At 70.1% G+C, this 55,236-nt stretch carries 51 protein-coding genes (2 of these 51 cut by a window edge); 25 read left to right on the forward strand and 26 right to left on the reverse strand.

What is annotated here, in order from left to right:
* The 4 genes from AC1RRS_RS21530 to AC1RRS_RS21545 form a co-directional block, all read right to left on the reverse strand.
* A protein-coding gene (locus AC1RRS_RS21530) for a pyridoxamine 5'-phosphate oxidase family protein (RefSeq protein ID WP_492856940.1) crosses the window boundary here: on the reverse strand, positions 1–312 show its 5' portion. 192 nt of this gene lie to the left of the window's left edge; only the first 312 of its 504 coding nucleotides appear in the window; its start codon is at positions 310–312; the stop codon falls past the left edge of the window.
* 84 nt (positions 313–396) lie between these two features.
* Positions 397–1,530 (reverse strand): acyl-CoA dehydrogenase family protein, encoded by a 1,134-nt coding sequence (locus tag AC1RRS_RS21535; RefSeq protein ID WP_492856941.1) that lies wholly within the window; start codon positions 1,528–1,530, stop codon positions 397–399.
* Between the two features lies 1 nt (position 1,531).
* Positions 1,532–2,143, reverse strand: coding sequence for a 2-hydroxychromene-2-carboxylate isomerase (locus AC1RRS_RS21540; RefSeq protein WP_492856942.1), 612 nt, complete (start codon positions 2,141–2,143; stop codon positions 1,532–1,534).
* A 31-nt stretch (positions 2,144–2,174) separates the two neighbouring features.
* Complete coding sequence (locus AC1RRS_RS21545) at positions 2,175–3,383, reverse strand: acyl-CoA dehydrogenase family protein (RefSeq protein ID WP_492856943.1); 1,209 nt, start codon at positions 3,381–3,383, stop codon at positions 2,175–2,177.
* Positions 3,384–3,573: 190 nt separating this feature from the next.
* On the opposite strand from AC1RRS_RS21545, the gene AC1RRS_RS21550 reads away from it, so the two are divergent.
* Positions 3,574–5,232, forward strand: coding sequence for a phosphatidylglycerol lysyltransferase domain-containing protein (locus AC1RRS_RS21550; protein WP_492856944.1), 1,659 nt, complete (start codon positions 3,574–3,576; stop codon positions 5,230–5,232).
* Here the strand turns inward: AC1RRS_RS21550 and AC1RRS_RS21555 are convergent.
* On the reverse strand, positions 5,207–5,419 hold the full coding sequence (locus tag AC1RRS_RS21555; RefSeq protein ID WP_110119342.1) for a hypothetical protein: 213 nt from the start codon (positions 5,417–5,419) through the stop codon (positions 5,207–5,209). The genes AC1RRS_RS21550 and AC1RRS_RS21555 overlap by 26 nt on opposite strands.
* Positions 5,420–5,620: 201 nt before the next feature.
* Here AC1RRS_RS21555 and AC1RRS_RS21560 point away from each other — a divergent pair, with 201 nt between their 5' ends.
* Together AC1RRS_RS21560 and AC1RRS_RS21565 are read left to right on the forward strand one after the other, a co-directional pair.
* Entirely contained in the window at positions 5,621–8,602 is a 2,982-nt protein-coding gene (locus tag AC1RRS_RS21560; RefSeq protein ID WP_492856945.1) for a peptidoglycan-binding protein, read from the forward strand.
* A gap of 287 nt (positions 8,603–8,889) precedes the next feature.
* Positions 8,890–9,354, forward strand: coding sequence for a DUF3429 domain-containing protein (locus AC1RRS_RS21565; protein WP_233248228.1), 465 nt, complete (start codon positions 8,890–8,892; stop codon positions 9,352–9,354).
* An 18-nt stretch (positions 9,355–9,372) separates the two neighbouring features.
* On the opposite strand, the gene AC1RRS_RS21570 is transcribed toward AC1RRS_RS21565, so the two are convergent.
* Entirely contained in the window at positions 9,373–10,554 is a 1,182-nt protein-coding gene (locus AC1RRS_RS21570; protein WP_492856946.1) for an alpha/beta hydrolase, read from the reverse strand.
* Between the two features lie 104 nt (positions 10,555–10,658).
* Entirely contained in the window at positions 10,659–11,000 is a 342-nt protein-coding gene (locus tag AC1RRS_RS21575) for a hypothetical protein (RefSeq protein ID WP_492856947.1), read from the reverse strand.
* 235 nt (positions 11,001–11,235) lie between these two features.
* On the opposite strand from AC1RRS_RS21575, the gene AC1RRS_RS21580 reads away from it, so the two are divergent.
* The 3 genes from AC1RRS_RS21580 to AC1RRS_RS21590 all read left to right on the forward strand — a co-directional run bounded on the left by AC1RRS_RS21580 (position 11,236) and on the right by AC1RRS_RS21590 (position 14,861).
* Positions 11,236–13,968, forward strand: a complete 2,733-nt coding sequence (locus AC1RRS_RS21580; RefSeq protein ID WP_492857013.1) for an ATP-dependent DNA helicase — start codon at positions 11,236–11,238, stop codon at positions 13,966–13,968.
* A gap of 41 nt (positions 13,969–14,009) precedes the next feature.
* Entirely contained in the window at positions 14,010–14,477 is a 468-nt protein-coding gene (locus AC1RRS_RS21585; protein ID WP_110119340.1) for a hypothetical protein, read from the forward strand.
* 117 nt (positions 14,478–14,594) lie between these two features.
* Positions 14,595–14,861 carry a helix-turn-helix domain-containing protein gene (locus AC1RRS_RS21590; protein WP_487290974.1) on the forward strand — a complete coding sequence of 89 codons (267 nt, stop codon included), beginning with the start codon at positions 14,595–14,597 and terminating at the stop codon, positions 14,859–14,861.
* A 198-nt stretch (positions 14,862–15,059) separates the two neighbouring features.
* On the opposite strand, the gene AC1RRS_RS21595 is transcribed toward AC1RRS_RS21590, so the two are convergent.
* Positions 15,060–15,899: a carboxylesterase family protein gene (locus tag AC1RRS_RS21595; RefSeq protein WP_492856948.1), complete on the reverse strand. Its 840-nt coding sequence runs from the start codon at positions 15,897–15,899 to the stop codon at positions 15,060–15,062.
* A 154-nt stretch (positions 15,900–16,053) separates the two neighbouring features.
* Between AC1RRS_RS21595 and AC1RRS_RS21600 the strand changes: the two genes are divergently transcribed.
* Positions 16,054–16,338 (forward strand): hypothetical protein, encoded by a 285-nt coding sequence (locus AC1RRS_RS21600; protein WP_110119337.1) that lies wholly within the window; start codon positions 16,054–16,056, stop codon positions 16,336–16,338.
* Between the two features lie 12 nt (positions 16,339–16,350).
* On the opposite strand, the gene AC1RRS_RS21605 is transcribed toward AC1RRS_RS21600, so the two are convergent.
* From AC1RRS_RS21605 to AC1RRS_RS21630, 6 genes are all read right to left on the reverse strand, one after another.
* Positions 16,351–16,869 carry a VanZ family protein gene (locus AC1RRS_RS21605; RefSeq protein ID WP_492856949.1) on the reverse strand — a complete coding sequence of 173 codons (519 nt, stop codon included), beginning with the start codon at positions 16,867–16,869 and terminating at the stop codon, positions 16,351–16,353.
* 81 nt (positions 16,870–16,950) lie between these two features.
* Positions 16,951–18,726, reverse strand: a complete 1,776-nt coding sequence (locus tag AC1RRS_RS21610) for a M1 family metallopeptidase (RefSeq protein ID WP_492856950.1) — start codon at positions 18,724–18,726, stop codon at positions 16,951–16,953.
* Between the two features lie 268 nt (positions 18,727–18,994).
* Positions 18,995–19,567: a demethoxyubiquinone hydroxylase family protein gene (locus AC1RRS_RS21615; RefSeq protein ID WP_492856951.1), complete on the reverse strand. Its 573-nt coding sequence runs from the start codon at positions 19,565–19,567 to the stop codon at positions 18,995–18,997.
* A gap of 2 nt (positions 19,568–19,569) precedes the next feature.
* Positions 19,570–20,124 carry a disulfide bond formation protein B gene (locus AC1RRS_RS21620; RefSeq protein WP_492856952.1) on the reverse strand — a complete coding sequence of 185 codons (555 nt, stop codon included), beginning with the start codon at positions 20,122–20,124 and terminating at the stop codon, positions 19,570–19,572.
* Positions 20,121–20,726, reverse strand: a complete 606-nt coding sequence (locus tag AC1RRS_RS21625) for a YqaA family protein (RefSeq protein ID WP_110119330.1) — start codon at positions 20,724–20,726, stop codon at positions 20,121–20,123. Before AC1RRS_RS21625 ends, AC1RRS_RS21620 begins: the two co-directional genes overlap by 4 nt.
* 242 nt (positions 20,727–20,968) lie before the next feature.
* Complete coding sequence (locus AC1RRS_RS21630; protein WP_492856953.1) at positions 20,969–23,194, reverse strand: TonB-dependent hemoglobin/transferrin/lactoferrin family receptor; 2,226 nt, start codon at positions 23,192–23,194, stop codon at positions 20,969–20,971.
* Between the two features lie 162 nt (positions 23,195–23,356).
* Between AC1RRS_RS21630 and AC1RRS_RS21635 the strand changes: the two genes are divergently transcribed.
* Both AC1RRS_RS21635 and AC1RRS_RS21640 read left to right on the forward strand, forming a co-directional pair.
* Positions 23,357–24,139 (forward strand): DUF4198 domain-containing protein, encoded by a 783-nt coding sequence (locus tag AC1RRS_RS21635; protein WP_492856954.1) that lies wholly within the window; start codon positions 23,357–23,359, stop codon positions 24,137–24,139.
* Positions 24,140–24,147: 8 nt separating this feature from the next.
* A complete protein-coding gene (locus AC1RRS_RS21640) occupies positions 24,148–24,609 on the forward strand; it encodes an EF-hand domain-containing protein (RefSeq protein WP_492856955.1) in 462 nt (153 codons plus the stop codon).
* A gap of 156 nt (positions 24,610–24,765) precedes the next feature.
* Here the strand turns inward: AC1RRS_RS21640 and AC1RRS_RS21645 are convergent, their stop codons facing one another.
* The 4 genes from AC1RRS_RS21645 to AC1RRS_RS21660 are packed head-to-tail and all read right to left on the reverse strand — an operon-like array spanning position 24,766 to position 26,669.
* Positions 24,766–24,897 (reverse strand): hypothetical protein, encoded by a 132-nt coding sequence (locus AC1RRS_RS21645; protein WP_255580316.1) that lies wholly within the window; start codon positions 24,895–24,897, stop codon positions 24,766–24,768.
* A 22-nt stretch (positions 24,898–24,919) separates the two neighbouring features.
* Positions 24,920–25,807 (reverse strand): alpha/beta fold hydrolase, encoded by an 888-nt coding sequence (locus tag AC1RRS_RS21650; protein WP_492856956.1) that lies wholly within the window; start codon positions 25,805–25,807, stop codon positions 24,920–24,922.
* A gap of 32 nt (positions 25,808–25,839) precedes the next feature.
* On the reverse strand, positions 25,840–26,076 hold the full coding sequence (locus AC1RRS_RS21655) for a helix-turn-helix domain-containing protein (RefSeq protein WP_492856957.1): 237 nt from the start codon (positions 26,074–26,076) through the stop codon (positions 25,840–25,842).
* Positions 26,076–26,669: a DUF2975 domain-containing protein gene (locus tag AC1RRS_RS21660; RefSeq protein ID WP_492856958.1), complete on the reverse strand. Its 594-nt coding sequence runs from the start codon at positions 26,667–26,669 to the stop codon at positions 26,076–26,078. Before AC1RRS_RS21660 ends, AC1RRS_RS21655 begins: the two co-directional genes overlap by 1 nt.
* 147 nt (positions 26,670–26,816) lie before the next feature.
* On the opposite strand from AC1RRS_RS21660, the gene AC1RRS_RS21665 reads away from it, so the two are divergent.
* Positions 26,817–27,326 (forward strand): hypothetical protein, encoded by a 510-nt coding sequence (locus AC1RRS_RS21665; protein WP_492856959.1) that lies wholly within the window; start codon positions 26,817–26,819, stop codon positions 27,324–27,326.
* Here the strand turns inward: AC1RRS_RS21665 and AC1RRS_RS21670 are convergent.
* From AC1RRS_RS21670 to AC1RRS_RS21680, 3 genes are read right to left on the reverse strand one after another with little or no spacing between them, the layout of a single operon-like run.
* Positions 27,287–28,117 carry a glycoside hydrolase family 16 protein gene (locus tag AC1RRS_RS21670; RefSeq protein WP_492856960.1) on the reverse strand — a complete coding sequence of 277 codons (831 nt, stop codon included), beginning with the start codon at positions 28,115–28,117 and terminating at the stop codon, positions 27,287–27,289. The two genes, AC1RRS_RS21665 and AC1RRS_RS21670, sit on opposite strands and share 40 nt — an antisense overlap.
* Positions 28,114–29,061, reverse strand: coding sequence for a polysaccharide deacetylase family protein (locus tag AC1RRS_RS21675; RefSeq protein ID WP_492856961.1), 948 nt, complete (start codon positions 29,059–29,061; stop codon positions 28,114–28,116). The genes AC1RRS_RS21670 and AC1RRS_RS21675 overlap by 4 nt, the downstream gene beginning before the upstream one ends.
* Before the next feature lie 30 nt (positions 29,062–29,091).
* Entirely contained in the window at positions 29,092–29,910 is an 819-nt protein-coding gene (locus tag AC1RRS_RS21680) for a hypothetical protein (RefSeq protein WP_492856962.1), read from the reverse strand.
* Between the two features lie 183 nt (positions 29,911–30,093).
* Here AC1RRS_RS21680 and metG point away from each other — a divergent pair, with 183 nt between their 5' ends.
* From metG to AC1RRS_RS21695, 3 genes are all read left to right on the forward strand, one after another.
* Entirely contained in the window at positions 30,094–31,803 is a 1,710-nt protein-coding gene (metG, locus tag AC1RRS_RS21685; RefSeq protein ID WP_492856963.1) for a methionine--tRNA ligase, read from the forward strand.
* Positions 31,804–31,961: 158 nt separating this feature from the next.
* The gene (locus AC1RRS_RS21690; protein ID WP_492856964.1) at positions 31,962–33,128 is read left to right on the forward strand and encodes an MFS transporter; all 1,167 of its coding nucleotides are present in this window, start codon (positions 31,962–31,964) and stop codon (positions 33,126–33,128) included.
* Between the two features lie 101 nt (positions 33,129–33,229).
* Entirely contained in the window at positions 33,230–33,748 is a 519-nt protein-coding gene (locus AC1RRS_RS21695) for a YcxB family protein (protein WP_492856965.1), read from the forward strand.
* Positions 33,749–33,793: 45 nt separating this feature from the next.
* Here the strand turns inward: AC1RRS_RS21695 and cysN are convergent, their stop codons facing one another.
* A complete protein-coding gene (gene cysN / locus AC1RRS_RS21700) occupies positions 33,794–35,701 on the reverse strand; it encodes a sulfate adenylyltransferase subunit CysN (RefSeq protein ID WP_492856966.1) in 1,908 nt (635 codons plus the stop codon).
* Positions 35,701–36,672, reverse strand: a complete 972-nt coding sequence (gene cysD / locus AC1RRS_RS21705) for a sulfate adenylyltransferase subunit CysD (protein WP_492856967.1) — start codon at positions 36,670–36,672, stop codon at positions 35,701–35,703. Before cysD ends, cysN begins: the two co-directional genes overlap by 1 nt.
* Before the next feature lie 227 nt (positions 36,673–36,899).
* On the opposite strand from cysD, the gene AC1RRS_RS21710 reads away from it, so the two are divergent.
* The 4 genes from AC1RRS_RS21710 to AC1RRS_RS21725 all read left to right on the forward strand — a co-directional run bounded on the left by AC1RRS_RS21710 (position 36,900) and on the right by AC1RRS_RS21725 (position 41,609).
* Positions 36,900–37,106, forward strand: coding sequence for a hypothetical protein (locus tag AC1RRS_RS21710; RefSeq protein WP_487290993.1), 207 nt, complete (start codon positions 36,900–36,902; stop codon positions 37,104–37,106).
* 197 nt (positions 37,107–37,303) lie between these two features.
* A complete protein-coding gene (locus AC1RRS_RS21715) occupies positions 37,304–40,417 on the forward strand; it encodes a polar localization protein TipN (RefSeq protein WP_492856968.1) in 3,114 nt (1,037 codons plus the stop codon).
* A gap of 7 nt (positions 40,418–40,424) precedes the next feature.
* Positions 40,425–40,985 carry a sugar transferase gene (locus AC1RRS_RS21720; RefSeq protein ID WP_492857014.1) on the forward strand — a complete coding sequence of 187 codons (561 nt, stop codon included), beginning with the start codon at positions 40,425–40,427 and terminating at the stop codon, positions 40,983–40,985.
* 66 nt (positions 40,986–41,051) lie between these two features.
* Complete coding sequence (locus AC1RRS_RS21725) at positions 41,052–41,609, forward strand: hypothetical protein (protein WP_492856969.1); 558 nt, start codon at positions 41,052–41,054, stop codon at positions 41,607–41,609.
* Between the two features lie 144 nt (positions 41,610–41,753).
* Here the strand turns inward: AC1RRS_RS21725 and AC1RRS_RS21730 are convergent, their stop codons facing one another.
* Complete coding sequence (locus AC1RRS_RS21730) at positions 41,754–43,199, reverse strand: mannitol dehydrogenase family protein (RefSeq protein ID WP_492856970.1); 1,446 nt, start codon at positions 43,197–43,199, stop codon at positions 41,754–41,756.
* Positions 43,200–43,401: 202 nt separating this feature from the next.
* Between AC1RRS_RS21730 and AC1RRS_RS21735 the strand changes: the two genes are divergently transcribed.
* The 7 genes from AC1RRS_RS21735 to AC1RRS_RS21765 all read left to right on the forward strand — a co-directional run bounded on the left by AC1RRS_RS21735 (position 43,402) and on the right by AC1RRS_RS21765 (position 52,326).
* Positions 43,402–43,758 (forward strand): hypothetical protein, encoded by a 357-nt coding sequence (locus tag AC1RRS_RS21735; RefSeq protein ID WP_492856971.1) that lies wholly within the window; start codon positions 43,402–43,404, stop codon positions 43,756–43,758.
* A 40-nt stretch (positions 43,759–43,798) separates the two neighbouring features.
* Positions 43,799–45,397 (forward strand): FAD-binding oxidoreductase, encoded by a 1,599-nt coding sequence (locus AC1RRS_RS21740; protein ID WP_492856972.1) that lies wholly within the window; start codon positions 43,799–43,801, stop codon positions 45,395–45,397.
* A gap of 194 nt (positions 45,398–45,591) precedes the next feature.
* Positions 45,592–47,127: a M20/M25/M40 family metallo-hydrolase gene (locus AC1RRS_RS21745; protein ID WP_492856973.1), complete on the forward strand. Its 1,536-nt coding sequence runs from the start codon at positions 45,592–45,594 to the stop codon at positions 47,125–47,127.
* Positions 47,124–47,525 (forward strand): hypothetical protein, encoded by a 402-nt coding sequence (locus tag AC1RRS_RS21750; protein WP_492856974.1) that lies wholly within the window; start codon positions 47,124–47,126, stop codon positions 47,523–47,525. The genes AC1RRS_RS21745 and AC1RRS_RS21750 overlap by 4 nt, the downstream gene beginning before the upstream one ends.
* Before the next feature lie 299 nt (positions 47,526–47,824).
* Positions 47,825–50,083 carry a TonB-dependent receptor gene (locus AC1RRS_RS21755; protein ID WP_492856975.1) on the forward strand — a complete coding sequence of 753 codons (2,259 nt, stop codon included), beginning with the start codon at positions 47,825–47,827 and terminating at the stop codon, positions 50,081–50,083.
* Between the two features lie 164 nt (positions 50,084–50,247).
* A complete protein-coding gene (locus tag AC1RRS_RS21760) occupies positions 50,248–50,547 on the forward strand; it encodes a hypothetical protein (RefSeq protein ID WP_492856976.1) in 300 nt (99 codons plus the stop codon).
* Positions 50,548–50,661: 114 nt separating this feature from the next.
* Positions 50,662–52,326 carry an energy transducer TonB gene (locus AC1RRS_RS21765; protein ID WP_492856977.1) on the forward strand — a complete coding sequence of 555 codons (1,665 nt, stop codon included), beginning with the start codon at positions 50,662–50,664 and terminating at the stop codon, positions 52,324–52,326.
* 29 nt (positions 52,327–52,355) lie between these two features.
* Here AC1RRS_RS21765 and AC1RRS_RS21770 read toward each other — a convergent pair whose 3' ends face one another.
* On the reverse strand, positions 52,356–53,093 hold the full coding sequence (locus AC1RRS_RS21770; RefSeq protein ID WP_492856978.1) for an SDR family oxidoreductase: 738 nt from the start codon (positions 53,091–53,093) through the stop codon (positions 52,356–52,358).
* Between the two features lie 106 nt (positions 53,094–53,199).
* Here AC1RRS_RS21770 and AC1RRS_RS21775 point away from each other — a divergent pair, with 106 nt between their 5' ends.
* Positions 53,200–53,787, forward strand: coding sequence for a TetR/AcrR family transcriptional regulator (locus tag AC1RRS_RS21775; protein ID WP_492856979.1), 588 nt, complete (start codon positions 53,200–53,202; stop codon positions 53,785–53,787).
* On the opposite strand, the gene AC1RRS_RS21780 is transcribed toward AC1RRS_RS21775, so the two are convergent.
* Positions 53,784–55,236 carry the 3' portion of a UxaA family hydrolase gene (locus AC1RRS_RS21780; protein WP_492856980.1) on the reverse strand. The gene runs 56 nt beyond the window's last position, so 1,453 of the gene's 1,509 nt are visible here — the last part of the coding sequence; its start codon lies off the right edge, out of view; its stop codon occupies positions 53,784–53,786. The two genes, AC1RRS_RS21775 and AC1RRS_RS21780, sit on opposite strands and share 4 nt — an antisense overlap.

A 55,236-nucleotide genomic window follows, 5' to 3' on the forward strand; every position in this document is an offset into this window, starting at 1 on the left:
CGACCACCAGCGCTGGATGCGGGCGGTGTCGTGGTCGCGGCTCAGTCGGCCGCCGACGCAGGCCTGGAAGTCGCCGTCCCTGGCCTGGACCACGAACATGGCGTCGCCGCCGTCGGCCAGGACGGCCTGCGCCAGGTCGGTGTCGTCGCGGGTGAAGAACCAGATCGCGCCGTCCTCCGGCTCGGCGAAGGCGGTCATCGGCTGGAAGTGCTGGTGGCTGTGGACGAGGCCCAGCATGCCGAAGCGGGCGTCGTCGATTTCCTTCCAGAGGCGCTTTTCGACAGCGGCCTTGTCGTTGGGGTCGGTGCTCATGGGGGCTCCTGCCGTTGTGGGTAGGGCAGGAGAACCGGTCGCGGGGAGGGCGGTTCCCAGGGTGAAGGTCCCGCCCGCCTCGTTCTAGAAGCCCATCAGCCGGGCGTAGCGGTCGCGGTGGAACGAGGCCCCGCCGAACAGGGCCTCGGCGACGCGGGCGCGCTTCATGTAGAGGCCGGCGTCGTGCTCGTCGGTCATGCCGATGCCGCCGTGCATCTGGACCATCTCGTTGGAGGCCAGGTGCAGCACCTCGCTGGCCTTGGCCTTGGCGAGGGAGGCCAGGGCCCGGCTGTCGGCGCCGGCGTCGAAGGCCTCCAGGGCGGCCTCGACGCAGGAGCGGGTGGTCTCCAGATCGGTGAACCACTTGGCGGCGCGGTGCTGCAGGGCCTGGAAGGTTCCGATCACCTGGCCGAACTGGGTGCGGGTCTTCAGGTAGTCGAGGGTGACCTCGAAGGCGGCCGTGGCCGTGCCCAGCATCTCGGCGGCCAGGCCCGCATAGGCGCGGTCGAGCACGGGTTCGAGGATCGCCCAGCCGTGGCTTTCCTGGCCGAGGACGGCGTCGGCGCCGACCTCGACATTGTCGAAGGTGATCCTGGCCGCGCCGCGGCTGTCGGCCAGCGACAGGTGAGTGCGGGTGACGCCCGGGGCGTCGCCGGGGACGAGGAACAGGGTGATCCCGTCCGTGTCGCTGGTATTGGGCGCGCGGGCGGCGACGATCAGCAGATCGGCGGCTTCGCCGTCGAGAACGAAGGTCTTGGTTCCGTTGATCGCGTAGCCGCCGAACTCCTTGTACTCGGCCTCCAGGTCGATCCGCGTCGGATTGTGGTGGGCGTGCTCATCGACGGCCAGGGACGCGACGAGCTCGCCGGCGGCGATCTTCGGCAGCCAGGCGGCCTTCTGGGCGTCGGAGCCGCCGAGCTCCAGGGCCGAGGCGGCGATCAGGGCGGTGGAGAGGAGCGGGGAGGCGGCCAGGGTCTTGCCGGTCTCCTCAAGGATCAAACCGAGGCCCAGATAGCCGAAGCCCGAGCCCTCATGAGCCTCGGGCACGACCACGCCGGCCCAGCCCATCTGGCCCATCTCGCCCCAGGCGGCCGGATCGAAGCTCTGCTTGGAGCCCTCGTTGCGCAGCTTGCGCAGGGCCGAGACCGGAGCGCTCTCCTGGGCCCAGCTGCGGGCCGCGTCGCGCAGCATCGTCTGTTCTTCGGTCAGGACGGCCATGTCAGGCTTGCTCCGGGTCTTGATGGCGGACGGCCCATTCGAGGGCCTGTTCGAGACGGTCGTTGCCCCAGAAGAGCTCGCCGTCGGCGGTGACGAAGGAAGGGGCGCCGAACAGGCCGCGCTCGCGGGCCTGACGGACGTGGTCTTTCAGCCGGTCCTTGACCGGGGTCGAGCCGGCGGCGGCCAGGACGTGCTCGGGTCCGGCCCCGACGCCGGCGATCAGCGGCGCCAGCACTTCGGGGCTGGAGATGTCGAGGTCGTCGACGAAGTTGGCCTGGTAGACGGCGCGGCTGAAGGCCGGCGTCCAGCCGTCCTCCAGCCCGCAGATCGCTACGCGAGCCGCGAGGAGCCCGTTGCGCGGGAACTGGCTGGGATGGTGCAGCGGCAGGCCCTCGCGGTCGCAGACCCGCGCCAGGTCGCGCCACATGTAGTCGCCCTTGACCGGGAAGGCGTTGAACGGGCTGTCGGTCAGGCCCTGCTGCTCGTGGAACAGCGGGCCGACCAGGAACGGTCGCCACAGCACCGCCACCCCGGCCTGCTCGGCCAGGGCCTCCACCCGCATGGCGGCGGGGTAGGAGTAGGTGGAGGCGAACTCGTACCAGAACTCGATCATCGGAGGTCTCCCGCTATCTGGCGGAAGGCTGTCACTGGTGATCGAGCAGGCCAAGCACGCGCTTGGCGACGACGTTGAGGTTCACCTCGCTGGTGCCGCCCTCGATGGAGTTGCCCTTGGCGCGCAGCATGGCGCGCAGGGCGGCGATCTCGTCGGGGGTGAAGCCTTCGCCTTCCCAGCCCAGGCCCTGCAGGCCCAGCGCCTCGACCAGCAGCTCGGTGCGCTCCTGGTTCATCTTGGCGGCGGCGTACTTGATGATCGAGACGGCGGCGCTGGGTCCCGAGCCGGTCTTGGACTCCGCTTCGGCCCGGCGGACGGTGAGCAGGAAGGCGTGGGCGTCCATCTTGTGGGCGGCGATGCGGGTGCGCAGGTCGCCGTCGGCGATGCGGCCTTCGGCGTCGACGCCGACGTGGGTCTTGGCGGCTTCGGCCACGTCGAGCCCGGCGTTGCCGCCGAAGCCCGAGGCGCTGATGTTCTGGCGCTCGTACTGGAGCAGGCGCTTGGCGATCTCCCAGCCGCCGTTGACCTTGCCGACCAGCTGCTCCTTGGGGACCTTCACATTGTCGAAGAAGGTCTCGCAGAACGGCGAGGAGCCGCTGATCAGCTTGATCGGGCGGGCTTCGACGCCGGGCGAGGTCATGTCGAACAGCACGAACGAGATGCCCTCGTGCTTCTTGGAGGTGTCGGTGCGCACCAGGCAGAAGATCCAGTCGGCCTGGTCGGCGTAGCTGGTCCAGACCTTCTGGCCGTTGATCAGCCAGTGGTCGCCCTTATCCTCGCACTTGGTCTGGAGGGCGGCGAGGTCGGAGCCGGCGCCCGGCTCGCTGTAGCCCTGGCACCAGCGGGTCTCGCCGCGGACGATGCCGGGCAGGAAGCGCTGCTTCTGTTCTTCGGTGGCGTATTCCAGCAGGACGGGGCCGAGCATCCAGACGCCGAAGCTCATCAGGGCGGGGCGGGCCTTGATGCGGCGCAGCTCCTGCTCCAGCACCTTGTTCTCGGCCTTCGAGAGACCGCCGCCGCCATATTGCTTGGGCCACATCGGCGCGGTCCAGCCCTTGTCGGCCATGCGATCGAGCCAGAGCTTGGCCTCAGGGTTCTTCCACTGCGCCCTGGCGCCGCCCCAGGGGGCTTCCTTCTCGTCGGCGATCGGGGTGCGCATGGAGGACGGGCAGTTGGCCTCCAGCCAGGCGCGCGTTTCGGCGCGGAAGGTGTCGAGTTCGGTGGCGCCGAAGTCGGCCATGGCGGGGGCTCCCTGGTACGTCTCGGGCGCTTGTCGGCCCGCTTCGGAGGGCAGACTACGCCACGGAACGCTGGGAGCAAGTCGATTCAAACAATCGTTCGCATCGCGACGCGCGACGGGAACGTCCCGAAGGCGTTATAGAAGCGCCGATGACGTTTCCCGGTCCGGGATTCGCCGATCAGGGGTCTTGATGTCCGCGCCAGAACTGAGACCCGCCGCCTTGGCGATCGCGCCGACGCTGGCGGCGATCCTGGCCGCTTCGGCCGGCGTGCTGCTGCTGGCCTCGGGCGCGACGCCGTCGGAACCCACGCGCTTCGCCATCCTGCTGGCTTTTGCTCCGTCGGCGCTGATCGAGATCAGCCACTTCGTCTCGTCGATCCTGGGCCTTGTTCTGGTGCTGCTGGCCTTCGGCCTGCGCGCTAGGCTGGATGCGGCCTGGTGGGCGACCCTGGTGATGCTGGCGGCCGGCGCGGTGCTGGCGATCTTCAAGGGCCTGAACTGGGAAGAGACGGCGACGCTGAGCGCCTTCTTCCTGGCCATCGTGCCGTTCCATGAGGCCTTCCCGCGCAAGGCGGCCCTGTCGCGGATGGAGATCACGCCCGGCTGGCTGCTGTCGGCGGCCGCGGCCATCGGCGGGGCGGCCTTCCTGGGCTGGTGGATGTTCCACCACACCGAATACGCCGACCGCTCGTGGATGCGGATCATGGGCGACAAGGAGGCCGCGCGGGCCATCCGCTCGTCGATCGCCGCGGCGGTGGTGCTGATGGGCATCGGCCTGTGGCGACTGATCGCCACGCCGGCGACACCGCCGGTCGTGGACGACACCGATCCCGACTTCGACCGCGTGCGGGCGATCCTGGCCAAGGCGGAAGCCGCCGAGCCGGCTTCGAACCTGGCCCTGCTGGGCGACAAGCGCTTCCTGTTCTCGGCCTCGGGCGAGAGCTTCCTGATGTTCGGCGTGCGCCGCCGCTCGTGGATCGCCATGGGCCCGCCCGTGGGGCGCGACGACGAGCGCATGGAGCTGTTCTGGCGCTTCCGCGAGCTGGCCGACGCCCATGCGGCGCGGGCCGGCTTCTACGCGCTCGGCCCCGAGGACCTGCCCGACACCGTGGATCTGGGCCTGGCCATCCAGAAGACCGGCGAGAGCGCGGTGGTGCCGCTGGAGAGCTTCTCCCTGGCCGGCCGCCGTCGCGAAGTCCTGCGCCGCAACTGGCGCAAGGCCGGCGAGGGCGGGGCGGCGTTCGAAATGATCCCGGCCGGCGCCGCCATGACGGTGATGGCCGAACTGCGGGTGATCTCCGACTCCTGGCTGGCCCATCACGCCGGCGGCGAGAAGCAGTTCTCGATGGGCGGCTTCGACCCGCGCTACGTCGCCGAGTTCCCGGTCGCCCTGGTGCGCTCGGAAGGCCGCATCGTCGCCTTCGCCACCCTGTGGACCACGGCCCACAAGGCCTCGTTCTCGATGGACCTGATGCGCTACTCCGACGAGGCGCCCAAGAACATCATGGACTACCTGTTCGTCGAGCTCCTGCAATGGGGCAAGGCGGAGGGCTATACGGCGTTCGAGTTCGGCATGGCCCCGCTGGCGGGCCTGGACGACCGCCCGCTGGCCCCGATCATGTCGCGCGTGGGCCGTCTGCTCTACGAGCGCGGCGAGGGAATCTACAATTTCCAGGGCGTGCGACGCTACAAGGACAAGTACGATCCGGTCTGGCAGCCGCGCTACATTGCGGCACCTCGTCGCTGGGCGATCCCGTTTCTGCTCGCCGACATCGGCCTGATGTCGTCCGGCGGCGTCTCCGGACTGACCAAGCGGCCGCGACCTAATAGCGCGGGTCGCCCGTCTTAAAGCCCAGCAGATTGAGCGCGTGAGCGGCCAGAAGCAGGGTCGCCACCGCCGTCACCATCATCAGCGGACGCCACGGCGCCATGCGCGGACCCCTTGCGGGGTTGGAAGGACGCGCGCCCAGCCAGCCGAAAAGCACGGTCAGGGCGATCGTCGTCGCGCCCGCGATCAGGGTCGGGATCATGTCCATGGCCGCGAAATGGCCTGCGACAATCGGCCTGGCAATAGGTTAATGCGCGTTAACACACGGGAACCGAATCCTCTGTACATACCTTGGTAACTGTGTCTGTTAACCTGTCCACAGGAACGCTACATCTAGCGTTTCGGTCGCGTTTACACGCTAGGAATCGGTGACTAGCGTGGGTCCCCAGGTGCGGGGAGAACGATTCGCATGACTGCCGCGGCTCCATGGAGCGTAAAGGGTATTGACCCGAAAGCACGGGAGGTCGCCAAGGACCTCGCCCGTCGCTCGGGCATGACCCTCGGTGAGTGGCTGAACCGGATGATCATCGAAGGCGATTCCGCCGGTTTCGATGCTCCGCCCGCCGATCCCGTTAACGATACTGGCCGTTCGAACGGCCGCGCTATTTACCTTGAGGCCGACCGCGTCGAGGCGCCGCCGCGCATCGAGGCTCCCGAGCATCCCGCCGACGAGGTGGGCCGGATGGCCACGGCGCTCGACCGTCTGACCCAGCGCATCGAGGCCGCCGAGGCCCGTTCGGCCCAGGCCATCACCGGCATCGACCAGTCGGTGCGCGGGGCTCTGCAGCGCCTGTCGAGCTCCGAACGCGAACAGATCGCCGTCGCCGCCCGCTTCGAGGGCCTGGCCGACGAGATCAAGAGCGAGCAGACCCGCAACGCCGAGCGCCTGCGTCGCGTCGAGAACGAGGCCGCCGGCCCGCGCTCGGCCGAGGCCCTGCGCGCGCTGGAAAGCGCCGTCGGCCGCGTGGCCAACCACCTGTATGAAGGCGAAAGCCGCACCCGCGAGACCCTGGCTTCGCTGGAGGCCAAGGTGGCGGCTAAAGAGGCCGCCCCGGCTTCGGCCGTGGTGGAAGAAGTCGTCGCCCGTCTTCAGGAACGCCTGGAAGCCGCCGAGGCCCGCACCGCCGAGGCGCTGCAGGCGCTGGGCGGTTCGTTCTCGGCTCTGGACAACCGCCTGTCGGCCGTCGAGGGCGACGGCGGCAGCGCCCAGAAGCGCCTCGAGGAGCTGGCCGGCAGCCTGTCGGCCAAGATGGAGGCCGCCCGCGTCGAGATGGCCGCCAAGCTGCGCGAGACGGCCGACGGCCGCTTCGACCGCATGGAGCGCAAGCTGGGCGAGATGACCGCCCACATCCAGGCCGCCGAGCAGCGCTCGGCCCAGGCCATCGAGCGCATGGGCCGCGAGGTCGTCGGCCTGGCCGACGCCTTCAACCGCCGCATCCAGACCTCGGAAGCCCGCCAGGCCAACGCCATCGAGCAGGTCGGCGGCGAGGTGGCGCGCATCGCCGCCAGCGTCGAGCACAAGCTCAATCGCAACGACAGCGTCCAGGCTCAGGCCCTGGAGAAGCTGGGCGTCGAGATCGCCCGCATCACCGAGAAGCTGGCCGAGCGCATCAGCGCCTCGGAGCGCCGCAACGCCCTGGCCATCGACGATGTCGGCGACCAGGTGGTTAGGGTTACCGACCGCCTGAACCAGCGCGCCGAGCGCAGCTCGCAGGAACTGATCGACCGCATCCGCCAGTCGGAGGAGCGCACCGTGCGCCTGCTCGACGAGGCCCGCGAGAAGATCGACACCCGCCTGGCCGACGCCCAGCGTCGCCTGGCCGAGACCCCGGCTCCCGCGCCGGCGCTGGTCCGCCAGGCTCCCGCGGCGCACTCGCCCTTCGGCGAGGACCGCTTCTCGTTCGGCGGCGAGGCCGTCAGCGAGGACGTGTTCGAGCAGCCGACCTTCCCGCAGCCGAGCTTCCCGCCGGCCGCCGCCCCCGTCCCGGCTCCGGTTCCGGCCTTCAGCGCCCCCGCCGCGTTCGAGCCCGACTTCCCGATCGAGGAGCCCGAAGCGCCCGGCTTCGCCGACGAGGACTTCGAGGCCGCCGACGGCTTCGCCGTGACCCCGCCGGTCCGCGAGCCGGCCTTCGAGGCCGACGCCTTCGATCCCGAGCCGCAGGCCGCCCCGGTCTCGACCCGCCCGATGTCGACCCGCGAGGTCATCGAGCAGGCCCGCGCCGCCGCCCGCGCCGCGGCCGCCGGCGCCGAGAGCAAGGCCAAGATCAAGCCCGCCAAGGCCGAGAAGGCTCCGGCCAAGTCGCTGTTCGCCGGTTTCGGCAAGGCTCTGCCCAAGAAGTCCAAGCGCGGCGCCTCGTCGACCCTGGTCGCGGCCCTGCTGGTCTCGGGCGGCGCCGCCGTGCTGGGCGTGGGCATGGGCGCCGCCACCCTGAAGACCGATCGCGACGGCGTCGGCGTCAACGACCGCGTGGCCAAGGCCATCGCCGGCCGCGCCTCCGACGTCGAGATCAAGTCGGCCGAAGCCGACACCACCCCGGCCCAGCCGCGCGTGGCCATGGCGGTGGTGGCCCCGGTCGCCCAGACCACGGCCGCGACCGTCACGGCGCCGACGCCGGCTCCCGCCGCCGAGCCGGCCGTGGACACCGGCGAGGCCCTGTTCGCCGACGCCGTCAGCCTGCTGGAAGCCAAGGACCGCGCCGGCATCGCCCCGCTGCGCAAGGCCGCCAACCTCGGCCTGCCCAAGGCCCAGTTCGTGCTGGCCAAGATGTACGAGATGGGCGAGGGCGGCCTGAAGAAGGATCCGACCGAGGCCCGCCGCTGGTACGAGCGCGCGGCCCAGGGCGGCGACGCCAGCGCCATGCACAATGTCGGCCTGTTCGCCTCGCGCGGCCAGGGCGGCCCGCAGAACTGGACGACGGCCGCCAACTGGTTCCGCAAGGCGGCCGAGGCCGGCCTGGTCGACAGCCAGTTCAACATGGGCCGGCTGTACGAAAAGGGCACGGGCGTCGCCCAGAACCCGGCCGAGGCCTATCGCTGGTACCTGATCGCGGCCCGCGCCGGCGACGGCGAGGCCCGCACCCAGGCGACCCGCCTGCGCGGCCAGCTGACCCCGGAAAGCCAGCGCATCGCCGAACGCTCGGCCGAGTCGTTCCGCTCGCGCCTGGCCGCCGCGCCGCGCACGACCCTGGTGGCGACGGCCGCCGCCGCGCCGTCGGCCGGCATGGCCACCGCCCAGCGCGCCCTGTCGCGCCTCGGCTACTATCAAGGTCCGCAGGACGGCGCGTCGTCGCCGGCCCTGCGCATGGCCATCCAGGCCTTCCAGCGCGACCAGAGCCTGCCGACCTCCGGCGGCCTGGACGGCGAGACCCTGAAGCGGCTCTCGGCCTACTAGGCCCGAGCGGCATCCGATCCAGACGACGCCCCCGGGACCCAGGTCCCGGGGGCGTCTTCGTTTTTACGGACCTGCCGCATCCCCGAGTGCATCCCCCAGTGCATCCCAAGTGGACCTGCGCGCCGACCTAGGTGATAGTCATCGTTTCGACGCAAACCCGCGACGGGTGAAACAATTCGACGCGCGGTCTGGTCTATCGTTGCTGTGAGTTACGCGACCGGCGGGACGCCGACGGCCGCAGACGGGGTGGGGGGATGGCTCTCGAGCCTTCCGAAGGAGTGCTGATCTTGACGACGGATCACGTGAGCGAGCGCGTGCCGGTTCCGCGCACCGTATGGGTGTTCGGCCTGGCGACCCTGGTTCCCTTCGTCGCCGCCTCGGGCCTGTTCTGTTACGGCCCCGTCTCGCAGCGCGGCCCGGCCCTGGTGGCTCTGCTGGCCTATTCGACGGCCATGCTGTCCTATCTCGGCGGCGTGCGCTGCGGGCTCGAGATCGACCATATCCGTCCGCGCTGGCTGACGCTGGCGCTGTCGCTGCTGCCGCCGCTGGCCGGGGTGGCGCTGATGCTGGGGGCCGAGCGTTTCGGCGCCGCTTGGCAGCTTTCCGGCTTCCTGTTCGTGTTCCTGCTGCAGTGGCTGTGGGACGTCACCAGCCACGAGGGTCCCGCCTGGCGTCCCCGCCTGCGCACCCTGCTGACCACCGGCGCGGCCCTGTCGCTGGCCTTCGCCCTGGAGCAGGCCCTGGCGCTGTAGAGGGCTCCGCGATGGGGGTCAGAACCCCCTCCGAGCCCCGTCCATGACGTAGTAGGCCTGTCCGTTGTCGGAGCGCGTGACCTTGCGGTTCATGATGCTGCGCCGGACGGGGTCGGTCTGGCCGTCCTTCAACAGACGAGAAGTGTCGTCGATCACTTGGGTGTAGGCGAAGGAATCGTGGCCCAAGCGTGGGTCAAGCCACGACTGCAGGGCCGAGACGTTGATCGAGGAGATGCCGGAAAGCACCGTCGGGGTCTTGCGATGCACGAGCCCGAAATTCTCGACCTCCCAGAACTTTTCCGAGATCGTGATCGCCCAGTCGCGCTCGGATACGTATGCGGTGGTGCTGCCCACGCGCGCGGTTACGTCCTGAACGCTGTTTTCCGCAATGGTCAGAGGCAGGTCCGGCGAGAACAGCACAAGCGCGTTCAGGCGTGGATTGGCCGGACAGCTGGTCGTGAAGTCTTCCAAGGTATTGAAAGTCACGTAGCTGCCCATGCTGTGAGCCAGAATCGTAATCTTGGCGCCTGGGTTGCGGCTGGCCAACTGGCAGAGCAGGCCGGCCAGCATCTTGTTCGAGGCTTCGGCTTTGAGCCGGTCAGCTCGATAGTCCGTCACCGACCCGCCCTTGCTCGGCCACATGAACAGGACCAGCGGGCCGTCGAAGCTCAGAAGCGACTTGACGGCGATCGCTGTCGACATCGCGTCGCCTGGCTTCTGGTTGAAGCCGTGGACGAAGACGATCACGTGCTTGGGATAGAGCTTGGCTTCCGCCTGGCGCTCGGCGATGTGATCAAAGAATTCGCCGGGTTTCGCGAACTGGAAATCGCGGCCGTAGCGCTTGGGCGCCACGCCGTTTTCGACGGCGGCGACCTGCTGGTAGGCGATCCCATAGGTCAGACTCCGGCTGTTGCGGTCGGAGAAGCTCTTCTGGGTGCGGTCTAGCAACTGGCGATTGGTGGCGACGAAGACGCCGAGGGTGGGATCGTCGGCGATGTGGTCGGCGATCTTCTGCAGTTGCGCCTGATGGTCGGCTTCGGTGGCGGCGGGCTTCTGCGCCCCGTCGCCCTTGGGATTGGCGTTGGCTTGGGGCTGGGGCTGACCCGACCCGCCGGCCGACGGAGGGTCCTTGACGTCAGGTGTGCAGGCGCAGAGGCCGGCCGCCAGAACAAGGCCGACGATCAAACGATACGTGGACATTTGCTCCCCCCAGAGCCGACGGCGGCAAGCGCGCCCGTCGCAGGAGCAGTACATCACATTCGGAGTGTCTGGTCATTAATCAACTTAAGGTTAAGTTGGGGGTCTCACCGCGCCGCGACCGCCTTCTGGGCCAGGGGATCGTCCAGGCAGGCCTTGGCCACGGCGTGGTTCAGCTTGGCCTTCTTCTTCTCCAGGCGGTGGCTCAGCGCCGTGCCCGCCGCCGCGCCGGCGAAGGGGACCACGACATTGCCGCCGACGCCGACGACGGCGCGGACGATACGGTGGTCGTTGTACTGTTCGGCCTCGGCCCGGGCCTTGCGGCACTTGGCGGTGTCGTAGCGCGGCTGGCTCGGGTCCAGCCTGGCGACGGTGTCGCGCGGGGCCGGATTGCTGGCGCAGGCCGACAGCGCCAGAAGCAGGGCCAGACTCGGGATTAGCGGGCGCATCGGGCGGGGTCTCCCCAAGTGGGCGTACGGGTGAATTCTCCGCGCTAACGCCGCATGAGGCGCGGACGATCCAAAGGCTTAGCTAGCGCCGGCCGACGAAGAGGAGCGCAGTTGCCCGTTCGTTTCCCCGCCGCGAAGTGTTAATCAGCGGGCCGTGAGCGCCCTTCCTTCGAGTCTTGACCTTGCCCCGGCCCTGGTGGTGCTGCCGGGCCCGCGCGCCGGCGTGGCCGACGGGATGGGCGAGGGCCGCCTGATCCGGCCGCCGGACGCCCGCGATCTCTTCGAGCACGGGCCGGTGCTGGTGGCCCACGCGGCCATGACCGCCAAGCGCCTGAACCTGCACGCGCCGTTCCGCAGCCCGGCGATCTTCGACGTGCTGGAGCTCTACGCCTTCACCCGGCCGGCGACCTTCTGCGCGCCGTCGGCCGTGGGCCTGGCCATGGCCCTGGGCCTGCCCGAGCCGCGCGGCGCGGCCGCCCAGGCCCAGACCCTGCGCGAGGCCGCCGACGCCCTGCTGCGCGAGCTGGCCCTGACGCCCCGCCCCTCGCGGGAAGAGGCCCTGGCCGTGGCCGAGACCCTGGCCCGGGCCGGCTGGGCCTGGGGCCCCGCGGTGGTCGGCGCGCTGCGCTCGGTTCCGGTCGGCAACCAGTTCCGCAGCTCCGGCCTCGACGTCTGGTCGCGGCTGGTGGAGTGGGAGGACCAGGCGCCGGTCGGCGAGCCGCTGTCGCGTCCGATCGACCCCGAAGCCGCGTCCGAACGCCTGAAGTCGCTGCTGGCCCGCGCGGGCCTGGACGAGGTGCGCGAAGCCCAGGACACCTACGCCCGCGAGACGTCCTACGCCTTCCAGCCGAGGGAGCGCGAGGGTGAACCACGCATGATGCTGGCCGAGGCCGGCACCGGCGTCGGCAAGACGCTCGGTTACCTCGCCCCCGCCAGCGTCTGGGCCGAGGCCAACGGGCCGTCGGTGTGGATCAGCACCTATACCCGCGCCCTGCAGCGCCAGATCGAGCGCGAGAGCGCCGCCATCTATCCCGACGCCCTGGTGCGCGCCCGCAAGGCCGTGGTCCGCAAGGGGCGTGAGAACTATCTGTGCCTGCTGAACCTGCAGGAGCAGGTCAACAGCGCCCAGCTGGGCAATGGCGACCTCGTGGGCCTGGCCCTGGCCGCGCGCTGGTCGCGGGTCAGCCGCGACGGCGACATGACCGGCGGCGACTATCCGGCCTGGCTGCCGACGCTGTTCTCCGTGCCGCCGTCTGCTCAAGCCAGCGCCGCCAACCTGGTCGATCGCCGGGGCGAGTGCATCCACGCCGGCTGCCAGCACTATCGCGTCTGCTTCATCGAGAAGGCCGTGCGGGCCTCCAAGCGCGCCGACCTGGTGATCGCCAACCACGCCCTGGTCATGACCCAGGCGGCCTTCGACGGCGCCCGGGCGGCGCGCGGGCTGAAGGGCGACAACGAGACCACGGCGGTCAAGCGGGTGGTGTTCGACGAGGGCCACCACCTGTTCGACGCCGCCGACAGCGCCTTCTCCGCCGCGCTCTCCGGCGCCGAGGCCGCCGAGCTGCGCCGCTGGATCCGGGGCCCGGAAGGGCGCGGGCGGCGGGGCAGGGGGCTGGAGGCCCGGCTGCTCGACATCCTGGGCGACAAGGAAAGCGCCCGCCAGGCTCTGAGCGCCGTGATCCAGGCCGCCACCGCCCTGCCGGGCGAGGGCTGGTCGGGGCGGATCGCGCCGCCGGACGGCCAGGTCAATCCGATCGGGCCAATCGAGAACTATCTCGTGGCGGTCATCGAGCAGCTGCGCGCCCGCTCCAGCGAGCGCGGCACGCCCGAGCAGGGCATGCAGTGCGCCGCCCGCCCGGCCGTCGAACTGGTGCGCGAGCGGGCCGGCGAGGCCGCCCGCGCCCTGGCCGGGATCGAGGCCCCGCTGCTGGCCCTGGCCCGCCAGCTGGAAGACGTGCTCGACGAGGACGCCGAGCACCTGGGGCCGTCCGAACGCGCCCGCATCGAAGGCGCGCTGCGGGGCCTGGACCGCCGCGCGCGCATGACCCTGCCGGCCTGGCGCTCGATCCTCAAGGCCATCGACGAGGACGCTGAGGACGACCCCGACTTCGTCGACTGGTTCGAGGCGACCTTCCTCTATGGCCGCGTCGTCGACGCCGCCTGCCGCCGCCACTGGGTGGATCCGACCGAGCCCCTGCGCGCGGCGGTGCTTTCCCCCGCCCATGGCGTGCTGGTGACCAGCGCCACCCTGGTCGATCCGGCGCTCGAAGACCCGTTCGCCCTGGCCGAGATGCGCACCGGCGCGGCCCGCCTGCCGCAGCCGCCCAAGGTGCTGCGCCTGGTCTCGCCCTTCGACTACGAGAAGAACGCCCGCGCCTTCGTCGTCACCGACGTCAACAAGGAGGATGCGCGGCAGGTCTCGGCCGCCATGCGCGAGCTCTTCCTGGCGGCCAATGGCGGGGCGCTGGGTCTGTTCACCGCCATCCGCCGGCTCAAGGCCGTGCACGAGCGCATCGCCGCGCCGCTGGCCGACAAGGGCCTGCCGCTCTACGCCCAGCACGTCGATCCGCTGGAAGCCGGGGCCCTGGTCGACATCTTCCGGGCCGAGGAGGACGCGTGCCTGCTGGGCACGGACGCGATCAGGGATGGCGTGGACGTGCCGGGGCGGTCCCTGCGCCTGCTGGTCTTCGACCGCGTGCCGTGGCCGCGTCCGGACATCCTGCACAAGGCGAGGCGGACCAAGTTCGGCGGCAAGGGCTATGACGATTCCATCGCCCGCGCCCGCATCAGCCAGGCCTTCGGTCGTCTGATCCGCCGGGCTGACGATCGCGGCGTCTTCGTCATGCTGGATGCGGCCGCCCCCACCAGGCTCTTTTCAAGCCTGCCCGAAGGGGTGACGATAGAGAGACTCACGCTCGTCGAAGTCATTGAAGCGACGGCCGCATTTCTGTCCGAAGCGCGGGATTAAAGGCGGCGTGATGATCCTCCTGGGGGGAGGATATCAGGAGGATGAAGTTGCGGTTTCCGATCGGGGCGACGGCCCTGCTGCTCGCCGGCGTGATGGCCGGCTCCGCGTCCGCGCAGGAGTTCGTGCGCGGCGATTGCCTGAACGTGGTCCAGCCCACCCGCAGCCTGCGGTTCGAGAACGACGAGCACGCCCGCTGGTACAAGCGCTTCTGGACGGGCAACTGCCAGGATCTGTCGCTGTGCTTCCCCGGCTCGCCCAACTGGAACGACATCGTCACCAAGCTGATCAACAAGGGCGGCGCGTCCGAGAAGCCGGCCTTGCTGCCCAAGGCCTGCAAGCTGGGCCAGATGATCGGCATGGAATGGGCCCGCGACCGCAAGATCAAGCGGATCAGCACCCAGGACCTCAAGCGCTTCTCCAACATCCTCGACGACGCCGGCGACCCGCTGAAGGGCGTCGAGGCGGTCGAGGTCAAGGCGCGGGCGCTGCTGGCCAAGCCCCAGGGGTAAGCTCGCAGCCGCGCTAGCCTCCGAACCGTCGTATTGACGACTCCCGACCGTCGAATTTGTGCAATCGAGCGGGTATAGAGAGGCCGTGGGGAGAAGAGCAGCGAAGGGAGCGATCCTATGGCCGTGACCACCACCGATCTCGCCATCGACGACAAGGCCGCGCCCAGCGAGGTCCGGTCTTCCCGCGCCCTGGTTCAGGCGGTGCGCTGGCGCAGCGGTCTCTCGCAGGCCGAATTCTCCCGCGCCTTCGCCATTCCGCTGCCGACCCTGAGCGAGCTGGAGCACGGCGAGGCCCGCCCCGACGCGGCCATGCTGGCCTATCTGCGGGTCATCGACCACGCGCCCGAGGTGGTGCGCGAGGCGCTGACGCGGGCGGGGCTTTAGGGGCGGGCCGCCTCCACAGCGCCTACCAAATCATCTCGTCATTCCCGCCCTTGTGGCGGGAACCCCTGGTTCCGCTCACACGTGAGGTGCAAGCGACGTGCTCGGCACGTCGTCCCGTCCGCACCTGCGGCCGATAGAGGGTTTCCCGCCACAAGGGCGGGAATGACGGGATGGAGTGGTGAGGGGAGAGGGGAAGCCCTACTTCCCTCGCTTCTGCGCGAACAGCCATTCGCGCCAGGCCGCATCGTGCATCATGTCGGGCGGCACGACGTGGGCCATGCCTCGGTAGGAGACGAAGCGCACCGCGCCGCCGGCGTCGGCCAGGGCGGCGGCCCAGGCCAGGTCCGGGGCGTAGGGGTTCTCGCGGTCCTTGTCGCCGTGGACGATCAGCACCGGGGTCGGGGCGACCTTGGCCGCGCGGGCGCGCTCGGGCGGCACGCCGGAGAAGGCGACCACGGCCGCGAACTTGCCCGGCTGCGTGGCCGCGGCGTTCATCGCCGCCGAACCGCCCATCGAGAAGCCGACGAGGTAGATGCGGTCGGTGTCGATCGGCAGACGGGTCGTCAGATCGTCGATCAGGGCCAGTATGGCCGGCAGGCTGGCGCCCGGGCGCGAGGCCAGCAGATGGTCGGCGCCCTTGGCGTAGTCGGCCGTCCGGGTCGGGGCCTGGGGGACGAGCACGAAGGCCGGGAAGGCCTTGGCCGTCTCGGGGCGGGCCCAGCTGCGGGCGAAGGCGCCCATCTGGGCCTTGTTGTCGTCGCCCACAGCGCCCGAGCCGTGCAGCACCACGACCAGCGGCAGGCGCTCCTTGGTGTTGGGCGACAGCAGGCGATAGGGCAGGCGCACGCCGTCCGGAGCGGTGAAGTCGGCGGCGGCGAAGGCCTCCACTGGCGGCAGGTCGACCGGCGCGGGCAGGGGCGTGGTCGCGTAGCTGCGGGTCTCGACGGCCAGGCTCGGCGTGGGACCCGGCGCGCGTGTCGGCGTGGCGGCGCAGGCGCCGAGCAGGAGACAGGCGAGCAGCGGAAGCGACTTTTGCATCTGGTTTGCATAGCGCGCTTCGCGGCGATTGTCTGGTGGTCGACGTTCGCCTGTTTCTGGCCTGGCCTGTTTCTAGATCGAGGAGCAACCCTCACCTTGGTCGGCGGGTTTACTTCCCGACGCCCCTTGAGGCGAAGAACGGGAGAAGCCGATCATGATCGGTCACAAGCATCATCAGGAAGACGGCCGCCACTTCACGCACGGCACGGCGTCCAGCACCGCCGACGCGGCTTCGGAGGCCAAGCTGAAGCCCGAGGACCGTCATATCGAGGCGCCGCATGCCAAGCTGGCCGAAAAGCCGCTGGCCGAGGGCGAGAAGCACGACCAGTTGGCCGAGAAGGTCGAGTGCTCGGAAAGCCGTCAGGAGGCCCTGCTCGACGAGGGCCTGGAAGAGAGCTTCCCGGGAAGCGACCCGGTCAGCGTCAAGCGGATCACCTGATCCGCTAGAGCCTCAGGCCCCGCGCGGGAACCGCGCGGTGGCGCGGGCGGCGAAGCCGCCGCGGGCGCTCTCGGCTTCGGCCGATTCCGCGGCGGGCATGACCACGCTGCCGCGACGACGGCGGCGACGGTTCTTCTGGGCCGAGATGTCGGCGAAATCCATGGCCCCGCGCTCGCGGGCGTCGCGGCGCACGGCCTCGATGTGGCTGGCGAGATAGACTACCGCCACGCCGACGGCGTCGGCCGCCAGGTCGGTGACGCTGGCGCTGCGGTGGGCGAAGAACTGGGCGACCTCGATGCTGGCGCCCAGCAGGATCGCGGCGACCGCCAGGTCGTTGCGGCGCATGCGCGGGAAGGCCAGGAACGACACCGCCGTCAGCCCGCCGAAGGCCAGGGCGTGGGCGGCCTTGTCGCTGAGGCCGAACACCTGCTCCAGGCCCTGGTACGGGCCCAGCATCAGGGTCACGGCGGTCCCCGCGCCGACGAACAGAACGGCCTTGGCGGCGGTCACGACATGGTTGGGCGTCAGCATGGACTCGGCTCGCGGTGGAGACCTGAGTCCTAAGGCCGCATGCCTCGCAAACCGTGAAGGAACACGGTCAACGGAAGATGACTATTTCGGCTTGGCGGCCTTGGCCGCATCGGTCTTTGCCTTGTCGCTGGCGTCCTTGGCCGTCTTCCAGGCGTGGTAGGCCTCCAGATAGGGCTGGCGTCGCAGGACCTTCGAGCCTGGATCGACGATCACCGGAACCGCGCCCGCCACCCGCACACGGCCCGTTCCGTCGGCCATCGGGAGAGTGACCGTCTTGTCGCCGACCTTGACCTCGACCGGCATCGGGAAGCGCCCGGCGGGCGTCTTCCAGGCCAGCACCAGATCGTCGCCCTCGCGGGTTTCGACCAGGTCCGGCAGTTGCGCGTGGCGCAGATAGGCGTCGAAGAACCAGCCGTAGTCGGCGCCGGTCGCGTCGTTCACCGCCTTGATGAAATCGCCGGTCACCGCGTAGCGCGGCGCGAAGTTGCCGGGCTTCGGGTCCGGGCGGCCATAGACCAGCACCCGGGTGGCCTGGAAGAAGGCCTTGTCGCCGATCAGGCCGCGCAGCGTGTGCAGCATGTTGGCGCCCTTGTAGTAGATGTCCGTCCCTGGCCCGACCTTGGCGTCGTAGACGGCCTCTTCCTCCATCGGCTTGCCCGAGACGATCGGGAACTTGTTGAAGGTCTTCACCCGCATCTCGTTCAGGCGGACCATGTATTCCATGTCGCCGTGCAGCCACTGCGAATAGAGCGGCTGCATGTAGGTGCCAAAGGCCTCGTGCAGCCACATGTCGTCCCAGTCGACATTGGTCATCTGGTTGCCGAACCACTCGTGCGACAGCTCGTGGTGCAGCAGCCAGTCGAAGCCGTAGATTTCCTGGGCGTAGCCGGCGCCGTAGGCGTTCAGGGTCTGGTGCTCCATGCCCAGGTGCGGGGTCTCGACCGCGCCCATCTTCTCGCTACGGAACGGGTAGGGGCCGATCATCCCTTCGTAGAAGTCGAGCATCGGGGCGAACTGGGAGAACAGGCCGCGGGCTTTGGCCTCGTTGCCCTCGACCGTCCAGAACTCGATCGGGAAGCTGTCGCCGAAGCGGCTCTTGTAGGTGTCCTTCAGCTGGACATAGGGGCCGATGTTGAGGGCGACGGCGTAGGTGTTGGGGGTCTTGATGCGCCAGTGGAAGGTGCGCTTGCCGGCCTCTTCCCTGATGTCGACCAGCACCCCGCCCGACGGCGCCGACAGCGGGGCGGGCACGGTGACGCGCAGGTCGACGAGGTCGGGCTCGCCGGTCGGATGGTCGATGCACGGCCAGAAGAGATCGCAGCCCTCGCCCTGCACGGCGGTGGCGATCCACGGGCGGCCGTCGGGCGTCTTGGCCCAGACGAAGCCGCCGTCCCACGGCGCGCGCTTGGCCTCCACGGGAACGCCGCCATAGCGGATGCGCACGGCGACCGGGTGGCCGGCGACGATCGGCGCCGGCGGGGTGATGGTCAGGCGGCCGTCGGGATTGCGCCAGGCCGAGGCCGGCAGGGCGCGGCCGTCCAGCGACACCGCCGACACCGGCAGTTCGCGGTCCAGGTCGAGGACGATGGCGGGCAGGTCGCGATCGGCGCGCAGGGCCAGCACGGCCTCGCCGGCGATGGCCTTGCGCTCGGGGAAGACCTCGATGGAGAGGTCGACATGTTCGATGCGAACGCCGGCCTGGTCGGGCTTCAGCGCCCCGCCGGTGGCCAGGGTCTGGGCGGTGGGCGGCGCGCGAAGCGGCTTCACGGCCTTGGACGGCTTGGCGGCGGGCGCGGCGGCGATCAGCAGCGGCAGGGCGGCGACGAGGGCGGCGGCCCGGACGGTCGTGATGGGCAAGGCGACTCCCCGCGATGGACAGGGTCCATCGGTAGGGGAGGCGGGCGCGAAGGCCAAGCCATTGAATCCCTCTCTCTTTGAGAGAGGGAGGGGCCCGCCGCGAAGCGGTGGGAGGGTGAGAGGTAACAAACTTTCCGAACGAAGCGCTGGTCCGTCGGCGCGGGCCGTCAGCTATGGGGCGAGAGGTTTTCCGGCCAGCGGTGAAACCTCTCACCCTCCCACGCCTTTCGGCGTGGGCCCCTCCCTCTCTCTCAGAGAGAGGGGTCTTTCAGATCTTCTCGCTGAGCTTGATGGCCACCTTGCAGCCGGTCTGGATGACGGCGCTGAGCAGGGGATAGGCCGGGGCCTCGTGGGCGCCTTCCTCGATGGCCAGGTCGCGGTGCATCAACTCGTCGTCGCGGAACTTGGAGAGCTCGGCGGCCAGGGCCGGGTCGCGGTCCTTCAGCTCCTCGATCTGGCCGGCGTAGTGCTTCTCGATCACCGACTCGACGGCCTCGGTGCAGGCGTGGGCGGCCTTGTCGCCGATCAGGGCGGTGCCGGCGCCCAGGGTGAAGGCCGCCAGCCGCCACAGGGGCGACATCAGGGTGGGGCGCACCTTGCGCTCGGCCAGCAGTTCGTCGAAGCGCGACAGGTGGACCTGCTCGTGGCCCTCCATTTCCTTCAGCTGCTCGGCGATGCGTTCGCGGCCGCGGGCGTGCTTCATGACGGCCTGCTGGCCGCGATAGATGTGCACGGCGGCCAGTTCGCCGGCCTGGTCGACGCGCAGGATCTCGGCCAGGCGGGCGGCCTGGGCGCCGCGGCCGGGACGCGGCGGGACGGCTTTCTGCTCGGCGGCGCTCATGTTCAGGCCTCCTGCTTGCGAAGGGCGGCGAAGGCCGAGACGACGGCCAGGCCCAGCGAGACGAGGGCGTTCCAGCCGGCCATCGACAGGCCCAGGAACACCCAGGCGGCCTTGTCGCACATCGGGGCGGCGATCTTGGCGCCCTTGAGCATGGCCACCAGGTCGTCGGAGGTGGCCAGGCCGCCGCCGGTGCAGGTGGTGGGGCCGGGCCACCACTTCCATTCGACCCCGGCGTGGAAGGCCGCCAGGCCCGCGCCGTAGAGGAAGATCGCGCCCAGCAGCCACAGGGCCGGCGCGCGCAGGCGCGGCCAAAGGGCGGTGCGCTGCAGGATCGCGGCGATCAGGCCGACGGTTCCGGCGACCCAGTAGACCTCGCGCTGCTTGAGACACAGGTGGCAGGGCGCCAGGCCCCCGAAGGTCTCGAAGGCGTGGGCCGCGCCCAGCATGATGGCGCTGGCGGCCAGGGCCAGGACCGGCCAGTGCCGGGCGACCCAGTCCAGCGGCGGGCGCTTGGGAACGAGAGGGCCGGCCTGGATCATCGGGGTGTCGGTGGTCATCCGGCGCACGCGCCTCCGCTGCTTCCCCCCAGGAAATGGCTCGCGCCGAGACCGATGACAAGGAGCAGGATCAAACCGCCGGCCACCAGGGCCAGGCGACGCTCGATCACCGGCAGCAGGGTGGGGCCGAACTTCTTGACGACAAAGGCGACCAGGAAGAACCGTCCGGCGCGGGTCGCGGTGCAGGCCGCCACGAAGATCGGGAAGCTGAAGTGCAGCAGGCCCGAGGTGATCGTAACCAGCTTGAACGGGATCGGGGTGAAGCCCTTGGCGATGATCACCCAGGAGCCCCACTGATTGTACCAGCACTCGGCGTCGGCCAGGGCGGTCGGCTTGCCCAGCATCGCCAGCAGTTGCTGCGCGCCGGCCGTGAAGAAGAAGCCGATGCCGTAGCCGACGATGCCGCCGAGCACCGAGGCCAGGGTGCAGAGGGCGGCGTAGCGCCAGGCGCGGTCGGGCCGGGCCAGCACCATCGGGGCCAGCATGATGTCCGGCGGAACGGGGAAGAACGAGCTTTCGGCGAAGGAGACGGCGAACAGGCTGGTAGGGGCGTGGCGCGAGGCGGCGAGGCCCATGACCCAGTCGTAGAGGCGGCGCAGCATGCGGACTCCCATTTGCGGAACGCGCCGTTGCTAGCAGGGGGCGGGGCGCTTGTCCCGGCCGATGCGCCGGTGTGTTGCGGTTCTTTTCAAGGCGATGCGAAGGCGGGCGCGAAGGGGCGTTCCAGATACGAAAACGCCCCGTCCTCCAGGCGCCGGGCCGACATGGCGCGGAGGAGGACGGGGCCACGCGGTCGCCGCAACATTACGACCGCGCGTCTCGAAAGAGGTCGGGGGAGCGACCTCTAGAACTTGACCGCCAGCGAGACGCTGTAGTTGCGGCCAGGAGCGGTGTAGCCGTCGACGACCACCGGCTGGGTGGCGGTCGGGGTGGTGGTCGCGCCGCGCACGTCGCTCCACCACCAGTACTTTTCGTCGGTCAGGTTGAAGACGCCGCCGCGCACGGTGACGGCCTGGGTGACGTTCCAGTAGCCGGTGAGGTCGGCGGTGCTGAACGCCGGCGGGGCGAAGCAGGTCCCCGAGCAGGTGACGCCCAGGCTGTCGAACGACTTCTTCTGCACATGCATGACGTTGAACTGGCCGCCGAAGCGACCGGCCGGGTCACGGTAGGACAGGCCGGCCGTGAACTTGGCCGGATCGACCGACTGCAGCGCCGTGCTGACGCCGGCGGTGTTGGTCGAGAAGCCGCGGGCGTAGGCGGCCGTGCCGATCAGGCGCCAATTGTCGCCGAGCAGGACCTCGCCGCGGGCCTCGGCGCCGCTGATCTCGGCCTCGGCCAGGTTGACGTACTGATAGACGGCCGGGTTGGCGGCGGTGAACGCGCCGCTGACCTGCACCTGCTCGATGAAGTCGTCGTATTTGCCGGTGAAGCCGGTGACGCCGAGGTTCCAGGTCGGACGGCGCAGACGGACGCCCAGTTCGAAGCTGCGGCTGGTCTCGGGCTTCAGGTTGGGGTTCGAGATGGCCGTGTAGAAGCTGGTCGGGTTCGAGAAGCCGTTGTTGACCTGCGACGGGGCGGGAGCCTTGAAGCCGCTGGCGGCGTTGGCGAAGACGCTGATCAGGTCGTCGACCTTCCAGACCGCCGACAGCTTGGGCGAGACGTGCGAGTCGCTCTGGCCGACCGGGGTGTTGGCCGTGAACAGCGGGTCGTTCTTCGGGTCCAGCTTGTAGTAGTCGTAGCGCAGGGCCGGGTAGAAGGTGACCGGACCGGCCGCGAACTCGTCCTGCACATAGGCGCCGACCAGGGTGTAGTCGGTGGTCGGGAAGGCGCGGCTGGGGAAGGTTTCGCCGGCCGGCGGCACGGTGCCCGTGCGCAGGCTCTGCTGCTGGGTCAGCGAGGCGTCGGCGCCCCAGACGATGCGGTGCTCGGCGCCGGCCAGCTCCGCCTTGCTGACCAGCTCGAGCGCGCCGCCGAACACTTCGTTGTCGAACTTGGCGTCGCGGGTGCGGTCGGCGGCGGTGTTGCGATCCTCGGCCGAGTACTGCCGGGTCGTGCTGTTCTGGTAGTAGGCGGTGGTGCGGGCGCTCTCAATGAAGCCGTCGCCGCCGGTGAAGGCGTGGGACAGGCTGACGCGGTCGCGTCGCATCTTGTCGAAGGCCGTCAGGCCGATGACCGAGGTCGAGGCCGTCGGGCTGATCGCGATCGCCGACAGCACGTTCCAGTCGATGTCGCGGTCCAGGTGGTCGAGCGTCAGGGTGAACTTGTTGCGGTCGTCGAGGTTGAAGACCAGCTTGCCGAGCACGGCGTTGGACTGGTTGTCCTCGGGGTTGGCGACCGTGCGGGCGACGGTGCGCGAGGCGTTGGTTCCTTGGGTCTCGGTCTCGTGGCCGTCGCGGCGGGTGTAGGCCAGCAGGCCTTCCCAGCGGCCGGTCGAACCGGCGACCAGGGCGCTTTCGCTCCAGCTTTCGTCGGCCGACGAATAGCCGACGCGGCCGCGGGCGGCGAAGTCCTTGCCCTGCAGGATGTCGGCCGGGTCCTTGGTGAAGAAGCTGACCGAGCCGGCCAGACCGTCGCTGCCGTAGAGCGCCGAGGCCGGGCCGCGGACGATCTCGACCGACTTCAGCACGTCGACGTCGACATAGTCGCCGCGACCGGCTGACTGGGCGCCGAAGGCGTAGCTGTCCGGGATGCGGACGCCGTCGACCATGATCAGCACGCGGTTGCCTTCGAGGCCCCGGATGGCGAAGCCGGCGTTGCCGTCGCGGCCCGTCGAGGCGCCGGCGGCGGTGAAGCGCGAGGGCGCGCTGCGCACCGAGACGCCCGGCTCGAAGCGCACCAGATCCTTCACGTCCTCGACCAGAGCGTCCTCGATCTCCTGGCTGGTCGTCACGGTGACGGTGGCCGGGACGTCGAGCACCGACTTCTCGCCGCGGGTGGCGGTGACGGTGATCTTGTCGAGTTCGGCCACGTCGCCCGCAGGGGCGTCAGGCGCGTCGGCGGCGTGGGCGGCGACCGAGCAGAGCAGGGCGGCGGCGGATGCGGCGGCGAAGAAGAGCGTGTTGCGAGACAAGGAAGAACCCCCAGGTAGTCGGCCTTGATGCGAATTGTTCGCATTCGTTGGGAGCGTGCTAAAACCGTCTGGCGGCCTGGTCAAGTTATTTGCAATTGATTCTTAGATTCATCCGCAATAGGAGCCTCTGCAACGACCGATCGTCCTGGAAGGGGGATTCCGATGAAGACCATGCTCGCTTCGGCGGCGCTGCTGGCGGGCCTGGGCCTGGCCGGCCTGGCGCACGCCCACTCGCCCTACATGCTGCCCAGCACCTTCGACGTCTCCGACCGGAAGATCGTCACCGTGCAGGGCTCGTTCACCGAGACCTTCTTCACGCCTGAAGTGGCGATGAAGTCGGACACCTACGCCGTGGTCGGCCCGGACGGCCAGCGCAAGCCGCTGACCCCGACCTACCTGCGCGAGATGGCGCTGGTCGAGGCCCCGGTCGAGGCCGCCGGCACCTACCGCATCACCACCGGCCAGCGCGTCGGCCGCGTCGGCAAGGCCGCCCTGATCAAGGGCGAATGGGAGTTCATGGAGCCGGGCAAGGCGCCGGCCGGCGTCCAGGTCGTGGACATGCAGAGCATCACCACCGCCGACGTCTACGTGACCCGCGGCGCGCCGAGCACGGCCGCCCTGGCCCCGGTCGGCAAGGGCCTGGAGTTCCAGGCGGTCACCCATCCCAGCGACATCACCACCGGCCAGCCGGCCAAGTTCGTGGTGTTGTACGACGGCAAGCCGGTGGCCGGCCAGGAAGTCACGCTGACCGGCGGCAACGACCGCTATTCCGACGTCAAGGCCGCCCCGGTCACCGTCAAGAGCGACGCCCAGGGCCGCTTCGAGATCAAGCCGGACCACTCGGGCGTCTACCAGATCCAGGCCCGCTACCGCGTGGCCCCGGCCGCCGAAGGCCAGCCCGGCCAGAGCCACACCTATTCCCTGACCTTCGAATCCCTGCGTTGAGAACCGACATGATCCGCAAGAGCCTGATCCTGGCCGCCGCCCTGGCCGCCGTCTCCGCCCCGGCCCTGGCCGCCTCGCACGCCCGCGACACCTTCATCAAGGAACAGGACGTCAACGGCGACGGCGTCGTCACCAAGGAAGAGTTCGTCATCACCCGCGACCAGCTGTTCAAGGCGATCGACGCCGACAAGAACGGCTCGCTGTCCAAGGAAGAGTACGTCGGCGAGTTCAAGGCGCGCCTCGAAAAGCGCCTCGCCGCCTCGCCCGACACGGCCGAGAAGAAGGAAGAGGAGCGCGTGCGCCAGATGCGTCAGGCCGACGTGCGCTTCGGCGTGCTCGACAGCGACAAGAGCGGCGCGATCACCCCGGCCGAGTTCGCCTATTCGGGCTGGCGGATGTTCGTGACCCACGACACCAACAAGGACGGGACCGTCTCGGCGGCCGACCCGATCCCCGCCGACACCAACTGAGCCGACACCAACTGAGCCAACACCAACTGAGATCGGCGGCCTGACGCGTGAGCGGTCCTCGCGACCGCTCCGCCAAAGCCTGGGGGGCTGCGGGCCGCCGCCGCCCCCGGCTCCGTTCATCCCCTTGAGGAGCCGGGGGCGATACCCCAGACCGACCTAGCGCTCGTCGCTGAAGCCAGCGACCAGGCCGTCCTTGAAACCGCGCACCTCGTCGCCGATCAGCACGTTCAGCGCCAGGAAGGCGGCGATGGCGTAGAGCAGGGCCAGCGAGCGGTCGCGCCGAGTCATTGATCGTCTCCAGATTGCAATATCAATTGATCTCCATCCTGGCGGATTGTCCAGCCACGCTTGCGTTGGAGACGATGAAGTCCTCGATCGCTCGCGCGAAGGCCTCGGGGCGCTCGAGATAGAGAAAGTGGCCGCTGGCAGGGACCACGACGCGTTTCGCGTCGGGCAGGGCGGCCTCCAGGGCCTTGGCCTGGTCCTGCACGTCTTCGATGTCGACCTCGCCGACCAGGATCAGGGTCGGGACTTTGATCTCGGCCAGGAGCGGCCTGGCGTCGATGGCGAAGCGCTCCTTCTGGTTCGCGCCGATATTGCCCGGATGGGCCTTCAGCTGATCCACCACCCACTGGCGCTGAGCGTCCGCGTCCTTGGTCAGGATGTAGGGATCGCGCGCCGCGCCCTCGATGTCGCCCAGCTTGAACAGGGTCATCAGCTTCAGTCCCCGCGCGATGAAGCCGGCCGAGGGCTTGAACCCGGCCACGAAGGGTCCGACCAGCACCAGGCGCGAGACGCCGTCCGGATGGGCCAGGGCGTAGTCGACGGCCAGGCCGCTTCCGGCGGAGGATCCCACCAGCACCGGCCGCTCGATCTTCAGGGCGGCGATCACCGCCTCCAGGTCCCTGACCGTCTGGTAGGGCGCGGCGGCGGGCGTCGAGGCGCCGAAGCCGCGCCGGTCGTAGCGCACGACCCTGTAGCGCTCGCACAGGGCCGGCCAGGCGGCGTCGAAGGCGGCCTTGTGCAGTATGCCGTCGTGCAGCAGCACCAGGGTGGTCTCGCCCCGACCGCAGGTCTCGTAGGCCAGGCGTCCGTTCTCGACCTCGACGAAGGTCTCGGCGGGCTGGGCCATGGCGGGAGCGGCGAGCAGCAGGCATGTGGCCGCGATCGCCCGAACGGGCGTGGACAGAAGGCGCATCTTTCGTCTCCGGTGTGAGGGAAGGGCGTGGCTCAGCCCGCGTCGCGGATCTCTTCGACGCCGTCGTCAGGCAGGTATTCCAGGATGTCGCCCGGCTGGCAGTCGAGGTAGCGGCAGATGGCGTCGAGGGTGGAGAGGCGCAGGCCCTTCACCTTCCCCGACTTCAGCAACGACAGGTTGGCGTCGGTGATGCCGACGGCGCGGGCGAGTACGTTGGAGCGCACCTTGCGGCGGGCCAGCATGACGTCGAGGCGGACGAGGATCGGCATCAGACGAACGCGTCCCGGTCTTCCTCGATCTCGCGGCCGACCTGCATCACCTGGGCGATGACGAAGACCAGCAGGCCCAGGATCAGGCCCTGGATGCTCGAGAGGTGGAACCAGTTCCTGTCGATCTCCCAGCCGGTCGCCGACAGGAAGAGGTGGCAGAGGAACGGCGAGACGGCGTAGGCGCACAGCCAGGCGCCGACCCGGCCGATGTGGCGGGCGTTGGCCGCGCCGAACACCTCGCCGCCGGCATAGAGCAGAAAGAGCGCCCGCAGGTGGGCCAGGATCGCCAGCACCGGCGCGATGCGTAACGTGCCGACCAGGGCGTAGGCGGTGCGGTGCGGGAGCGACAGCGAGGCGAAGGCCACCGAGTCCGGCGGTCCCTTGCCGATCCAGGCCGCCGTCGGGCCGATGCGGAAATTCTCGCCCGGCCAGGCCAGCACCGCCAGGATCAGCACGCCGGCGATCAGGCCCGTGAGCGCCAGCAGGGCGGTGAGCAGCCAGGCCGGGGCGCGGCTGCCCAGCCGCAGCCGGTGATGGCTGGCCGAGGGCGGCGGCGCGACCGGCGGCGGTCGCAGCGAGACGACGGTGGACACGGAAACCTCCCCTGGGCTTCGATGGATCATCGTTCTTACAGAAAATAATTTCTGTCAAACGATATGAATTGGTGGTCGATCGCGACGGGGCGAGGAACACGGACGGGGCTGGACCATTGAAGTCGGAGCAAGCGGGGAGGGCGCGGCATGCGGCGACGATTGATGGTTCTGGCCCTGGGGCTTTCGCCCCTTGCCGCCTGCCTGCCCAACGGCGTCAAGGACGCCTCGAAGCTGGCGATCTGGCAGGCCAACGGCCTGCCGGCCAAGGCCACCCTGTTGAACCGCATGACGCCCAAGGGCTTCTTCGGACCCAAGGCCGAATGGTCGGGCGCCGGTCCGGCGGTGTGGACGGCGACGGCGGGCGAGGGGATCGTCCTGACCGCCCGTGACGCGGCAAACGGCGAGGCGGTCAGCTACACGCTGGTCGTCGCCGAGCGGCCGGCCTCGGTGGAGAAGGGCTCGCCGATCCGCGACTTCGTGGTCGCCGTCGCCCCGCCACACCTAGTCTCCGATGCCGAGGCTGTCGCCAAGCGGCTGCAGATCTTCTCCGACGCCTCGGAGCCCGCCGACGCGGCCCTGGGCGGCCTGCTGTTCCGCTATGCGCCGGCGGGCGCGGGCTATCGGATCGACGTCGCGCCCGCCTCGTCGCCGCCGTAGACCCGCACCCAGTCGACCAGCAGGCTTTCGGGCAGGGCGGCGTCGTCGACGCCCTTGCGGCCCGTCGTCTCGGCCCAGCGCCCGCCGACCGCCAGGTTCAGGATCAGGTGGAAGCGCTCGTCGAAGGGCCGCCCGCCCGGGCGGCTGAAATAGGGCTTGCCGTCGATAGACCAGGTCAGCCGGCGCGGCGTCCAGTCCAGGGCGAAGACGTGGAAGGTCGTCAGGTCATCGAGCCGGGTCTCGGCGCTGTCGCTGCGGTTGGCGGCCAGGGTCGGGCCGTGGTGCGCCGCCGCTCGCACCACGTCGCGGCAGGACAGGCAGCGGACGCCCAGGTTCACCGCCTCGGCGATGTCGAGCTCGCCCGATAGCGGATAGGGGCCGTAGTTGTCGTGCTCGGGCAGCATCCAGATCGCCGGCCACAGGCCCTGGCCCAGCGGCAGCTTGGCGCGCACCTCGATGCGGCCGTAGCGGAACGAGGCCAGGCCCTTGGTATGGATCCTGCCCGAGGCGTAGTCGCGGACGACGCGGGGCGCGCCGGGGGCGGCGTCGCGAACGGCCGGGCCGGTGGTCCTGGCCCGTCGCGCGGTCAGGCGCAGCACCCCGCTAGACACCGAGACGGCGGCGGGCGTGTAGCACTGGCGCTCCTCGTTGCCGCCGCCCCAGCAGTCGTTCGACGCCGCCCACCTGGCGGGATCGAGCCGCTCGCTGTCGAACTCGTCGGACCAGATCAGGCGTGGCGCGGCCACGGCCGGGACGGCGAGCATGGCCAGCAGCAGGGCCAGCCGGATCACGGGATCGCCGTCGTCGAGCGGCCGCCCTCCGGCAGGGCCAGGGTCACGGCCTTATTGGCCGCCTTGGGCAGCAGGATCTCCACGCCCGACACGGCCCGGGGCGCGGCGGCGGTCAGGGTCCAGCCGGCGCCGCGCGGCTCGACGTCCAGCTCCAGGGCGTCGCGGGCCGACCACCAGTCGCCGAAGCGGTCGGTCGCTCCCATCCAGGCCCGGCCCTTCCAGCGGTCGGCCAGGGCCGCCTCGAAGGCCAGCTTGTCGCCCACCGTGTTGGGGTGGATCAGCACGGTGACCACGCCCCGGTCGCGGGCCACCCTGGCCACCAGGGCGTCGGCGGCGTCGAGCCGCTGCAGCAGGGCCGGCGGCGCCTCGTCCTCGATGGCGACCGGGAACTCGAACACCGGCTGCAACGCGCCGTCCGCCCGTCCGTCGGTCAGCTGGAAGGGCAGGTGGGTCAGCACGGTGTTGGCGGTGATCGACGAGGAATAGCGGTAGCCGCTGGCGTCCAGGGCCTGGGGCAGGGTGAAGGGATAGGCCAGGCGCCCCGGTCGGAACGAGACGACCCGCGCGCCCGCCAACCGCTCCAGCAGGAACTTCGACACCCGCAGCTCGCCGAGGATCGACGCGCCCCGGACGGTGTCGACCGTCTCGACGAACGGCCGGTAGCGGGGATAGCGCTCGCGGCCGTCGCCCAGCGGCATGGCGTGCTCGAAGGCTCCGGAGTGGGCGACGGTGTGGCTGCCCACCTCCTGGCCGCGCGCCAGCAGCCCCTTCACGTCGGCTACCGCCGCGTCGTCGAAGAACACCTTGTCGTTGTAGTCCTTCATGTACTTGGTCTGGACGTAGAAGGTCCCGCGGATGTCGCGCGCCTTCAGGGCGTCAGCATAGGCCAGGGCGTTATGCACCGACGGGCCGTAGTCGACGTCGTGGGTGAACAGGATCGACACCTGCTTGCCGGCCGGGGCGGTGGAGACCAGCTAGGGCATGGGCTCGCCGGCCACGTAGAGGTCGCGCACCCAGCGGAACAGGCTGTCGAGCGAGGGCTCGTAGCCGTTGACGTAGCGCCGGGCCAGCGCTTCGGCCCGGCCGTTCATCGAACGCTGGGCCAACGAGCCGAGATCCACGCCCAGGACGCAGGCCTGGCCGCCGACCTGGCGGCAAGCGGCGGCTGTCGAGCCGTCGTCGAAGCGGGCGGCGACCTGCGCCGTTCCCGGCGCGTAGCCGACGCTGGCGACCTTGGCTTCGCCGGCGGAGGAGACGACGATCTCGTCGGCCTCCGGCTCGCCCGTGGCCTGGCTCCAGCGCATCCGCAGGCGGGACGAGGCCTCGGTTCCCGGGCCGACGCCAAACAGCTCGCCCAGGCCGCCGCCCGCCAGGTTGAAGGCCAGCACGGTGCCGCCGTCGCGAACGTGCTGGGCCAGGGCGCGCAGCTGCTCGGCGGTCAGCACCCGGCCCGAGACGATCGGATAGACCAGCACCACCTTGTGGGTCAGGGCCTTGGCGGGATCCTCCGTGACCGTGATCGGCACGCCGTGGGCGCGGAAGCCGCGCACCAGGCCCAGCCACCCCGACTGCGGGTCGGTGACCAGTATGGCCAGGCGGTGCGGGCCGCCCTTGTCGAACTGGGCGATGCGGGTGCGGGGCGGCTCGACGATCTTCGAGGCCTTGGCCGGACCGCGCACGCCGGGGAAGACATGCATGACCGAAGGATCGGGACGTTCACGCCACCACCACCAGCCGCCGGCGAGCAGTACGGCCAGGACGAGCAGCAGCAGCGGCAGGCGGCGTCGGAACATGCGTCCTCCGGTCGGGGAAGAGGGGCGCGCCCATCCAAACCCGAAAACGCCAAACGCGCGAGCCTGTGATTTCGCCGCGCGGCGAGGTTGCGGTCGTCCGGCGAAGCTTTCCCTTCGGCGCGGGGGCTTCTATATGCGGACGCTTCCTGTTCGTTGTTCGCCCCCGGAAAGACGCCCCGTCCCATGGCCCGCATCCTGATCACCTCGGCCCTGCCGTACATCAACGGCATCAAGCACCTGGGGAACCTCGCGGGGTCGATGCTGCCGGCCGATGTCTATGCGCGCTTCCAGCGGGCCCGGGGCCACGACACCCTCTACATCTGCGCCACCGACGAGCACGGCACCCCGGCCGAGCTGGCCGCCTCGGCCGCCGGCCAGGACGTGGCGACCTATTGCGAAGAGCAGCACGTGCTGCAGCACGACGTGGGCCGCGCCTTCGGCCTGTCGTGGGACCATTTCGGCCGCTCGTCCTCGCCGCAGAACCATCGCCTGACCCAGCACTTCGCCGAGGTGCTGGAAGCCCAGGGTCTGATCGAGGAGCGGGTCGACCAGATGGTCTACTCGATCGACGACCGCCGCTTCCTGCCCGACCGCTACATCGAGGGCACCTGTCCGCACTGCGGCTTCGAGAAGGCGCGCGGCGACCAGTGCGACAACTGCGGCAACCTGCTGGACCCGACCGACCTGAAGGACCCGTACTCGGTGATCTCGGGCTCGCGGAACCTGGAGGTGCGCGACACCAAGCACCTCTACCTGCTGCAGACCAAGATGGCCGAGCGCATCCGCGCCTGGGTCGACAGCCATCCCGACTGGCCGACCCTGGCCAAGTCGATCGCCTACAAGCACCTGGACGAAGGCCTGATCGATCGCGGCATCACCCGGGATCTCGCCTGGGGCGTGCCGGTGACCAAGGACGGCCTGCCGCGTCCGGGCATGGAGGAGAAGGTCTTCTACGTCTGGTTCGACGCGCCGATCGAATACATCGCCGCCACCCAGGAATGGGCCGAGGCGGGCGCCGATCGCGACTGGCGCTCGTGGTGGCGCACCGACGCCGGCGCCGACGACGTCCGCTACGTCCAGTTCATGGGCAAGGACAACGTGGCGTTCCACACCGTCAGCTTCCCGGCCACCATCCTCGGCTCCGAAGAGCCGTGGAAGAGCGTCGACATGCTCAAGGCCTTCAACTGGCTGAACTGGTACGGCGGCAAGTTCTCGACCAGCAACAAGCGCGGCGTGTTCATGGACGCGGCGCTCGACATCCTGCCGCCCGACCTGTGGCGCTGGTACCTGACCTCGAACTCGCCGGAAGGCAGCGACACGGCCTTCACCTGGGAGCAGTTCGCCAGCGCCGTGAACCGCGACCTGGCCGACGTGCTGGGCAATTTCGTCAACCGCATCCTGAAGTTCAACGAGAGCAAGTTCGACGGCCTCGTGCCCGAGGGCGGCGAGATCGGCCCGCTTGAGGAGAAGCTCTACGCCGACGTCGCCGCGCGCCTGGCCGACCTGTCCGAGCAGATGGACGCCATCGAGATCCGCAAGAGCGCCCAGGCGCTGCGGGCCCTGTGGGTGGTCGGCAACGAGTACCTGCAGGAAGCCGCCCCGTGGACGGCGATCAAGACCGACCGCGACCGCGCCGCCGTGATCGTCCGCACGGCCCTGAACCTGGCCGCCCTCTACGCCCGGATATCCGCGCCGTTCATCCCGTTCGCCGCCGAGAAGATCGGCGAGGCCTTCGCCCAGGCGTGGCCGCCGGCGTGGCCGACCGCCGACGTCGCCGCCGAGCTCTCGACCGTGCCCGCCGGCCAGGCGGTGCGTGCGCCGGAGGTGCTGTTCAAGAAGATCGACGAAGACATGATCGCCGAATGGGCCGCCCGCTTCGGCGGGGCGGAGTAGGCCCCCTCCGGCCCTCCGGGCCACCTCCCCCAGAGGGGGAGGATCTGGTCGGCGCGGCGTAGATGCTCCCCCTCTGGGGGAGCTGTCGCGGAGCGACTGAGGGGGCTTTCCACGCGAAACGCCTTCCCCTTCGCCGCACACCGATCTACGGGACGGCCATGCCGCTCGTCGTCCGCCTCTGCCTGTTCTACGTGGCCATCTATCTGGGCACGGGCGTGAGCCTGCCCTACATCGCCACCTTCCTGCGGGCCAAGGGCCTGTCGGGGGCCGAGATCGGCGCCGTGCTGGCCGCGCCCCTGCTGCTCAAGCCGTTCACTGGACCGGTGCTGGCGGTGTGGGCCGACGGCTTCAAGCTGCGCCGCTCGCCGATGATCCTGCTGGCGGTGGCCGCCGCCGTCGCCTACCTCGCCATGCTCATAGCGCCCGGCTTCTGGGGGCTGCTGATCTGCTGGCTGCTGGGCGCGACGCTGCTCTCGACCATCTCGCCGCTGATCGACGTGGTCACCCTGCGCCGGGCGCGGCTGGAGGGCTTCAACTACGGCCTGCCGCGCGGCAGCGGCTCCAGCGCCTTCATCGCCGCCAACCTGGTCATGGGCGTGGTGCTGACGATCGCCGGAGCCGACGTCATCGTCGTCTGGATCACCGTCGCGGCCCTGCTGGCGGCGGCGGCGGCCTTCGTCCTGGTGCCGGCCGAGCAGGTGCACGAGGAGGGCGAGGCCCCGCCCAAGCGCGAGCGCTGGAAGGGCCTGGGCCAACTGCTGACCGACCGGGTGTTCGTGCTGGCGGTGGTCACCGCCGGCCTGATCCAGGGCGCGCACGGCTTCTACTACAGCTTCTCGACCATCCTCTGGCGCAAGCAGGAGATCCCCGAGCCGGTGATCGGCGTGCTGTGGGGCGTCGGCGTCGCGGCCGAGGTCGGGTTCATGTGGTTCCTGGAGCCGTGGCGACGACGGGTTGGCCCCGGCAAGCTGCTGGCCATGGGCGCCGGCGCGGCGGTGATCCGCTGGACCGCCTACGCCTTCGCCCCGCCGCTGTGGGCGCTGTTCCCGCTGCAGATGCTGCACGCCTTCACCTTCGCCGCCAGTTTCCTGGCCTCGCTGCAGCTGATCGAGCGCCTGACGCCGCCCCGCAGCGCCTCGGCCGCCCAGGCCCTGAACTCGGCGGTGTCGCAGGGCTTCACCCTGGGCGCGGCGACCCTGGCCTCGGGGCCGCTGTTCGACGCCCTGGGCGTGAAGGGCTACTGGGCGATGGCGGCGCTGGGGGCGGCGGGCCTTGTCGGCGCCCTGGTGCTGGGCCGAAGCGCGCGGGTGAAGGCGGCCGCCTGAGGCGCGGCTCCGGCAAGCTTGGCTTTATGGGAGAGGTGGGCTAGGCGGACAGCCCTGGGTTTTGTCGTGCGAGCGTCGTCATGTCGTCCACCGTGTTCCAAATGACGCAGCGAGATCTGCTCGCGGCCTGGCGTCTGCAGCGCCGACGTAACGTCTTCATCTGGATAAGCCTTGCCTGCCCGTTCCTGCTCCTCGCCATGTACGGGGCGTTGGTCTGGCCTGACGTCGTCGAGTTCGGCTGGGAAATCCTGCCGTACGAGAACAACACCCTGCTTGGCGTCGCAGTCGTCCTGATCATCGCCAACAGCGCGGTCAACTGGGTGATCCTGCCCCGCAACGCCAAGCGGATCCTGAAGCAGCAGAAGGGGCTGTCGGGCGAGATCACCGCGACGTGGGACGCCGAGGGCATGACCATGGCCGCCGCCACGGGGCACAGCCGTCTGGCCTGGGGCGACTACATCCGCTGGCTGGAGGACGACGCCGTCTTCGTGCTGTTCCACAGCGATAACGTCATCAATACGCTGCCCAAGCGGGTGCTGTCGGACGCGCAGGTCGCGGAAATCCGCGGCAGCCTGACCGCCGCGCTCGGCAAGGCGGGAAAGAAGCGCAAGCTGAACTAGGCGAGGGGCCGCCCTTCGCATAGAGGCGAAAGGCGGCCGTCTTCCCTAGATCTCGTAGGCGATCTCCTGGCCTTCCAGCCACTCGACGATCCGCTCGGCCGCGGCCACCGGATCGACCTTGGTCGTGTCGATGACCAGTTCGGCCGCCTCGGGCGCCTCGTAAGGGCTGTCGATGCCGGTGAAGTTCTTCAGCTGGCCCGAACGCGCCTTCTTGTAGAGACCCTTGACGTCGCGGCTCTCGGCCACGGCCAGCGGGGTGTCGACGAACACCTCGACGAACTCGCCGTCGTTGAGGATCTCGCGCGCCAGGCGGCGCTCGGCCCGGTAGGGCGAGATGAAGGCGGTCAGCACGATCAGGCCGGCGTCGACCATCAGCTTGGCGACCTCGGCCACCCGGCGGATGTTCTCGACGCGGTCTTCCTCGGTGAAGCCGAGGTCCTTGTTGAGGCCGTGGCGGACGTTGTCGCCGTCCAGCAGGTAGGTGTGGCGGCCCAGGGCGTGCAGGCGCTTTTCCACCAGGTTGGCGATGGTCGACTTGCCCGCGCCCGACAGGCCCGTCAGCCAGACCACCCGGCCGCGCTGGCTCTTGAGGGCCGCGCGCGAGGCCTTGGAGACGTCGGTGTGCTGCCAGTGGATGTTGTCGGCCCGGCGCAGGGCGAAGTTCAGCAGGCCCGCGCCGACGGTGCGGTTGCTGATCCGGTCGATCAGGATGAAGCCGCCCAGATCCCGGTTGTCGGCATAGGCCTCGAACGGGATGGCCTGGTCGAGCGAGATGTTGACGTGGGCGATCTCGTTGAGCTCCAGCCGCTTGGCGGCCGTGTGCTCCAGGGTGTTGACGTTCACCCGATGCTTGATCTCTGTGACGCTGGCGCCGACCAGGCGCGCGCCGATCTTCAGCAGGTAGGAGCGGCCCGGGGGCAGGGGCTCGTCGTCCATCCACACCAGGGTGGCCTCGAACTGGCCGGCGACGGCCGACGGGCTGTCGGCGGCGACCAGCACGTCGCCGCGGCTGACGTCGACTTCATCGGCCAGGGTGATGGTCACCGACTGGCCGGCGACGGCCTGGTCGAGGTCGCCCGGCAGGGTGACGATGCGCGACACCCGGCTCTCGCGGCCCGAGGGCAGCACCTTGACCCGGTCGCCAGGCTTCACGACGCCCGAGGCCAGCTGGCCCGAGAAGCCGCGGAAGTCCAGGTTCGGGCGGTTGACCCACTGCACCGGCATGCGGAACGGCTGGGCCTGCAGGCTGTCCTCGACCTCGACGCTCTCCAGCCAGTCCATCAGGATCGGGCCGTCGAACCACGGCGTGTGCTCGCTGCGCACGGCCATGTTGTCGCCGCCCAGGCCCGAGATCGGGATCGGGGTGAAGACGTTCAGGCCGATCTTCTCGGCGAAGGCGCGGTAGTCGGCGACGATGGCGTCGAACACCGCTTGGTCCCAGTCGACCAGGTCCATCTTGTTGACCGCCAGCACCACGTTGCGGATGCCCAGCAGGCTAACGAGGTAGGAGTGGCGGCGGGTCTGGGTCAGCACGCCCTTGCGCGCGTCGATCAGGATCACGGCCGCGTCGGCGGTCGAGGCGCCGGTGACCATGTTGCGGGTGTACTGCTCGTGGCCGGGGGTGTCGGCGACGATGAACTTGCGCTTGTCGGTCGAGAAGAACCGGTAGGCGACGTCGATGGTGATGCCCTGCTCGCGCTCGGCGGCCAGGCCGTCGACCAGCAGGGCGAAGTCGATCGCCCCGCCTTGCGTGCCCACGCGCTTGGAGTCGGCCTCGAGGGCGGCCATCTGGTCCTCGAAGATCATCTTGCTGTCGTAGAGCAGCCGGCCGATCAGGGTGGACTTGCCGTCGTCGACGCTGCCGCAGGTGATGAAGCGCAGCAGCGACTTGTTCTGGTGGGCCTCGAGATAGGCTTCGATGTCTTCGGCGATGAGGGCGGATTGGTGAGCCATCAGAAGTAGCCCTCCTGCTTCTTCTTCTCCATCGAGGCGGACTGGTCGTGGTCGATGACCCGCCCCTGGCGCTCGCTGGTGGTGGTCAGGAGCATCTCCTGGATGATCTCGGGCAGGGTCGAAGCGGTGCTCTCGACGGCGCCGGTCAGCGGGTAGCAGCCGAGGGTGCGGAAGCGGACGCTCTTGATCTGCGGCTCTTCACCCTCGCGCAGGCGGAAGCGCTCGTCGTCGACCATGATCAGCGCGCCGTCGCGCTCGACCACCGGCCGCGGGGCCGAGAAGTAGAGCGGCACGATCGGGATGTTTTCCAGGTGGATGTATTGCCAGACGTCCAGCTCGGTCCAGTTGGAGATCGGGAAGACGCGCAGGCTTTCGCCCGGGTGCTTGCGGGTGTTGTAGAGCTTCCAGAGCTCGGGGCGCTGGTTCTTCGGGTCCCAGCGCTGCTCGGCCGAGCGGAAGCTGAACACGCGCTCCTTGGCGCGGCTCTTCTCCTCGTCGCGGCGGGCGCCGCCGAAGGCCGCGTCGAAGCCGTACTTGGCCAGGGCCTGCTTGAGGCCTTCGGTCTTCCAGAGGTCGGTGTGCAGGGCGCTGCCGTGGTCGAACGGGTTGATGCCGCGCGCCTCGGCCTCGGGGTTCTTGTGGACCAGCAGGTCGAAGCCGAGCTGCTCGGCGACCTTGTCGCGCAGCTCGTACATCGCCTTGAACTTCCAGGTCGTGTCGACGTGCAGCAGCGGGAAGGGCGGCTTGCTGGGATAGAACGCCTTGGCGGCCAGGTGCAGCATCACCGCGCTGTCCTTGCCGATCGAGTACAGCATGACCGGGTTTTCGCACTCGGCCGCGACCTCGCGCATGATGTGGATGCTCTCGGCTTCCAGGCGCTGCAGGTGGGTCAGGCGAGCGGGCGTGATTGCGGGCATAGGCGGCTCGAAAGCGACGGCGGACGCCTGAGGTGCAAGCTGGGTAAGGGGCAAGACAGTCGTCCGCAAACAGAAAAACTTCATCGGCGCCAGGCGGCTTTCCGACGAAGAACCGGGGGAGCCTGCGACCTAGGTCTCCGGGGCCTCGCGGGCAAGGCGCAGAAATCTAGGGTCGCTGTAAGCTTGTGTGGGCGCCCCGTTGCGGCAACATGACCAAAAGTTCATTCGAGCCTGGCCGTAGGTTGCTGCATAACGACGGTATCGGACCGACGGGTGAACCGATGTCATTCCTGACTGAAATCTTCGCGGCGATCGTGCTGTGGCTTTCCGCCATGGCCCTGTGCCAGTTCGGCGTGGTCATCGAAAGCAAGATGCCCAAGCCCAAGGCCGAACGCACCGTGGCGCGCACGCCGCGCGACGCCGCGCGCATCGACACGCCGCCGCGGATCGTCTGTCCCGAGCGCGCCGCGGGCGTCGTCCGCGCCTGATCCGTCCGCCCCGAGAGCGCCTCGAAAAGCCCCTTCGGCGCGCGTAAGGCATGGCCGGCTTTGGGGAAAACCGTTGCAAGCGGCTAGGCGCAGGCGTCATTCGCGGCTAGGTTTACTCGCCTGCGCGAAGAAGGGGCTTGCGCGCTGTGTCGCTGTGAGAGGCCCCCTCACCGTTCGCCTTGGGACAGTGGCTGCGTATGAAGCCTAAGAAGCGCCGACCGCTCGACTTTTCCACCCTGCCGGTGGAGACGCCCCGCGAGGATGCGGCGCCCCCTTCTGGTCTGCCCGAAGCCGACTCACTTGTTGCCTCGTTCCAGGAGCCGGATCCCGACGCGCCGGTCACCGAGCCCGACAACGATCTCGACATCGCCGATCCCGAGACCGGGTTCCTGGCCGCGCCGCCGCGTGGCGCGCGTCCGCCGTCGTACCAGGCGCCCGAGCCTCAGGCCGAGCCCTCCGCCGAGCCGGTCCCCGAGCCGCTGACTTCGTCGGTCGCGTCCGAACCCGCGCCAGAGCCCGAGGCCCCGACGCCCGACCCGTTCGAGCCGGTGCTGCGCGAGGATCGCACCACGGCCCGCCGCTCGTTCTTCCGCACGAACAAGACGCCGGACCCGGAGCCGCCGCCGGCTCCCAAGTTCGAGCCGATCGCGCCGGAACCGGTCGCCGAGGCCGCGCCGCCGGAGCCGGAACCCGCGCCGGCGCCTGAGCCAGAGCCCGCTCCGCAGTACGGTTCGATGCGCGCCCGCCTGAAGGCCGAGCGCGAACGCGAACAGGCCAGCGCGCCCACGGCCGACGACCTGTCGCCGCTGCCCACCTTCCTGACCGCGCCAGCCGCCGCCCAGCCGCCGGCCCCGCGCGTCGAGCCCGAACCGCCCGCCAGGCCGGAGCCGGCCAAGCAGTCGGTCGCCCAGTCTTCGGCCCAGACGCCCGAACGCCGGGTCCATGCCCTCTCCGAGACGACCGAGCGCAAGCCGATGCCCGGCGGCGTCTATTGGAGCCTGGCCGTCTGCGTCGCCGCCCTGTGGGCCGTGGCGCCGGTGATGTTCGCCCTCGGCTACGGCCCCAGCCTGCCGATGCCGATCACCATGGCGGTGTTCTCGGCCCTGGCCGCCGGTCCGGCCGCCTTTATCCTGCTGGCCGCCTACATGCTGCGCCAGGCGCTGGGCGTGTCGGCCGAGCTGCGCCGCACCCGTGAGCTGACCGACCAGCTGCTGACCCCGGCCACCCTGGCCGCCGCCGGCGCCACCGGCGTGGTCGACGCCCTCAGCGGCCAGATCGACGCGGCCACCAGCGCCGCCGACGCCGCCCGCGAGCGCATCGTCACCCTGCGCCAGGCGCTCGCCGAAGAGACCGCCCGTCTGGTCGAGGCCGCCGACACCTCCAGCCGGATGGCCAAGCAACTGGCCGAGGGCCTGGGCCACGAACGCAGCGCCATGCAGGCGTTGTCGACCACGCTGGACGCCCAGTCGACCTCGGTGGTCGACGCCATCGGCAGCCAGGCCCGCATGGTCGCCGAGGCCTCCGACCTCGCCGAGACCCAGCTCCGCGAAGCCGAGGCCGCGCTGGCCGCCCGCGCCGCCGACCTGGCCGCCGCCGCCGCCGAGGCCTCGGACGCCGCCCGCATCGGGGCCGAGGACCTGTCGCGCCAGATCGCCCGCCTGGAAACCGCCGGCCAGGGCGTCGGCGACCAGATCGGCAATGTCGAACGCAGCCTGGCCTCGCAGCGCGCCGCCCTGGTGGCCGCCGCCCAGGCCCTGCGCGCCGACCAGGAGGACTTCTCCTCCGAGACCGAGACCCGCACCGCCCAGCTCACCGAGTTCGTGGCCTACACCCGCGTCGGCGCTTCCGAGCTCGGCGACATCGCCGCCATGGGCGCCGAGGTGCTACGCGGCCTGATCGTCTCGTCCGGCGACCAGCTGCGCGAGATGGCCGAGGCCGCCCGCGCCGAGCGCGAGGCCCTGGCCGCCGAGACCCAAGCCGCTCTGGCCCGCCTGGAAGCCGCCGCCGCCGACCGTCGCGGCGACCTCGAGGGCGAGCTGACCCGCGCCATGAACGCCATCACCGACGCCGCCCAGCGGGCCGGGGAGGGCGTCGAACTGCGCGTCGAGACCGCCCGCGGCCGCGTCGACCAGCTGAACGAGATCGCCTTCTCGGCCGGCCAGAAGGCCGACGCCGTGTTCGAATCCCGCATGCAGGAAGCCCGGGACCTGATCGAGAGCTCGGCCCAGGTGGTCGAGCAGGCCGGCGCCCGCACCGCCCAGAAGCTGGCCGAGACCGTCGAGACCGCTCGCGGCTCGATCGCCGAGATGGAGCGCATCCTGGCCGAGGCCGGCCAGCGCAGCGCCGCCCTGCCGGGCGAGGCCCTGGCCCGCGCCGCCGAGGTCCGCGCCCAGATCGAGAAGGGCATCGACGACCTGCGCGCCGCCGCCCGCAAGACCGCCGAGGAGACTGCGGCCATCGACCAGGCCTTCCAGGACCGCGTGCGCCGCAACTACGAGATGCTCAGCGAGGCGGTCAGCACGATGAACGCGGCCGCCGCCGCGACGCCGACCTTCGCCGCCCCGTCGAACCGTGGCGCGGCCGGCCTGGTGCGTCCGCCCCAGCCGCAATCTCAGCCGCAGCAGCCGGCTCCCCAGCCCGCGCCGCAACCGGCCCCGCCGCCGCAGCAGCGCCAGGCGCCTCCGCCGCCGGTCCAGCCCGCGCCGCAGCCGCCGCGCGCCCAGACCCCGCCGCCGGCGCCCTATCCCTATCCCAACGAGGATTTCGCGCCGCTGGAGCCGCCGCCGCGCCAGCGCCTGAAGCTGACGCCCACGGCCACTGACGACGAGTTCCGCACCATGTTCGACGCCGCCGGCGGCCGTGGTCCGGCGCCCGCGCCGGCCGAGCCCGCGCAGGACGAGGGCTGGAGCTGGAAGACCGTGCTGGGCGACGCCCAGAACAGCTCGCCGGGCGACGCGGCCCTCGGTGAAAAGCTGGCCGGCGAGATCCTGGCCATGGGCATCGACCCGTCGGCCCTGCTGCCGCGCGGCCGCATCGACGAGATCGCCGCCGCCATCCAGACCCACGACGAGAACGGCGCCCGCGAGGTGGTCAAGAAGCTGGCCCCGGCCGCCATCCGCCGCCTGGTCCGCCGCCTGTTCTCGGACGCGCCGCTGAAGTCCAACGCCGAGCGCTTCGTGCGCCGCTACGCCGGCATGATCAACGAGGCCGCCCAGCAGGATCGCGAGGGCTTCCTCGTGGCCGCCCTGCTAGCCTCGGAAGCCGGCCGCGCCTACCTGCTGCTGGACGCGGCGGCCAGCGACCTGGCCTGATCCGGTGCTGAAGCGCGCCTTCGACCTCGCCGCCTCGGCCGCGGGCCTGCTGGTGCTGGCCCTGCCGCTGTTGGCGGTGGCGGCGCTGGTGCGCGCCACCTCGCCGGGGCCGGCGCTCTACTGGTCGCAGCGGGTGGGGCGGGGCAACCGCCTGTTTCCCATGCCCAAGTTCCGCACCATGCGGATCGACGCTCCCGAGGTCGCCACCCACCTGCTGGAAGACCCGGTCCGCTGGCTGACGCCGGTCGGCCCGCTGCTGCGCAAGACCAGCCTCGACGAGCTGCCGCAGCTGTGGAGCGTGCTGGTGGGCCACATGAGCCTGGTCGGCCCGCGCCCGGCCCTGTTCAACCAGGATGACTTGGTCGCCGCCCGCACCGCCGCCGGCGTCGACGCCCTGCGTCCCGGCGTCACCGGCTGGGCCCAGATCAACGGCCGCGACGAGCTGGCCATCCCCGACAAGGTGGCGCTGGACGCCGAATATCTGGCCCGGGCCTCGTTCCTGTTCGACCTGAAGATCCTGGTGGGCACCGTGGCGCCGGTGGTGCTGGGCAAGGGCGTGCGGGCCTGACGCTTCGGGTCTTGCGCCTGCGTGTCCGGATCGGCCAAGCTGAACCTTGAGGCGAGTGGGGGCGTGATGCGGAAGATCGGACTTGGCGCGGGCCTGGCGACGGCCGCCCTGATGACGCTGGCCGGCTGCGCCGAACAGAAGAAAGCGCCGCCCCTGCCGCCGCTCGACGGCCTGCTGGCCTTCAAGGACGCCGCGCGCTGCCAGCCCGCGCCCGACCTGCAGCGCCTGACCACCAGCGTCGTGAAGTTCGAGGGCTCTCCCATGGAGCTGACCGTGCTGCCGGCCGTCCCGCAGGTTCCGGAAGCCTACCGATCGCAGGTCGGCGAGCCGGACGTGGAGATGAACGGCGACACCTATCGCGCCATCGTTCCCCTGTCGGGAACCTGGCGCGGCCTGAAGGTGCGCCAGATCGCGGTCGGCGGCTGGATGGGCTACGGAAATCGCATGTGGATCGGCTTCGACGCGCCGTTCGAAGACGTGCTGCGCGAGGTCAATGCGGCCGGCTTCCGGCTGGGCCAGCAGGGCCGGCGCGTCGACACCAGCGGTCCTCCGGGCGTGAAGGTGACGATCGCCGTCGAGCGCGATCAGGCCGAGGGCGCCGTGCTGAGCTGCAGCATCGGCTGAGTTTCCGCGCGGGCTCCGTATGCGGAGGGTTCATGGATCCGCAAAATCCCCGCGAAAGCGGGGACCCAGGCTTTTTCTGAAACCCACGGCGCTCGACGATAAAACGCCTGGGCCCCCGCTTTCGCGGGGGTTTTGCGGATTTAACTAGGCGAGCTCCCCGTAAGCCTTCTCCACCGCCGCCACGAACGTTGCGTTCGACGCCAGTTCGGCCGGGAACACCGCGTCCACCGTCAGGAACGCGGCCACGTCGCCCGTCACGTCGCCCGGCAGGGCCTGGACCACGGCCAGCAGGCGGTCGGCCAGCGGGTCGGTGACGGCGACGCCTTCGGCGGCGCGTTTCTTCAGGAAATGGAACCAGGCGGCGATCGGCACGGCCAGGCGATCGACCGGTCGGCCGGCCTCCAGCGCGTCCTTCACCGTGCCGAGGATGCGGAACGGCAGCTTCTGCGAGCCGTCCCAGGCGATCTGGCTCAGGAAGTGGCGGATCTCGGGATTGCGGAAGCGGTCGAGGATGGCCTCGGCGTAGGCGACGAGGTCCAGGCCGCGCGGGGCGGTCAGGGTGGGGATGATGTCCTGGACCATCAGGTCGCGGGCCAGGGTCTCCAGGGCCGGGTCGCCGACCGCCTCGAACACAGTCTCATGGCCCTTCAGCAGGCCGGCATAGGCCAGGGTGGAGTGCACGCCGTTCAGCAGCCGCAGCTTGGCCCGCTCGAAGCCGCGCACGTCGTCGGTCAGGGTGACGCCGACGGAGGCGAGGTCGGGGGCGCCGTCTCCGAGAACGTCCTCGACCACCCACTGGGTGAAGGCCTCGCGCTGGATCGGCCAGGCGTCGAAGAGGCCGGTGGCGGCCTGGACGCGGGCGCGCAGGGCGTCGTCGGTGGCCGGGGTGATGCTGTCGACCATGGTGCGCGGGAAGGCGGCGTTCTGCTCGATCCACGAGGCCAGGGCCGGATCCACCGCCTCGGCGAAGGCGATCGTGGCCGCCTTCAGCCGCCAGCCGTTGTCGGCGAGGTTGTCGCAGGCGACGACCGCGTAGGGCGGCAGGCCGGCGGCGAAGCGACGACGCAGGCCCTCGACGATGTAGCCCACGGCGCTGACCGGGCCGCGCGGCGAGGCCAGGTCATGGACGATGTCGGGATGGCCGGTGTCGAGCTTGCCCTCGCCGGTCAGGCAGTAGCCCTTCTCGGTGACGGTCAGGGTGACGAGGCGCGTCTGCGGCGCGGCCAGGCGGGCGAACACGGCCTCGGGATCCTCCGGCGCGACCAGCACTTCCAGGATCGAGCCGATGACGCGGAAGCTGGTTTCGCGGTCCAGCTGGGCCAGGGTGTAGAGGCCGTCCTGGGGCGAGAGCGCGTCTCGCACGCCGGGGCTCTTCAGCGAGACGGCGCAGATCCCCCAGCGCGGGTCGCTCTCCAGCAGACGGTCGAAATAGAAGGCCTGGTGGGCGCGGTGGAAGGCGCCGGGACCGAAGTGGACGACGCCGATCTCCACCTTGTCGCGGTCGTAGCCTGGCAGGGCCGTGCCGGGCAGGGCGGCCGGATAGCTGACGGCGCTCAGGCGCAGGGACGAGCTGGCGGTGTCGGTGGTCACAGGGGGCGCCTCGATAATGCTGGTTCGGCGGATCTGGCGTCCGCCCGAACGCCTAGATGCGGCGCCGAGACACCGGTGGCAATCCTGTCTTCGCCAGCATCGCACGCTGGGAACGGCGATCCGGCGGAAAGCGCCTCGGCGTTATATTTTTCACATAAAACCGAAGGCTGTAGCGCCAAGCTTGCCGCCGCAAGGGAAGAGCATGCGCAAGTTTCTGATCATCGCGGCGGTGTTGGCGTCGGGCGTTGCGGCGTCGAGTTGCGACCGGGTCGAGGCCGACGCTCCGGCCGCCCAGCGGGCCGTGGTGACGCGGGCCTGCGTCGACGGCAAGCTCACGGGCCTGGGCCTCAAGTACGACCGGATCGGCTGCGCCTGCGCGGCCAATGTGCTGCAGGCCCAGCTGTCGCCGGCGGCGATGACGGTGCTGGAGGACTATGCGCGCGGCCGCGAGAACGGCTTCGCCCAGGCCCTGCCGACCTTGCCGGCCGAGGAGCAGGCGCTGTTCGCCAAGGGCGACGGCGGTACGGCCCTGGCCAAGGTGGCCGCCGACTGTCGCTGATCGCGGCCGACGAGTTTCGAAGAAAAATCTGGGGGAGACGATGCAGACGAAACGCTATTTCGCCAGCCGGCGCGATTTCCTGGCCGCGGGCGGCCTGCTGGCCATGGGGGCGGCGCTGGCGCCGAGAAGCGCTCTGGCCCGCTCGCCGCTGCACGCGGCCAATCCGACGCCGCCGGCCGGTCCGGCCGAGGGCGAGTGGGACCGCCTGGCGCGGAACCTGAGCGGCGGGGTGCTGCGGGCCTGGGACGCCGACTACCAGGCCATCGCCCTGCCCAACAATCTGGAGTTCGCCGCGACCCTGCCGCAGGGCGTGGCTCGCTGCGGCTCGGCCGCCGACGTCGCTTTCGCCATCGGTTGGGCGCGCCAGAACGACGTGCCGCTGGTCGTGCGCGGCGGCGGTCACTCCTACGCCGGCTATTCGACGACGACGGGCCTGATGCTCGACACCGGCGGCCTCAGCCAGGCCAGCTACGACGCGGCCACGGGCGTGGCCCGGGCCGGAGCCGGCGCGCGCAACCGCGACCTCTATCGCCTGTTGCGCAGCCAGGACCGCGCCGTGACCCACGGCCGCTGTCCGTCGGTGGGCGCGGCCGGCTTCCTGCTGGGCGGCGGCATCGGCTTCAACATGCGCGCCCACGGCCTGGGCTGCGACCAGCTGGTCGAGAGCGAGATCGTGCTGGCCGACGGCTCGCTGCGCCGCCTTTCACCCAAGGCGGCCGACCCGAAGGACCGCGACCTCTTCTGGGCCAGCCAGGGCGGCGGCGGCGGCAATTTCGGCGTCAGCACCTCGTTCTCGCTGCAGACCTTCGACGTGAAGGGCAAGGTCGTCACCGTGTTCGACCTCAGCTGGAGCCGCACGCCCGACGCGCCGCATCCCAAGGTCTCGGTGGCCGAGCTGGGCGCCAAGCTGATAGCGGTGCTGGACGAGGCGCCTGACGCCCTGGGCTCGCGGGTGTCGTTCGGGGCGGTGACGCCGGTGCAGGTCAAGGCCGGCTACGACGTGCCGATCAGCCTGCTGGGCCAGTTCGTCGGGCCGCGTGATGCGCTGATGAAGCTGCTGCAGCCGGTGTTCGACCTGGCCAAGCCGACCGGCGGGGCGGGGGTGGAGGAACTGCTCTACTGGCCGGCCCAGGACTTCCTGCACGAGGACGGCTTCGCCACCTTCTACCAGGAGCGTTCGGCCTTCGTGACCAACCGCAGGTTCGGGGCCGACGACCTGGCCGCGGGCCTCGAGCACCTGCGCAAATGGCCGGGGACCTACGGCTATTGCGACCTGCGCTTCTTTCAGACCGGCGGCCAGATCAACGCCGTGGGCAAGGCCGACACCGCCTTCGTCCACCGCGACAGCCGCTGGCTGATGGTCAACGGCCTCTATTGGGGCGAGGCGGACTCGCACAACGAGGCCCGGATGAAGGCCAACCACGCCTGGCTGGACGCCTTCTACAGGACCATGCGCCCGCGCGCCGGCGGCGGCGCCTACCAGAACTTCGCCGACCCCGGCCTGTCGAGGGATCCGTCCAAGCCCGACTACTTCGCCACCTCCTACTACGGCGACAACCTGCCGAGGCTGAAGGCGATCAAGGCGGCGGTCGATCCCGACCGGGTGTTCAGGTTCGCCCAGGCGATCCCGCGGGGGTAGGGGCTTTGGATGCTCCCCCACTGGGGGAGCTGTCGCAGAGCGACTGAGGGGGCGGCGAAGGCCGCGCCGACCCCCTCCGGCCCTCCGGGCCACCTCCCACAAGGGGGGAGGATCTTGTCGGTGCATCCCCGCCCTTGCCGCCCCGCGAGTCGTGGCCTCCAATCCCTCCACCTGGAGTTTCGTGTGGGGATCCGATGCCTGAGTTCGCCGTCCAGAACCGCCGCGCCCTGATGACCGGCGCCGCGGCCGCCACCCTGCTGGCGCCGGGCCTGGCGCGGGCCGCCAAGTCCTCGGCGCGCGAGGCCGACATGGCCGCGATCCGGAAGACCGCCGAAGCCGGCTACGAGGCCTCGGTCAAGCGTATCCAGGACTGGATCGCCCTGCCGTCGATCGCCGCCGAGAACCGCGACATGGACAAGGGCGCCGACTACATGGCCGCCCTGGCCCGCGACGCCGGCTTCCAGCAGGTGGAGGTCGTGCCCACCGACGGCGCGCCGGGCGTGTTCGGGGTGCTCGACGTCGGCGCTCGGCGCTGGCTGGCGATCTACTTCATGTACGACGTCAAGCAGTACGATCCGGCCGAGTGGAGCGCGCCGCCGCTGGAGGCGCGGATCGTCGACAAGCCGGGCTTCGGCAAGGTGATCGTCGGGCGCGGGGCGGTGAACCAGAAGGGGCCGGAAGGCGCCTTCCTGGCCGCCCTGCACGCCATCCGCGCCGCGGGGAAGAAGCCGCCGGTGAATCTCGTCTTGGTCTGCGAGGGCGAGGAGGAGATCGGCAGCCCGCATTTCCGCCAGATCGTCACCAGACCGAACGTCCTGGCGGCCCTCAAGAAGTGCGAGGGGGTGATCATTCCGGCCGGCTGGCAGAGCCCCAGCAACGGCGGCGTCAGCGTCAACCTGGGCGCCAAGGGCGTCGTCGAGTTCGAGCTGGTGGCCAGCGGGGCGACCTGGGGCAGGGGTCCCAAGACCGACATCCATTCCAGCGAGAAGGCCCGAGTCGACAGTCCGGCCTGGCGACTGGTGCAGGCGTTGACGACCCTGGTCACGCCCGACGGCAACACGCCCGCCATCGACGGCTATTTCGAGAAGGTCCGCCCGCTGACGCCGCGCGAGAAGGAGCTGATCGCGCTCGCCGCTCAGCGCATGAGCGAGGCCGACGCCAAGAAGGCTCTGGGCGTCGACCGCTGGATCGACGACCTGCCGTGGGAGAAGGCGCTGGAGCGTTTGGCCTCGCAGCCGACCATCAACATCGAAGGCCTGGTCTCGGGCTATACCGGCCCCGGCGGCAAGACCGTGCTGCCCGGCCGCGCCGTCGCCAAGATCGACCTGCGGCTGGTGCCGGACATGACCATGGACGACGCCGTGGCCAAGATCCGCGCCCACCTCGACAAGCGAGGCTTCAACGACGTCGAGATCAAGGTCAGCGGCGGCTACGACCCGACCGAGACGCCCGAGGACAGCCGCCTGATCCGCGCCCAGCTGGCCAGCTACAAGCGCCTGGGCGCGCCGGCCACCCTCTATCCGCGCCTGGCGGGCTCCTGGCCGGGCACGGTCTTCACCTCGCCGCCGGTCAGCCTGCCGGCCGGTCAGTTCGGCCTGGGCCACGGCAGCGGCGCCCATGCGCCCAACGAGTACTATGTGATCGAAAGCAGCAATCCCAAGGTCGAGGGACTGGTCGGCGGGACGATGAGCTATGTCGACCTGATGTACGAGATCGCGGAGGCGAAATGAGGCGGCGTATCGGGATCGTGGTCGGCCTCGCCGGATGCGCCCTGCTGGTGGTCGCGGCCGTTTCGGCCCAGGCGGCGGTCTTTCCGCGCTCGGCGCCGCCCGGTCAGTGCCGGACGGTGCATGGCCGCATGTCGCTGGCCAACGGTACGTTCTCGTATCGGATCTGGGCGATCGGCACGACGCGGATGCTGCGCGTCGTCGACGAGGAGGGCGACAACTTCGACGACATCCACAAGTTGCCGGCGTCGCTGGAGAAGCGTCTGCGGCCCTACGAGCAGGACCTGTTCCGGCCCCGCGTGTTCGCCGACTTCCGAGTCTGCGCCTATACGCGCAGCCGGCCGGGGGTGATGCAGAGCGTCACGCTGGTGGGAGCCAGGAACATCTGGATCGAGGGCTGAGCACGGCCGCCGCGTCGTCGGCATTCGCCGCCAATGGTTCGTATGCGGAATTTCTTACGGGTAATTGTTTTCTTACATGCCGGACGTTGGCGTCGGGAGGCTGCGTTTCGGCGTCAGGTACGGGTCATATATTCCCGTTCAGCGTTCGTCGTTCTCGCAGTAAATCTGTTTCAAAGTTCGGTGTTCGCCGCACGAAGATCGAGTTGTCTTGAAAAGTTCAAGCAATGACGCTGGTTTTTTGTGGCGTTGATGTAACGTCATGGCGTAGGTGCGCCCCGAAAATATGAGGGGTTGCACGTATGAATCTTCAAAACTGGCTCGCTTTGTCCGCTAGCGGCATGGCCCTGCTGATCTCCGCGCCGGCTCTGGCCCAATCTCAAGCGCCGGCCTCCGACGCCACGGTGACCGAGGAGATCGTCGTCACCGCCCAGCGTCGCAGCGAAAACATCCGCGACGTGCCGTTCGCCGTCACCGCGATGAGCAGCAAGACCCTGGCGGCCGTGTCGGCCGGCGGCGGCGACGTGCTGTCGCTCTCGGCCCGCGTGCCCAGTCTGCAGATCGAAAGCTCGAACGGCCGCTACGCCCCGCGCTTCTACATCCGCGGCCTCGGCAATGTGGACTTCGACTTCAACGCCTCGCAGCCGGTCTCGGTGGTGCTCGACGACGTCGTGCTCGAGAACGTCTACCTGAAGGGCTTCCCGCTGTTCGACGTCGACCAACTGGAAGTGCTGCGCGGCCCGCAGGGCACGCTGTTTGGCCGCAACACCCCGGCCGGCGTGGTCAAGATCGACACCGTCAAGCCGGGCGGCGAGTTCGGCGGCTTCGGCTCGATCGCCTACGGCAACCTGGGCGCGGTGCGCGCCGAGACCGGCGTGACCATCCCCGTCAATGACACCCTGTCGGTGCGCATCGCCGGCCTGTGGAACCACCGCGACGACTGGGTCAACAACGCCTACAACCCCTCGTTCGCCGGCGACGGCGACGACCTGGGCCGCTTCGACGACACGGCCGCCCGCGTGCACGTTGCCTGGAAGCCGACCGACCGCCTGTCGACCCTGCTGACCCTGCAGTCGCGTAACTACACCGGCACCGGCACGCTGAACCGCGCCAACGTGCTGACCAAGGGCTCCAACGAGCTGAACGGCAATTTCGACCGCGACACGGTCTATTACGACGGCGGCCGCAACAACCCGCAGAAGCAGCACACCACCTCGCAGAGCCTGCAGGCGGCCTACGACTTCGGCCCGGTCACCCTGACCGGCGTGGTCAGCGCCTATCAGGGCCGCTCGGCCGGCGACGGCGACATCGACGGCGGCGTGGCCTCGGCCGCCTCGACCGCGCCCTACAAGACGCCGTTCAACTCCGAGACCGGCACCCTGTCGAGCGATCTGGACCAGAAGACCATCGAAGTGCGCCTGGCCTCGAACGGCGACGGCCGCCTCGGCTGGCAGGTCGGCGCCTTCTTCTGGGACGAGCGCTTCAACCTCGTCTCGGGCACCTTCAACGGCGTCGGCGGCCTGAACCCGATCGTCATCGGCGACATCATCCAGCGCTCGGAATCCTGGTCGGTGTTCGGCCAGGCCAACTACAAGGTCACCGACGCCCTGAAGATCACCGGCGGCCTGCGCTACACCGAAGACAGCCGCGACTTCCACGGCGACCGCATCATCCCGGCTGGCAGCACCAGCACGGCCCTGCCGCTGTCGAACGTGCGTCGTTCGGTCGGCGACGAGCAGGTCAGCTGGGACCTCAGCGCCCTCTATGAGATCAACAGCGACCTGAACGCCTTCGCCCGCGTGGCCAAGGGCTATCGCGGTCCGTCGCTGCAGGGCCGGATCACCTCGTCCGACCTGATCACGGCGGCCAATTCCGAGACGGTGATGTCCTACGAGGCCGGCCTGAAGTCGCGCCTGTGGCAGGGCAAGGCTCGCCTGAACGCCACGGTCTACTACTACGAGGTCACCGACCCGCAGTTCACGGCCATCGGCGGCGAAGGCAACTTCAACCAGCTGATCAACGCCGACAAGGGCGAGGGCTACGGCCTGGAACTCGACGGCGACGTCTATCTGGGCGCGGGCTTCAGCCTGGCCGGCGGGTTCGCCTACAATCACACCGAGATCAAGGACAAGGATCTGCTGGTCGCCTTCTGCGGCGCCAACTGCACGGTCACCGATCCGATCGTCACGGTGGGCACGACCCGTCGCGCCAACATCGACGGCAACCCGTTCCCGCAGGCCCCGAAGTACACGGCCAACATCACGCTGAACTACGTGCATGGCCTGAGCAACGGCACCGAACTCTTCGCATCGACCGACTGGGTCATGCAGAAGGACTTCAACCTGTTCCTCTATGAATCGGTCGAGTTCATGCAGGACACCAACTTCGAAGGCGGCGCGCGCGCCGGCTGGCGCAACCCGGCCCAGGGCCTGGAAGCGGCGGTCTACGTTCGCAACCTGACCGACGAAGCCAATGTCATCGGCGCGATCGACTTCAACAACCTGACCGCCTTCGTCAACGAGCCGCGCACCTACGGGGTGCAGGTGACGAAGCGCTTCTAAGGACGCGCCTTTACCGAGACGATCGGCCCGGCGGCGTTCGAGAGGACGCCGCCGGGCTTTTTCATGCCCGAAGGCTTGAGCGGAGGGCGGCGGAACGAACGCCGCCGCATGCGGGTTGAGCCAAGCCGGCGACAGACCGGCGAAGCTCGTTTGGGAGAGTTCACATGCGTCACACCCTGCTCATCGGCCTGGCCGCCGTCGCCCTGACCGTCACCGCCTGCGAGAACAAGACCGAAAAGGCCGCCGAGGCCTCGGTCGAGAGTCAGAAGGCCGCCGACGCCGCGGCCCAGGCCTCGAGCGCCGCCGACACCGCCGCCGACGCCAGCGCCCAGGCCGCGGCCGCTGGCGACACCAGCACCGCCAAGGCCGCGGGCGACGCGGCCGCCGCCGCCGGCGAGACCGCCGAGAAGGCCGGCGACCAGGCGGAAAAGGCCGGTGAAAAGGCCAAGGACGCCGCGCACTGACGCGGGGAGGGCGGCGCATCGCGCCGCCCGTTCCTCCGCTCCTCGAACTCGCCGACTGGTGGCTTGGCAATCGCCGTCGCCGTCCATAGGTTGAGGCGAGTTTCGGGGTGGATCATGACCTATCGTACGACCGGGAAGGCCGGCGCCTTTGCGGCCCTGGCCTGGATCGGCTTGGCTTGGGCGGGGCTGGGCGGCGGCGCCGCCGCGCAGGAGGGAACCGGCGATCCTGTCTTCACCTATCGCTATGACGAGGTGCAGGGCGTCTATCCGACCGCCGCCAAGGCCAAGGGCCTGAACGGCGTCGCGGTCGTGACCTGCCAGTCGGCCGAGCGACGCGTCTGGGGCTGCGCCCTGACGTCGGAGACGCCCGCGGGCGAGGGCTTCGGCCCGGCGGCGCTGACCATGGTCAAGCGCTACGAGGTCGCGCCGAGAACCCGGGCCGTGAACGGCTCGCGCACCATCACCGTGCAATTCATCGCGCCCAAGGCGCGGGTGTTCCATGCGGGCGGGGTCGAATATGTCGCCCCGCTGGAGGTGGAGCAGCCCTCTCAGGACGCGCTGCACGCCGCCTGGCCGGCGGCGGCGCGCTTCAGCGGACTCGAAGGCAGTGTCGACTTGCTGTGCACGGTGACGCTGGAGGGGCGCGCCAAGGACTGCGGGGTGTTGTCGCAACGCAGCGTGGCGCAGGATCTGGGCCCCGCCGCGCTGAGCGTGGCGCCCCTCTATCGCTTCCAGCCGGGGCGCAGGAACGGCGTTCCGGTTCCCATGACCACCGTCTTGAAGGTGTTCTTCTCCTGCGACTACCGCTGCCGTCCGTTCGAGGGCGCGCCCTATCAGCCCACCCTGGCGTGGCGCGCCGCGCCCAGCCAGGCCGACGTCCTGGCGGCCTATCCGCCCTCGGCCCGGCAGCGCGGGGTGAAGGGGCTGGTCCGCCTCAGCTGCATGGCCAACGACGAAGGCCGGCTCCAGGACTGCCGCGTGATCGCCGAGACGGTGAAGGGCGAGGGCTTCGGCGAGGCCGCCCTGGGATTGGCTTCGGCTTTCCGGCTCGAGCCGCCGACGACCTCCGCCGCGTCGAGCGCCCGCAAGAAGGCTCCGACCGCCCCGGTGCTCACGCCCCAGGCGGTCGTGATCGATTTCGGAAACCTTGAGGGCCGGCCTTACTGGATGAGCATGCCGTACGCGGCGCCGACGCCGAGGCCGGACGGAACGCCGCCGGTCGCGGGCGAGGCGCGGGCCCGCTGCCAGGTCGGCCTGAGCGGAAAGCTGGAGGGCTGCGAGATCCTGAGCCTGACGCCGGCCGGCGACGCCGGGGCCGAGATCGACGCGCGGGCGCGGCTCGCCAAGGTCGTGTCCCAGCTCTGGACCGACGAGGGCCGTTCGACGATCGGCTCGACCGTGTTGCTGGAGGTGCCGGTCGGCAAGTTCGGCAAACCCTCGATCGTCGCTTCGGAGCCCGACCTGCCCAAGCCGGGGCCGGGAGTCATCGACTACCGGCCCCTGATCCGCGCCGGCATGGATGCCGACTCCGCCGCCCGCTACTACCCCGATCGCGCCCAGCGCATGGAGGTCGGCGGCAAGGCCGAACTCAGCTGCGCCCGGATCGTCAAGGGCCGGGTGGAGGACTGCACGCTGCTGTCGGAATCGCCGCTGGAATACGGCTTCGGCGAAGCCGCGCTGAAGATGAGCCGGCTGTTCCGCTTCAGCCCGGAGACGATCGACGGCGCCCCGACGGACGAGCCGATCCTCATCCCGGTCAACTTCTCGGTCCCGGACTAGCGCCGCCGTCGCGCCAGGGCCTTTGGGGCTCAGGCCGTCCAGCCGCCGTCGATGGTCAGGCTGGCGCCGGTCATATAGCCGGCGGTCGGACCGGCCAGCCAGGCGACCAGGTCGGCGATCTCCTCGGGCTTGCCGATGCGGCCCAGCGGCAGGCGGGGCGTGATGTAGTCCATCAGGCCGGCGGTCATGTCGGTCTCGACCGGACCCGGCTGGACGTTGTTGACGGTGATCCCGCGCGGGGCGAAGTCGAGCGCGGCGCCGCGCACCAGCTGGGCCACGGCGGCCTTGGTCATGGCGTAGACGCTGGAGCCGGGCGCGCCGATCCGCTCGGCCGTGTTGCTGCCGATCGTGACGATGCGGCCGCCGTCGAGCAGGTGCGGGGCGGCGTGGCGGATGGCCGCGAACACCCCGCGCACATTGACCGCCAGCATGCGGTCGAAGTCGTCGAAGGCGTATTGGTCGATCGCGCCGGGGATCAGCACGCCGGCGTTGACGACCAGCACCCCCAGCTTTCCGAACCGCGCGACGGCGGCCTCGACCGCGGCGCGCACCGCTTCGGCGTCGGCGCTGTCGGCCTGGAGGGCCAGGGCCGTTCCGCCGGTCTCCTCGACGGAGGCGGCCAGGGCCGCGGCGCTGCCCGGCGAACTGGCGTAGGTGAAGGCGACCGGGCGGCCCTCGGCGGCGAGGCGACGGACGATGGCGGCGCCCATGCCGCGCGAGCCGCCGAAAACCAGGGCGGGGGCAGGGGAGGGAGAGGCGGTGGTCATGGCGATGTTCCGTTATGGACTGATTGGTCCATAACAACTGTGCATTCGGGATCGATCAGTCAAGAATAATTCTGGACTGATCGATCAAGATCGCTAGGATGCGATCATGGCCAGGCCTTCTGAATTCGACCGGGACGAAGCGATCGCCAGCGCGATCAAGGTGTTCGCGCGCCACGGCTACGAGGCCGCCTCGACCAGCGACCTGATCGAGGGCATGGGCATCGGCCGCCAGAGCCTCTACGGGGCGTTCGGCGACAAGCGCCGCCTGTTCCTGGAGGCCCTGCGCCGCTATGCGGCCGGTTCGTTGGCCCAGATGACCGGGGCGCTGGCCGCCCACGACGACGCAGCCGACGCCATTGAGGCCGCGCTGCTGGTCGGGCTGGGGTCTTCCGATGAGCTGGAAAGCGGCTGCCTGGGCGTCGGTTCGATCGTCGAGTTCAGCCGCTCGGACCCTGAGGTCAACGCCCTCAACGACGAGGCCGCCCGCGCCGTCGTCGCCGCCTTCGCCAGCCGCGTGCAGGGCGGGATCGCCGCCGGCGTATTCGATGTCGGGCTCGACGCCGAGGCGGCCGCCCGGATGCTGTTGACCCTGCGCTCGGGCCTGAAGGTGGCCGCGCGCGGCGGGGCGGGCGAGAACGAACTGCGCGAAGCGGCGCGCCTGGCCTTGCGGGGACTGGCGCCGAGACGCGCCTAGAGCGTCACCCCCGACTTCCAGATGGCGATCTCGCGCTCGCCATTGCGCTCGGCCTTGGTCTCCTGGCCCGAGGCGGTGGCGACCACCAGGTCGAGCAGGGAGTCGGCGGCCTGGTCCATGGTCTGGCCGTCGAGCACCACCCCGGCGTCGAAGTCGATCCATGACGGCTTGCGGATCGCCAGGGCGCTGTTGGAGGCGATCTTCAGGGTCGGGGCGGGGAAGCCCAGCGGCGTGCCGCGGCCGGTGGTGAACAGGATCACCGTGGCGCCGGCCGCCGTCAGGGCGGTGGACGACACCGCGTCGTTGCCCGGCGCCTCCAGCAGCGTCAGCCCGTGCGGGCCCACGCGTTCGCCGTAGCGCAGCACCTCGACCAGCGGCGCGCGGCCGCCCTTCTGCACCGCGCCCAGGGACTTCTCCTCCAGGGTGGTGATGCCGCCGGCGATGTTGCCGGGCGAGGGGTTCTCGTAGATGGGCTGGTTGTTGTCGATGAAGTAGCGCTTGAAGTCGTCGATCACCGCGACGGCCTCGTCGAAGATCTCGCGGCTCGCGGCCCTCTGAAGGAGCACGTTCTCGGCCCCGAACACCTCGGGGATCTCGGTCAGCACCGGCGTGCCGCCGGCCGCGGCCACCTTGTCGGCGATGCGGCCGACCAGCGGGTTGGCGGTGACGCCCGAAAAGCCGTCCGAGCCGCCGCACTTCAGGCCCACCACCAGTTCGGAGATCGGCGCCGGCTCGCGGCGGTCCTGCTCGGCGATGGCGACCAGTTCCTCGATGGCTTCGAGGCCCTGTTCGTACTCGTCCTCGACGAACTGGGTGGTGAACGAGCGCAGGCGGGCGGGATCCAGGTCCGGGGCGCTGTCGAGCAGGGCCTTCAACTGGTTGTTCTCGCAACCCAGACCCAGGATCAGCACGCCGCCGGCGTTGGGGTGGGCGGCCAGGCCCGCGATCAGCTGGCGGGTGTGGGAAAGGTCGTCGCCCAGCTGCGAGCAGCCGAACGGATGGGGGAAGGCGAACACCCCGTCGACGCGGCCGGCGAAGCGGGCGTTGGCCTTCTCGGCGATGCGGCGGGCGGTGTTGGCCACGCAGCCGACGGTGCACAGCACCCAGATCTCGTTGCGGGTGCCGACCCGGCCATTGGCGCGGCGGTAGCCCAGGAAGCTGCGCTCGCCGACCACTTCGGTGTTGTCGGTCGGGGCCGGCGCATAGGCGTAGCCCTCGACGCCCTCCAGGCGGGTCTCGACGTTATGGACGTGCACGTGGTCGCCGACGGCGATGTCGCTGGTCGCCCGGCCGATCGGCCAGCCGTACTTCAGCACGTCCTCGCCTTTCGCGGCGGGGCGGACGGCGATCTTGTGGCCCTTGGGGATGTCGCTCCGCACCAGGATCGACTGGCCGTGCAGATCGACGGTTTCGCCGACGCCAAGGGGACGCAGGGCGGTGGCGACATGG

This window comes from Caulobacter sp. GW821-FHT12A07 (assembly GCF_058807655.1).

Excerpts from the sequence above, each read along its gene's own strand:
- AC1RRS_RS21535 (WP_492856941.1), bottom strand. The coding sequence starts at position 1,530 with ATGGCCGTCCTGACCGAAGAACAGACGATGCTGCGCGACGCGGCCCGC.
- AC1RRS_RS21540 (WP_492856942.1), bottom strand. The coding sequence starts at position 2,143 with ATGATCGAGTTCTGGTACGAGTTCGCCTCCACCTACTCCTACCCCGCC.
- AC1RRS_RS21545 (WP_492856943.1), bottom strand. The coding sequence starts at position 3,383 with ATGGCCGACTTCGGCGCCACCGAACTCGACACCTTCCGCGCCGAAACG.
- AC1RRS_RS21550 (WP_492856944.1), top strand. The coding sequence starts at position 3,574 with ATGTCCGCGCCAGAACTGAGACCCGCCGCCTTGGCGATCGCGCCGACG.
- AC1RRS_RS21555 (WP_110119342.1), bottom strand. The coding sequence starts at position 5,419 with ATGGACATGATCCCGACCCTGATCGCGGGCGCGACGACGATCGCCCTG.
- AC1RRS_RS21560 (WP_492856945.1), top strand. The coding sequence starts at position 5,621 with ATGACTGCCGCGGCTCCATGGAGCGTAAAGGGTATTGACCCGAAAGCA.
- AC1RRS_RS21570 (WP_492856946.1), bottom strand. The coding sequence starts at position 10,554 with ATGTCCACGTATCGTTTGATCGTCGGCCTTGTTCTGGCGGCCGGCCTC.
- AC1RRS_RS21575 (WP_492856947.1), bottom strand. The coding sequence starts at position 11,000 with ATGCGCCCGCTAATCCCGAGTCTGGCCCTGCTTCTGGCGCTGTCGGCC.
- AC1RRS_RS21580 (WP_492857013.1), top strand. The coding sequence starts at position 11,236 with ATGGGCGAGGGCCGCCTGATCCGGCCGCCGGACGCCCGCGATCTCTTC.
- AC1RRS_RS21585 (WP_110119340.1), top strand. The coding sequence starts at position 14,010 with ATGAAGTTGCGGTTTCCGATCGGGGCGACGGCCCTGCTGCTCGCCGGC.
- AC1RRS_RS21590 (WP_487290974.1), top strand. The coding sequence starts at position 14,595 with ATGGCCGTGACCACCACCGATCTCGCCATCGACGACAAGGCCGCGCCC.
- AC1RRS_RS21595 (WP_492856948.1), bottom strand. The coding sequence starts at position 15,899 with ATGCAAAAGTCGCTTCCGCTGCTCGCCTGTCTCCTGCTCGGCGCCTGC.
- AC1RRS_RS21600 (WP_110119337.1), top strand. The coding sequence starts at position 16,054 with ATGATCGGTCACAAGCATCATCAGGAAGACGGCCGCCACTTCACGCAC.
- AC1RRS_RS21605 (WP_492856949.1), bottom strand. The coding sequence starts at position 16,869 with ATGCTGACGCCCAACCATGTCGTGACCGCCGCCAAGGCCGTTCTGTTC.
- AC1RRS_RS21615 (WP_492856951.1), bottom strand. The coding sequence starts at position 19,567 with ATGAGCGCCGCCGAGCAGAAAGCCGTCCCGCCGCGTCCCGGCCGCGGC.
- AC1RRS_RS21620 (WP_492856952.1), bottom strand. The coding sequence starts at position 20,124 with ATGACCACCGACACCCCGATGATCCAGGCCGGCCCTCTCGTTCCCAAG.
- AC1RRS_RS21625 (WP_110119330.1), bottom strand. The coding sequence starts at position 20,726 with ATGCTGCGCCGCCTCTACGACTGGGTCATGGGCCTCGCCGCCTCGCGC.
- AC1RRS_RS21635 (WP_492856954.1), top strand. The coding sequence starts at position 23,357 with ATGAAGACCATGCTCGCTTCGGCGGCGCTGCTGGCGGGCCTGGGCCTG.
- AC1RRS_RS21640 (WP_492856955.1), top strand. The coding sequence starts at position 24,148 with ATGATCCGCAAGAGCCTGATCCTGGCCGCCGCCCTGGCCGCCGTCTCC.
- AC1RRS_RS21645 (WP_255580316.1), bottom strand. The coding sequence starts at position 24,897 with ATGACTCGGCGCGACCGCTCGCTGGCCCTGCTCTACGCCATCGCCGCC.
- AC1RRS_RS21650 (WP_492856956.1), bottom strand. The coding sequence starts at position 25,807 with ATGCGCCTTCTGTCCACGCCCGTTCGGGCGATCGCGGCCACATGCCTG.
- AC1RRS_RS21655 (WP_492856957.1), bottom strand. The coding sequence starts at position 26,076 with ATGCCGATCCTCGTCCGCCTCGACGTCATGCTGGCCCGCCGCAAGGTG.
- AC1RRS_RS21665 (WP_492856959.1), top strand. The coding sequence starts at position 26,817 with ATGCGGCGACGATTGATGGTTCTGGCCCTGGGGCTTTCGCCCCTTGCC.
- AC1RRS_RS21680 (WP_492856962.1), bottom strand. The coding sequence starts at position 29,910 with ATGTTCCGACGCCGCCTGCCGCTGCTGCTGCTCGTCCTGGCCGTACTG.
- metG (WP_492856963.1), top strand. The coding sequence starts at position 30,094 with ATGGCCCGCATCCTGATCACCTCGGCCCTGCCGTACATCAACGGCATC.
- AC1RRS_RS21690 (WP_492856964.1), top strand. The coding sequence starts at position 31,962 with ATGCCGCTCGTCGTCCGCCTCTGCCTGTTCTACGTGGCCATCTATCTG.
- AC1RRS_RS21695 (WP_492856965.1), top strand. The coding sequence starts at position 33,230 with ATGACGCAGCGAGATCTGCTCGCGGCCTGGCGTCTGCAGCGCCGACGT.
- cysN (WP_492856966.1), bottom strand. The coding sequence starts at position 35,701 with ATGGCTCACCAATCCGCCCTCATCGCCGAAGACATCGAAGCCTATCTC.
- AC1RRS_RS21710 (WP_487290993.1), top strand. The coding sequence starts at position 36,900 with ATGTCATTCCTGACTGAAATCTTCGCGGCGATCGTGCTGTGGCTTTCC.
- AC1RRS_RS21715 (WP_492856968.1), top strand. The coding sequence starts at position 37,304 with ATGAAGCCTAAGAAGCGCCGACCGCTCGACTTTTCCACCCTGCCGGTG.
- AC1RRS_RS21725 (WP_492856969.1), top strand. The coding sequence starts at position 41,052 with ATGCGGAAGATCGGACTTGGCGCGGGCCTGGCGACGGCCGCCCTGATG.
- AC1RRS_RS21735 (WP_492856971.1), top strand. The coding sequence starts at position 43,402 with ATGCGCAAGTTTCTGATCATCGCGGCGGTGTTGGCGTCGGGCGTTGCG.
- AC1RRS_RS21740 (WP_492856972.1), top strand. The coding sequence starts at position 43,799 with ATGCAGACGAAACGCTATTTCGCCAGCCGGCGCGATTTCCTGGCCGCG.
- AC1RRS_RS21745 (WP_492856973.1), top strand. The coding sequence starts at position 45,592 with ATGCCTGAGTTCGCCGTCCAGAACCGCCGCGCCCTGATGACCGGCGCC.
- AC1RRS_RS21750 (WP_492856974.1), top strand. The coding sequence starts at position 47,124 with ATGAGGCGGCGTATCGGGATCGTGGTCGGCCTCGCCGGATGCGCCCTG.
- AC1RRS_RS21755 (WP_492856975.1), top strand. The coding sequence starts at position 47,825 with ATGAATCTTCAAAACTGGCTCGCTTTGTCCGCTAGCGGCATGGCCCTG.
- AC1RRS_RS21760 (WP_492856976.1), top strand. The coding sequence starts at position 50,248 with ATGCGTCACACCCTGCTCATCGGCCTGGCCGCCGTCGCCCTGACCGTC.
- AC1RRS_RS21765 (WP_492856977.1), top strand. The coding sequence starts at position 50,662 with ATGACCTATCGTACGACCGGGAAGGCCGGCGCCTTTGCGGCCCTGGCC.
- AC1RRS_RS21770 (WP_492856978.1), bottom strand. The coding sequence starts at position 53,093 with ATGACCACCGCCTCTCCCTCCCCTGCCCCCGCCCTGGTTTTCGGCGGC.
- AC1RRS_RS21775 (WP_492856979.1), top strand. The coding sequence starts at position 53,200 with ATGGCCAGGCCTTCTGAATTCGACCGGGACGAAGCGATCGCCAGCGCG.